Source organism: Metabacillus sp. 22489, from assembly GCF_052044855.1.
Lineage (GTDB): Bacteria > Bacillota > Bacilli > Bacillales > Bacillaceae > Metabacillus > Metabacillus niabensis.
This window is the reverse complement of record NZ_JBQENT010000020.1, coordinates 1-57,671: the sequence shown is the minus strand read 5'-3', so window position 1 is coordinate 57,671 and position 57,671 is coordinate 1. Positions and strand designations below refer to the sequence as shown.

At 34.2% G+C, this 57,671-nt stretch carries 51 protein-coding genes and 2 riboswitches (1 of these 53 running past the window's edge); of the genes, 46 read left to right on the top strand and 5 right to left on the bottom strand.

Annotated features, from left to right (window positions below):
• Nucleotides 1-68 carry the 3' portion of an NUDIX domain-containing protein gene (locus ACTJJ9_RS13330; protein WP_145581576.1) on the top strand. The gene continues 556 nt to the left of window position 1, outside the view, so 68 of the gene's 624 nt are visible here — the last part of the coding sequence; the start codon falls outside the window, past its left edge; its stop codon occupies nt 66-68.
• Between the two features lie 27 nt (nt 69-95).
• Here the strand turns inward: ACTJJ9_RS13330 and ACTJJ9_RS13325 are convergent, their stop codons facing one another.
• Nucleotides 96-575, bottom strand: coding sequence for a hypothetical protein (locus ACTJJ9_RS13325; protein ID WP_145581575.1), 480 nt, complete (start codon nt 573-575; stop codon nt 96-98).
• Nucleotides 576-726: 151 nt separating this feature from the next.
• Between ACTJJ9_RS13325 and ACTJJ9_RS13320 the strand changes: the two genes are divergently transcribed.
• From ACTJJ9_RS13320 to ACTJJ9_RS13285, 8 genes are all read left to right on the top strand, one after another.
• On the top strand, nt 727-1,215 hold the full coding sequence (locus ACTJJ9_RS13320; RefSeq protein ID WP_145581574.1) for a CBO0543 family protein: 489 nt from the start codon (nt 727-729) through the stop codon (nt 1,213-1,215).
• A gap of 158 nt (nt 1,216-1,373) precedes the next feature.
• Nucleotides 1,374-1,823 carry a hypothetical protein gene (locus ACTJJ9_RS13315; RefSeq protein ID WP_095300258.1) on the top strand — a complete coding sequence of 150 codons (450 nt, stop codon included), beginning with the start codon at nt 1,374-1,376 and terminating at the stop codon, nt 1,821-1,823.
• A 355-nt stretch (nt 1,824-2,178) separates the two neighbouring features.
• A complete protein-coding gene (locus tag ACTJJ9_RS13310) occupies nt 2,179-2,601 on the top strand; it encodes a DUF1801 domain-containing protein (RefSeq protein ID WP_095300257.1) in 423 nt (140 codons plus the stop codon).
• A gap of 255 nt (nt 2,602-2,856) precedes the next feature.
• Nucleotides 2,857-3,600: a class I SAM-dependent methyltransferase gene (locus tag ACTJJ9_RS13305; RefSeq protein WP_095300256.1), complete on the top strand. Its 744-nt coding sequence runs from the start codon at nt 2,857-2,859 to the stop codon at nt 3,598-3,600.
• A 208-nt stretch (nt 3,601-3,808) separates the two neighbouring features.
• Nucleotides 3,809-5,029 carry an NO-inducible flavohemoprotein gene (gene hmpA / locus ACTJJ9_RS13300; RefSeq protein WP_095300255.1) on the top strand — a complete coding sequence of 407 codons (1,221 nt, stop codon included), beginning with the start codon at nt 3,809-3,811 and terminating at the stop codon, nt 5,027-5,029.
• Nucleotides 5,030-5,316: 287 nt separating this feature from the next.
• A complete protein-coding gene (locus ACTJJ9_RS13295) occupies nt 5,317-5,883 on the top strand; it encodes a maltose acetyltransferase domain-containing protein (RefSeq protein WP_095300254.1) in 567 nt (188 codons plus the stop codon).
• A gap of 104 nt (nt 5,884-5,987) precedes the next feature.
• Nucleotides 5,988-6,362, top strand: a complete 375-nt coding sequence (locus tag ACTJJ9_RS13290; RefSeq protein ID WP_095300253.1) for a hypothetical protein — start codon at nt 5,988-5,990, stop codon at nt 6,360-6,362.
• Between the two features lie 340 nt (nt 6,363-6,702).
• Entirely contained in the window at nt 6,703-7,317 is a 615-nt protein-coding gene (locus ACTJJ9_RS13285) for an L-2-amino-thiazoline-4-carboxylic acid hydrolase (protein WP_095300252.1), read from the top strand.
• A gap of 99 nt (nt 7,318-7,416) precedes the next feature.
• Here the strand turns inward: ACTJJ9_RS13285 and ACTJJ9_RS13280 are convergent, their stop codons facing one another.
• From ACTJJ9_RS13280 to ACTJJ9_RS13270, 3 genes are all read right to left on the bottom strand, one after another.
• The gene (locus ACTJJ9_RS13280) at nt 7,417-8,616 is read right to left on the bottom strand and encodes an MFS transporter (protein WP_095300251.1); all 1,200 of its coding nucleotides are present in this window, start codon (nt 8,614-8,616) and stop codon (nt 7,417-7,419) included.
• A 5-nt stretch (nt 8,617-8,621) separates the two neighbouring features.
• On the bottom strand, nt 8,622-9,029 hold the full coding sequence (locus ACTJJ9_RS13275; protein ID WP_186324177.1) for a MarR family transcriptional regulator: 408 nt from the start codon (nt 9,027-9,029) through the stop codon (nt 8,622-8,624).
• 200 nt (nt 9,030-9,229) lie between these two features.
• Complete coding sequence (locus ACTJJ9_RS13270; protein WP_145581572.1) at nt 9,230-11,335, bottom strand: cellulase family glycosylhydrolase; 2,106 nt, start codon at nt 11,333-11,335, stop codon at nt 9,230-9,232.
• Nucleotides 11,336-11,904: 569 nt separating this feature from the next.
• On the opposite strand from ACTJJ9_RS13270, the gene ACTJJ9_RS13265 reads away from it, so the two are divergent.
• The 25 genes from ACTJJ9_RS13265 to ACTJJ9_RS13145 all read left to right on the top strand — a co-directional run bounded on the left by ACTJJ9_RS13265 (nt 11,905) and on the right by ACTJJ9_RS13145 (nt 41,135).
• Nucleotides 11,905-12,666, top strand: a complete 762-nt coding sequence (locus tag ACTJJ9_RS13265) for a methyltransferase domain-containing protein (RefSeq protein ID WP_145581571.1) — start codon at nt 11,905-11,907, stop codon at nt 12,664-12,666.
• A gap of 181 nt (nt 12,667-12,847) precedes the next feature.
• Complete coding sequence (locus tag ACTJJ9_RS13260; protein WP_095300248.1) at nt 12,848-13,036, top strand: hypothetical protein; 189 nt, start codon at nt 12,848-12,850, stop codon at nt 13,034-13,036.
• 139 nt (nt 13,037-13,175) lie between these two features.
• The gene (locus ACTJJ9_RS13255) at nt 13,176-14,339 is read left to right on the top strand and encodes a GntR family transcriptional regulator (RefSeq protein ID WP_145581570.1); all 1,164 of its coding nucleotides are present in this window, start codon (nt 13,176-13,178) and stop codon (nt 14,337-14,339) included.
• Nucleotides 14,340-14,622: 283 nt separating this feature from the next.
• Complete coding sequence (locus ACTJJ9_RS13250; RefSeq protein ID WP_145581569.1) at nt 14,623-15,915, top strand: ABC transporter substrate-binding protein; 1,293 nt, start codon at nt 14,623-14,625, stop codon at nt 15,913-15,915.
• 52 nt (nt 15,916-15,967) lie between these two features.
• On the top strand, nt 15,968-16,912 hold the full coding sequence (locus ACTJJ9_RS13245; protein ID WP_440768686.1) for a carbohydrate ABC transporter permease: 945 nt from the start codon (nt 15,968-15,970) through the stop codon (nt 16,910-16,912).
• 12 nt (nt 16,913-16,924) lie between these two features.
• Nucleotides 16,925-17,758 (top strand): carbohydrate ABC transporter permease, encoded by an 834-nt coding sequence (locus ACTJJ9_RS13240; RefSeq protein ID WP_145581568.1) that lies wholly within the window; start codon nt 16,925-16,927, stop codon nt 17,756-17,758.
• Between the two features lie 36 nt (nt 17,759-17,794).
• Nucleotides 17,795-18,670 carry a sugar phosphate isomerase/epimerase family protein gene (locus ACTJJ9_RS13235; RefSeq protein ID WP_095300244.1) on the top strand — a complete coding sequence of 292 codons (876 nt, stop codon included), beginning with the start codon at nt 17,795-17,797 and terminating at the stop codon, nt 18,668-18,670.
• Between the two features lie 15 nt (nt 18,671-18,685).
• On the top strand, nt 18,686-19,777 hold the full coding sequence (locus ACTJJ9_RS13230) for a Gfo/Idh/MocA family protein (protein ID WP_145581567.1): 1,092 nt from the start codon (nt 18,686-18,688) through the stop codon (nt 19,775-19,777).
• A gap of 35 nt (nt 19,778-19,812) precedes the next feature.
• Nucleotides 19,813-20,904, top strand: a complete 1,092-nt coding sequence (locus ACTJJ9_RS13225) for a Gfo/Idh/MocA family protein (RefSeq protein ID WP_095300242.1) — start codon at nt 19,813-19,815, stop codon at nt 20,902-20,904.
• Between the two features lie 237 nt (nt 20,905-21,141).
• Nucleotides 21,142-22,113, top strand: a complete 972-nt coding sequence (locus ACTJJ9_RS13220) for a ketopantoate reductase family protein (protein WP_095300241.1) — start codon at nt 21,142-21,144, stop codon at nt 22,111-22,113.
• Between the two features lie 165 nt (nt 22,114-22,278).
• Entirely contained in the window at nt 22,279-22,422 is a 144-nt protein-coding gene (locus ACTJJ9_RS13215; protein ID WP_170944339.1) for a hypothetical protein, read from the top strand.
• A 449-nt stretch (nt 22,423-22,871) separates the two neighbouring features.
• Nucleotides 22,872-24,656 carry a sensor histidine kinase gene (locus ACTJJ9_RS13210; protein WP_095300240.1) on the top strand — a complete coding sequence of 595 codons (1,785 nt, stop codon included), beginning with the start codon at nt 22,872-22,874 and terminating at the stop codon, nt 24,654-24,656.
• The gene (locus tag ACTJJ9_RS13205) at nt 24,631-25,707 is read left to right on the top strand and encodes a response regulator transcription factor (protein ID WP_440768685.1); all 1,077 of its coding nucleotides are present in this window, start codon (nt 24,631-24,633) and stop codon (nt 25,705-25,707) included. Before ACTJJ9_RS13210 ends, ACTJJ9_RS13205 begins: the two co-directional genes overlap by 26 nt.
• Nucleotides 25,708-25,791: 84 nt before the next feature.
• On the top strand, nt 25,792-27,066 hold the full coding sequence (locus ACTJJ9_RS13200) for an ABC transporter substrate-binding protein (RefSeq protein ID WP_095300238.1): 1,275 nt from the start codon (nt 25,792-25,794) through the stop codon (nt 27,064-27,066).
• 82 nt (nt 27,067-27,148) lie between these two features.
• A complete protein-coding gene (locus ACTJJ9_RS13195) occupies nt 27,149-28,081 on the top strand; it encodes a carbohydrate ABC transporter permease (protein ID WP_095300237.1) in 933 nt (310 codons plus the stop codon).
• The gene (locus ACTJJ9_RS13190; protein WP_095300236.1) at nt 28,078-28,902 is read left to right on the top strand and encodes a carbohydrate ABC transporter permease; all 825 of its coding nucleotides are present in this window, start codon (nt 28,078-28,080) and stop codon (nt 28,900-28,902) included. The genes ACTJJ9_RS13195 and ACTJJ9_RS13190 overlap by 4 nt, the downstream gene beginning before the upstream one ends.
• Nucleotides 28,903-28,915: 13 nt before the next feature.
• Entirely contained in the window at nt 28,916-30,943 is a 2,028-nt protein-coding gene (locus tag ACTJJ9_RS13185; protein WP_145581565.1) for a beta-galactosidase, read from the top strand.
• Nucleotides 30,944-31,098: 155 nt separating this feature from the next.
• Entirely contained in the window at nt 31,099-31,863 is a 765-nt protein-coding gene (locus tag ACTJJ9_RS13180) for a sugar phosphate isomerase/epimerase family protein (protein WP_145581564.1), read from the top strand.
• Between the two features lie 143 nt (nt 31,864-32,006).
• Nucleotides 32,007-32,085, top strand: a riboswitch (ZMP/ZTP riboswitch).
• 140 nt (nt 32,086-32,225) lie between these two features.
• On the top strand, nt 32,226-33,425 hold the full coding sequence (locus tag ACTJJ9_RS13175) for a phosphoglycerate dehydrogenase (protein WP_095300233.1): 1,200 nt from the start codon (nt 32,226-32,228) through the stop codon (nt 33,423-33,425).
• Between the two features lie 358 nt (nt 33,426-33,783).
• Nucleotides 33,784-35,301 carry a response regulator transcription factor gene (locus tag ACTJJ9_RS13170; protein WP_145581563.1) on the top strand — a complete coding sequence of 506 codons (1,518 nt, stop codon included), beginning with the start codon at nt 33,784-33,786 and terminating at the stop codon, nt 35,299-35,301.
• Between the two features lie 14 nt (nt 35,302-35,315).
• Nucleotides 35,316-37,094, top strand: a complete 1,779-nt coding sequence (locus ACTJJ9_RS13165) for a histidine kinase (protein ID WP_145581562.1) — start codon at nt 35,316-35,318, stop codon at nt 37,092-37,094.
• Between the two features lie 236 nt (nt 37,095-37,330).
• Nucleotides 37,331-38,626, top strand: a complete 1,296-nt coding sequence (locus ACTJJ9_RS13160; protein ID WP_145581561.1) for an ABC transporter substrate-binding protein — start codon at nt 37,331-37,333, stop codon at nt 38,624-38,626.
• A gap of 249 nt (nt 38,627-38,875) precedes the next feature.
• Nucleotides 38,876-39,724, top strand: coding sequence for a carbohydrate ABC transporter permease (locus ACTJJ9_RS13155; protein ID WP_370877259.1), 849 nt, complete (start codon nt 38,876-38,878; stop codon nt 39,722-39,724).
• Nucleotides 39,721-40,545 carry a carbohydrate ABC transporter permease gene (locus ACTJJ9_RS13150; RefSeq protein ID WP_145581560.1) on the top strand — a complete coding sequence of 275 codons (825 nt, stop codon included), beginning with the start codon at nt 39,721-39,723 and terminating at the stop codon, nt 40,543-40,545. The genes ACTJJ9_RS13155 and ACTJJ9_RS13150 overlap by 4 nt, the downstream gene beginning before the upstream one ends.
• 248 nt (nt 40,546-40,793) lie before the next feature.
• The gene (locus ACTJJ9_RS13145; protein ID WP_145581559.1) at nt 40,794-41,135 is read left to right on the top strand and encodes a DoxX family protein; all 342 of its coding nucleotides are present in this window, start codon (nt 40,794-40,796) and stop codon (nt 41,133-41,135) included.
• A 175-nt stretch (nt 41,136-41,310) separates the two neighbouring features.
• Here ACTJJ9_RS13145 and ACTJJ9_RS13140 read toward each other — a convergent pair whose 3' ends face one another.
• The gene (locus tag ACTJJ9_RS13140; RefSeq protein WP_145581558.1) at nt 41,311-42,192 is read right to left on the bottom strand and encodes a TetR/AcrR family transcriptional regulator; all 882 of its coding nucleotides are present in this window, start codon (nt 42,190-42,192) and stop codon (nt 41,311-41,313) included.
• 222 nt (nt 42,193-42,414) lie between these two features.
• Here ACTJJ9_RS13140 and ACTJJ9_RS13135 point away from each other — a divergent pair, with 222 nt between their 5' ends.
• The 12 genes from ACTJJ9_RS13135 to ACTJJ9_RS13080 all read left to right on the top strand — a co-directional run bounded on the left by ACTJJ9_RS13135 (nt 42,415) and on the right by ACTJJ9_RS13080 (nt 57,519).
• A complete protein-coding gene (locus ACTJJ9_RS13135; RefSeq protein ID WP_145581557.1) occupies nt 42,415-43,944 on the top strand; it encodes a DHA2 family efflux MFS transporter permease subunit in 1,530 nt (509 codons plus the stop codon).
• A gap of 166 nt (nt 43,945-44,110) precedes the next feature.
• The gene (locus ACTJJ9_RS13130; protein WP_095300225.1) at nt 44,111-45,163 is read left to right on the top strand and encodes an LLM class flavin-dependent oxidoreductase; all 1,053 of its coding nucleotides are present in this window, start codon (nt 44,111-44,113) and stop codon (nt 45,161-45,163) included.
• A gap of 238 nt (nt 45,164-45,401) precedes the next feature.
• On the top strand, nt 45,402-46,769 hold the full coding sequence (locus ACTJJ9_RS13125; RefSeq protein ID WP_145581556.1) for a diguanylate cyclase: 1,368 nt from the start codon (nt 45,402-45,404) through the stop codon (nt 46,767-46,769).
• Nucleotides 46,770-46,934: 165 nt separating this feature from the next.
• Entirely contained in the window at nt 46,935-47,099 is a 165-nt protein-coding gene (locus tag ACTJJ9_RS13120) for a hypothetical protein (protein WP_174881445.1), read from the top strand.
• Nucleotides 47,100-47,417: 318 nt separating this feature from the next.
• Entirely contained in the window at nt 47,418-48,269 is an 852-nt protein-coding gene (locus tag ACTJJ9_RS13115) for an HAD family hydrolase (protein ID WP_145581555.1), read from the top strand.
• Nucleotides 48,270-48,534: 265 nt separating this feature from the next.
• Nucleotides 48,535-49,380 (top strand): hypothetical protein, encoded by an 846-nt coding sequence (locus ACTJJ9_RS13110; RefSeq protein WP_145581554.1) that lies wholly within the window; start codon nt 48,535-48,537, stop codon nt 49,378-49,380.
• Between the two features lie 219 nt (nt 49,381-49,599).
• Nucleotides 49,600-49,783: riboswitch (Lysine riboswitch) on the top strand.
• A gap of 104 nt (nt 49,784-49,887) precedes the next feature.
• On the top strand, nt 49,888-50,724 hold the full coding sequence (locus ACTJJ9_RS13105) for a transporter substrate-binding domain-containing protein (RefSeq protein ID WP_145581553.1): 837 nt from the start codon (nt 49,888-49,890) through the stop codon (nt 50,722-50,724).
• Between the two features lie 284 nt (nt 50,725-51,008).
• Nucleotides 51,009-51,761 carry an amino acid ABC transporter permease gene (locus ACTJJ9_RS13100; RefSeq protein WP_145581552.1) on the top strand — a complete coding sequence of 251 codons (753 nt, stop codon included), beginning with the start codon at nt 51,009-51,011 and terminating at the stop codon, nt 51,759-51,761.
• A gap of 21 nt (nt 51,762-51,782) precedes the next feature.
• Entirely contained in the window at nt 51,783-52,517 is a 735-nt protein-coding gene (locus tag ACTJJ9_RS13095) for an amino acid ABC transporter ATP-binding protein (protein WP_145581551.1), read from the top strand.
• Nucleotides 52,518-53,005: 488 nt separating this feature from the next.
• The gene (locus tag ACTJJ9_RS13090; protein WP_255451849.1) at nt 53,006-54,046 is read left to right on the top strand and encodes an autoinducer 2 ABC transporter substrate-binding protein; all 1,041 of its coding nucleotides are present in this window, start codon (nt 53,006-53,008) and stop codon (nt 54,044-54,046) included.
• Entirely contained in the window at nt 54,036-55,889 is a 1,854-nt protein-coding gene (locus ACTJJ9_RS13085; protein WP_145581549.1) for a cache domain-containing sensor histidine kinase, read from the top strand. The genes ACTJJ9_RS13090 and ACTJJ9_RS13085 overlap by 11 nt, the downstream gene beginning before the upstream one ends.
• Complete coding sequence (locus ACTJJ9_RS13080) at nt 55,876-57,519, top strand: helix-turn-helix domain-containing protein (RefSeq protein WP_174879957.1); 1,644 nt, start codon at nt 55,876-55,878, stop codon at nt 57,517-57,519. The genes ACTJJ9_RS13085 and ACTJJ9_RS13080 overlap by 14 nt, the downstream gene beginning before the upstream one ends.
• Nucleotides 57,520-57,671: the final 152 nt, after the last annotated feature.

The following is a 57,671-nucleotide window of genomic DNA, read 5'->3' as shown; positions in this document are numbered from 1 at the left end:
TGTTTGTTCCTCATGATGTGTTATTTTATCAAACAGTTATTAATAGAATAAAAGAAGCGAAAACTTAATGTGTAAGGGATAAGGACTGTCATTCGTCATTTATCCCTTATAATCCTAATATGTAGTGGGATGAGAAAGGCATAGGCTATAAATATAAACAAAATAGAAAAAAATAAATTCCAACCATTGTATTGCATATATCCAAAATACTGCATCCCTAAATCAATCAATATTGAAATAAATGTAAAAATGATCGACAAAATCCATCTATTCTTTTTTGTATAATAGTTGATGTAAATAACGGCTAATGAAGTAGGAATAAAGGTATAGCTAAGGATTTCTCCTAAACCGGCCATTTTTTCATCACCTAAATCAATTAAATCAAATACTCTTGCAATAAGGGCATCACAAATCCAAGTTGCAAGTCCTACAATTCCAAATGTAAAATAAATTTCTCTCCATGAAATATACTTTTTTGGAATAAATGCAGCGATTAATAATAACAGAAAACTAATAAGAATGGCAAACCATAGACCTGATGCATTTAAATCTAAATTCTCCAAAGCCTTACTCATAATTAATCTCCTTAGATTTGTTACTAAAAGTATTAACGCTAATAATAAATGTTATTCTGAGAATAGTGAGGATGTTTAGTCATGTAAAGATAAGTCAAATCATACATATAAAGCCAGACTTATACAAACACTGTTAGAGGAGGTGTTTGTCATGGCTAAAAAACGAGAGGTTAAATTTTTACTTTTCTCCGTGCTGGTTTCTTTGATTTTACTACCTTTTGCAATTATTAAACGACCTTTGAAGGATTGGATTATTGTTTATCTTGTAAGTATTATTGGGAATTCTCTTGCAGATCGTTACCTCGTTACTAGAGGATTTTTAAAATATAAAATTAGACCTTTGCCAAAGAAGTTCTCAATTCATCTCCCGTTTGATTTATTCCACTATCCATTAATGCAGCTTTATTACAATCAATGGACACTTAACAGCAATCTGTTTGGAATTTTAGTGAAAGCTTTTCCTTTTATTATCCCACAAATCGTAATAGAAACAATTGCAGCTAAAAAGACCAATTTAATTTCCTGGAATAACGGGTGGAATTGGTATCATTCATTTTTAAGCTTAACTGTAAAGTTCTATTTATGTCGGCTTATTATTGGGTTAATTAGAATAAAAAACAATCGACAATTATCAATGTAATAGAAGGAACATACTATGTGTTCTTTTCTATTTCTTCCTTTTAACTATTTGGAATTGATTGTATCAAATGGATCGTCCTGTATAATAACAGTAAATACATCTGGAGACTATTAATAACAATAGAATGACCTATACCTCTTTGTTTAAGGGTGAGAGACTTGGCTAAAAACAAAAAAAGAAAGAAAAGTAGAAGACTTGGATTAACAGAAGAACAGAAAAGAAGATATCAGCAACATAAACGAAAATTAAAAAGAAAGGAATTTGTTTATTCCTCAATCGTTATTTTCTTTATGGTTTTAATAACTATTTTCGATTCGTTTGCGTATGACATTTTTGAATATTATGGATGGAGTATCTCAATCGTCGATAGTACATATATTATTATTGATATACTTCTAACCTTATTATACTTCGGGATTGGTTGTTTAATGGTTTGGGTGTTATTTACCATAATAAAAGCCATTAATCACAGCAAGCAATATAAAAATACATCGTTGAAAAACTACATAACATACGCATTTTTGTTCTTACTTATCATAGGATTAGGAACATTATTTTTCTACTTAAGTATTATTCATGTAATATCTTATTTATTATATTATTTATAATAGTGAATGATAGATTAAAGGTTTAGCGCTTGTAGCAAAGTTAAAATGTAGTAGTGAAATAACACAAAGATTAAAGATTTTCATAGATATTACAAGGAGAGGGCATCTACAAAGTGAACCTTATTTAACGAGAAGAGGAACAGTAACTGGGTACTTATTCCTGAACTTGAACATTAAGAGCATCAATACATACTAGACTCACCTCACCTGTACAAATATTCATTTGCAATAGAAAGCTATAAAGATAATGCTTTTAACATGGATCAAAGTGGATAAGCTATTTATTGAATCTAATCTAATGAAGTTTTAAACAATTTATTTCCTGAATTTTATCGAAAGAAAGGAGCGTATAACTATGTACGAGTTGAAAACGAAAGAAAATGATGCGAGTGTAATTGAATTTATTGAAAATGTTGAAAATCCTAAAAAACGAGAGGATGCTTATCAACTATTAGATCTATTTACTGAAACAACGGGCTACCAAGCAAAAATGTGGGGACCAAGTATAATTGGATTTGGTGCATATCATTATAAATACGATTCAGGGCATGAAGGTGATGCACCTTTAGTAGGGTTTTCACCACGAAAAGCAAAAATTAGCTTATATTTTGCTACTGGGGATACAAAACGAGAGGAATTATTAAAAAAATTTGGAAAGCATACATCTGGAAAAGCTTGTGTTTATATTAATAAAGTTGCTGATATTGATGTTAAGATATTGAAGGAGTTAATAAACCAATCGATAACATTTTTAAAAGAAAAATATCCTGCTAAGTAAAATAAATGTACAAGATAAAGATAGGCTTAATGTTGAAAGCCTATCCCCTCATTGATTTACTAATATATCCTATTAATGTAAAATATAGATATCTTTTTCAAATGGGGTGAAAGGATTGTTTATTCTATCTGTTCGAAGTAATAAGATTTCGGGCTAGAAAAAACGCGTACTAGCCAACAAGGGTGGAGTCTGCCTTTTTTTAAGAACAGAAAAGAACAATTCGAAAAGGTCTTAATTTGAAAAGGAGATATTAAAATGAATGATCTTGATTATGAAAAATTTTATGATAGAGTTGGTAAAATAAATGGCTGGGATTTTAGTAAAATAAAGGTTTTAACAGAAGGGGTAAAATGGGATTATCAACAAGAAATTCTTAAAAGAGCACACCAATCTAATCTTCTACTTGATATCGGTTCAGGTGGTGGAGAAAATTTAGTAGCGCTCGCAGAAACTTTTGCGTTTATTGTTGGGATCGATCTATCAAGTGAGATGATCAAAACAGCACAAAAAAATAGTATGCAGGAAAATTTAAAAAATATCCGGTTTTGTCAAATGTCTTCTTCATTTTTACAGTTTCCCCACGAGTTTTTTGATATAGTTACGTGTCGGCACGCCCCATTTCACCCAGAAGAGGTAGCAAAAGTACTAAAAAAAGGCGGATACTTTATTACACAACAAGTGAGTGAAGCTGATAAGTTAAATATTAAGCAAGCATTTCATCATCAACATAAAGATGAAAATGGTAGATTACAAGCAAGATATATAAATGAATTAAAGCACGCTGGTTTTACCATCATCCGATCGGATGAATACAATGCAACTGAATATTATCAATCACCTGAGGATCTACTATTTTTACTAAAGCATACGCCGATTATTCCTCATTTTGCGGAAGAAAAGCACCATTTTAAAATATTCGAAGAGTTTGTGACAAACAATACAACAAGTAGAGGGATATGTACAAATTCTAATCGATTCTTAATTATTGCGAAAAAGTAAAACAAAAAATTCGAACGAAAAGCGTTTCAACTTAGAAACGCTTTTTTCATTTTTCAGAAACTTACAGGATATGTATTGCTATTGGCTCCACCCGTGAAAAGCGAACGCCTCAAGAGGAAATAAACAACCAAAATGAATAGCGCCTTTCGCTTAAAAATAATGCAAAGGGATAAGATGAATATGTAAACTATCTATGGGAGTGATAAAAATGCTAAACGAAAAAACAATTCAACTAGTTCAATCGACGGCTCCTGTTTTAAAAGAACATAGTACAGCAATAGGGAAAAGATTTTATGAATTATTATTTTTAAAAGCTCCTGAACTGCATAATGTATTTAATCAAACGAACCAAAAAAGAGGCCTTCAACAGGAAGCGCTTGGTTATGCTGTTTATGCTGCAGGTGAACACATAACAAACCTCGAGGCAATAAAGCCAGTCGTTGAAAGAATTGCTCAAAAACATCGTGCAATTGGAATTAAGCCTGAACAATATCCTATTGTTGGTGAAACTCTTCTTCAAGCTGTAAAGGATGTGTTAGGTCAAGCAGCGACAGATGAAATTATTGATGCATGGGGAGAAGCGTACGGTTATATTGCTGATGCCTTTATTAACTTAGAAAAAAAGCTATACGAAGAAACGAAAACACAACCGGGTGGATGGGAAGGATTTAAAAAGTTTATCGTTGATAAAAAAATAGCGGAAAGTGATGACGTTACTTCATTTTATTTAAGACCAAACGATGGGGAAGCAATTGCGACGTATAAAGCAGGTCAATATCTAACGTTAAAAGCAGAAATACCTGGTCAAGAATATACGCATATACGCCATTATAGCCTTTCTGAAGCTCCTGGTAAGGATTATTACCGGATAAGTGTGAAACGTGAGGATGAGATTAAAGAGTCTCCAGAAGGTATTGTTTCAAATTATTTACATAAGCAAGTACAAATAGGAGATACACTGTTATTTTCTGCACCAGCAGGGGATTTTGTTTTAGAGGAAGATGACAAACCAGTTGTCTTCATCAGTGGAGGAATTGGAATTACACCACTATTAAGTATGTTAAATACAATTGTTGAGACGCAATCTAAGCGTGAAGTAATCTTTGTCCATTCAACACGAAATCATCAGTCTCACACATTCAAAGACCATGTAAAACAAATTGCCGACAAACATCAAAACGTTCATTCATATGTTTGTTACACAACACCTACTGAAGATGATAAAAATAAGAACCATTATGATAAAGAGGGATATGTAGACTTTGATTTTCTAAAAAGAATTATCCCTTCCAAAGAAGCTCAATATTATTTCTGTGGCTCACTTCAATTTATGGAAACGATAAGTAAAGCGTTAAAACGATTAGGAATAGCTGATGAAAATATTCATTTTGAAGCATTTAGTCCTGTGTCTATTTTAAGAGAAGATTAGTGATTACAATCGTCCAATTGATTCTCCAAAAGCTTTAACATTTTATGGTGTTAGAGCTTTTGTTTTCGCTTTGAAATTGAAAAAAGCTGTTAACTATCAGAGGTTTTAATAGACTAGATTCAAAATAATACTTTAATGAAGTCTTACTATGCGGAATCTATTACTAAATCTATTTATACTAATGTGAATTTTCCATTTTGTAAAGTCTTATAGAGGATTTGTATTTTGTGGTATATGTTATGATTAAAATAATAATTAATTCTGGGGTTAAAGGAGAGTCGAAAAAGATGAGATCAGAAAAGGAAAAAATGGTGAATGGGGAACTTTATAATGCAGCTGATCAAGAGTTAAGAAATGACCGCTTTGAGGCGCGCAGACTAACAAGATTATATAATGAGACATTCGAAACAGAGAATGAGAATAGAACGGAAATATTAAAGGAGCTTTTTGGTACAACAGGTGAAAACCTTTATATTGAGCCAACGTTTCGGTGTGACTATGGCTATAATATCCATGTAGGTGAGAATTTCTATGCTAATTTTGACTGTGTCTTTTTAGATGTTTGTGAAATAAAAATTGGGGATAATTGTTTCATAGCACCTGGCGTACATATTTATACCGCAACACATCCACTTAATGCAAAAGAAAGAATATCTGGCGCTGAATTTGGAAAACCAGTAATGATCGGAGACAATGTTTGGATTGGTGGTAGAGCAATTATTAATCCAGGAGTGACAATTGGAAATAATTCAGTCATTGCCTCTGGCTCTGTAGTAACAAAGGATGTTCCTGATAATGTTGTCGTTGGTGGAAATCCTGCTAAAGTGATTAAAAAAATAGAGCAACATAGTTAATAAATTCAATACAAAATGTTATTAATAATCGCTAGCTAGAATTGCAATAATTTCGAAAAATTAGTTATAATGAAGGTCAGTAAGATAGTTTCGGAGGTGAGATAATGGGGAAAGAACTTCATTTTGGCAAAGATATCCTTACTCTAAAGGTAACGGGTTTAACCTCATTTTTTGCCTTTAAACGAAAAATCTTGATTCCCTATAAGATGATTGAAGAAGTATTTGTCGGTTCGTTTCAAGCTCCGCAATGGATGATTAGGGCGCCTGGTACTTCGTTTGCACCACTAAATATATACGAAGGTAGCTTTAAATATCGAGATGAATGGTATTTTCTTTCCTATGCAAGAACTGATTCATTGTTAAAAATAGAACTCAACGGACATGAAAAATATAATTATATTATAATCCAAATCGACAATCCTACTGAAATTGCTGCAAGTATTCGAAGACATATTCATTTGAATCAAGAATATGTTTAATAGTCCTCTAACTTGTCGCCCTTTTATAAAGAATTGAACGTTAGAAAGCTGCTTTTGCAGCTTTTTATTTATCATTTTCCTTCCTAAAATGGCAAGAATTCCAGGAATTCTTATAGTTTATCTCTCGTTTTAGAACTATGTGAAATACAAAAAGACACAATAGAGAAAACCCTGCATTATATTGAAATGTTTTTCCTTAAAAAATGCCTAGTTTTTCTTTTCCATGGTTCAAAAAAACAAAATAAAATTTAAGTAAATGACATCTTTACAAATAATTCCTTTCATGATATTTTATACTCAACGTTGAATATATAACTTTGAATTTTAAGGAGGAGATAGGATGATTAAAAGTATGATAGAAAAAGGGTTTTTCAAAGGTGTTAAACAAAAGCTTGGTTATGAAAAAGCAAATGAAATAAGAGAGCTATATATTATGGTCTTGAAGGAAAATATGGGATTGGCTACAGATAAACCAACTGAATTCAACTTGATGTATACTTCTCTTATACTTGCCACATATAGGGTATTAAAAAAATATCAATTTGAAAATTGGGAAGAAATTCTCCGTTATATCCTTATTGAAAGAACGAAAAAGAAGCAGCAATTTTTTATGAAGCTATATTTATTGATAGATCCAAATCCTTTTAAACGTATCGTGAAAATTTCAAAGGAAAAACAAAAGAAGCATTATGGAAATGTAAATTTTACACACGATATTGTAAGAGATGATGAGCAAGCCTATCATTTACATGTGAAAAAGTGCTTTTATTTTGATTTTTTCCGAGCAAATGATGCACTGGAAGTAATGCCAATGTTTTGTACACTTGATGATATATGGGGTGATGTATTACTGCCACATAAGCACGGTGTTCGCTTTTCACGGCCGAAATTATTGTCAAAGGGTGATAGTTATTGTTTTTTCAAATTTGATCGAACGAAAAAGGAATCTTTATAGAAAATTTTATCGCCTCATACTCAATATTGAATAATACACATTGAGTTAATAAAAAAGCTGTATTTCATTTTAATATGAAATACAACTTCTTTAATGTGCTTACTCTGTCTCAGCCAATGAAAGCTGGGCTTTTTCTTTTCTTCCATATAGGAAGTAATATAACGGTATACAAATTAAAATAATCGGAACCATTAATAGGAATACGGTTCTATAGCCTGTAATTGGAGCAATAAATCCAAGTATGAATGGTCCAACTCCGAGACCTAAATCATATAAAATGTAATATGTTGAGGTCGCGAGCCCGAAACGATGTGGCTCTGTTACTTTCACCGCAACTGTTTGGGCAATAGAGTTAAAATTCCCATAGCCAAATCCAATAAGAACAGCTGAAACAAGCAGCATCCAACCAGAAGCTGCTTCACTAAATAACAGCATCCCAACTGTAAATACGGCTAAACAAGGATATACAATAATATTCGCCCCTTTAGCATCCATAATTTTGCCAGTATAAGGCCTGCTTATAATAATAATGATTGCATAGGCAAGGAAGAAATAGCTAGCTGCATCGACTAAATCAATTTCCTCAGCATAAAATGAGAGGAACGACATAATACCTGAATATGTGAAGCCAACAATTAGGGCGATGATCGAGATCGGAACTGCCTTTGGCTCAATAAATTTTGAGAGGATAGATGTTCCTTCTACCTTTGAAGTTTGTTTTGCAACAACCGGTAATTTTAATTTGACAAAGAAGAAGCCGATAAGAATGATTGCAGATAGGATAATATTCATTGAAAACATGAGATTAAAACCATTCTTTAGCTTCATCAGGTAAATACCGATAAACGGACCAATAGCTGTAGCTAAAATAACACTTAAACTAAAATATCCAATTCCTTCACCTTTTTTTGATGCAGGAAGAATTTGGGCAATAATCGTACCTGCTGCTGTTCCAATGATCCCAACACCAATTCCTTGTAATAAACGATTAATTAATAAAAAGCCAACACCGATTTGAATAAAATAAAAACAAGAGGTAATTAAAAAAGTAGATAAGCCTATCCATAGTATTTTCGTTGCACCAAGCTGTGCAATAAAACGCCCTGCACCAAGTCTTCCAATAAGTGAACCAACGATGAAAATGCTAGAAACTAGCCCAGCAGTACTTGTTGAAACATGATACTCATCCATCGCATAGGATGCAATTGTAACCATTAATAAATAAAACATCAGAATTGATAGGAAGTTGATAATACCGATAATGATAAAATCCTTCGTCCAAATTTTTTCGTTTGTCATACATCTTACTCCTTCATTGCTTCGTATAAAGTGGACAAGCCACGTTGTAGAAATTCCTTTTCTTCCTTTTGAAAATTTGAAAGGAAGTCATCTTGAAATTTCGAAATAATTGGTGATACCTCATTCATGAGGAGGTGACCTTTTTCCGTTAGAATGAGCTGTTTTTCACGCTTATCCTTACCAGGAATTGTCTCAATAAGCCCAAGCTTAATTAGCTGTTTAACATTAGCAGAAACAGTTGGCTTCTCAATATCCCAATAGGTTGCGATTTGAATGCTAGTTACTTGTCCATTCTGAACTAAATAATCTAACAAAGACCAGTTTGCAGGTGTAAGGCCAAATGGTGATAATTTAACTGTTAAACCTGATAAATAGCGACGATTTAATCGGTTGATTAAAGAAAAAATATTCAAGATTACCCTCCTATATAGTTAGTTACACTAACTAATTAAAACAAAAAACATTGGATATGTAAAGAATCAAACATCGGGAAAGTACATTTTAATAAGGCGATTTAATTCAGAGGGGGAAGGTATTATAACAACCTTTACCTTTTATAAATAAAAAGGAAGGATAGGTAAATAACCTTTCCTTCCTTAAATCAAATTAAAATTTATTTATTAAGCTTTAACTGTCGTTTTGTGAGGAGAAAAACGGATCCCCCTATAAGAAGAAGGAAACCAATCGCTAGTAAATTGTAATGCCCTGTTGCTGTTGATGGAAGAAAATTTCCTTCATTTGTCCTTTTTACGTCGGTATCTTTAACATGGCTAATAGGCTGTACATTGTTATTTTCCTCGATTTGAGTCATTGGTTTTTCATTCGAAGTAGGTGTCTCCTCAATAAGGTTCGTTGTTTCGTCTCTAATAAGATCATCAGTAGTTTTAGTTTCCTCATCATTAATTGGTGCACCATCTTCATTACTAGGTGGATTATTTTCTATTGCCGGTTCTTCTTCAACTTCCTCATTATCATCAGGAGTGTCAGGTTTATCATCATAGCTCCCTGTAACTTGATTACCATTCTTCAGTAAAGTGTAGGTAAGAGTTTCACCGCTCCAAAAATGTAAGGTAAGAAGAACTTCACCATCCTGAACTTCATTAAAAAATCGTTCAGTAAGAATAATTTCATTTGTTTTATAGTCAGGTGAAAAGGCATAGCCAAATTCCTTAAATGAAGTCCAGTTTTGTGGGCCTGCAAAACTACCATCTGAGTAAACAGCTTCCATTGTTGCAAGGCTATCACCATTAAAAACAGTAGGAATACGAAAGTCAGTTGTTGTTCCTGTTGAATTAGTGATGATAGGCTTTTCATAGGTAATGACGTTAAACTGCCAATCTGCTCCACGATTATTTTTTGCCGTTAATACAGCGTTCGTTCCTAGTTCTCCAGACTGTGCTATGCTTGAAAGTAAACTAGCTTTAAATGTTAATCTTGCCCCATCCCATTCATAATCTTTTCCTTTAACAAGTTTTTTATCGTTTAATAATAGGGAAATAAATTGGTTACCATGTAAGTCAATGCTTATTGTTTTATCAGTTATTTCCTCATTTTTCTTCAAGTATATAAAGTCTGATTCTGCTGTTGCTGACCTTGTTTCCCAGCTAGTTTTCATCATTGTGTAAAGCTGTGGATCTGACCATACGAAGGACTCCCGACCGAAATGCTGTCCATTATCCCAAAGCATATGGGTGATTTTTTTCTCTTGTGCGTAATGTGTCATAAATTCAAAGTATTTAAGTTTTTCTCCATGTTGAATGACACCAGTATGAGTATCAAAGCCGAGTAACCCATATTCACCTAGAATAACAGGAATTCCGTTGGCAACAAACGTATTATGAACACGGTCAAATGTATGAATAATATCAGTTTCCGTTTCTAAGTCATATCGAGTATATCCAGCAATATTTACACTAAATGGCCAAAAACCATAATAATGAACAGTGGATATTAAATAAGGATCATTCAGTTCTTTGATTGTTTGATAAAGTTCATTTAGCTTATGTTGTTCAGAGCCAGTGTCTAATGTCGGAAGGACAAGCGGGCGGATATCATTATTTCCACCTGAATTCCTTACTATATTAAAAAAGCTTGTATTAAGCTCTTTTAAATAAGCAAATTCCTCAGCTTCTTCGCCTGTAAAGCGAGGTTCATTAATGCTTTCAAACATTAATTTAGTAGAGTGATTCTTAAAATGGTCAGCTAACTGTGTCCAAATTGAAACGAAACGTGCAAGTGATTCATCATGATTATTCTTCATACCTGATTCTAACCATATCCATGAATCATGGTGAATATTAATCATTACATACAAATCCTCATCAAGTGCCCAATTCACAACAGTATCGACACGGTTAAGGAAACCCTCGTCAATTTTATAGGAAGGACCATTTGCCATACGTTGATCAAACGTAATCGGGATTCGGATACTTTTATAGCCTTGCGCAGCAATCTGTTCAATAAGTTCCTTTGTGACAGGTGGATTTCCCCATGCCGTTTCATCCTCACCAACAGAATCAAACGTATTCCCTAAATTCCAGCCTGGCTGCATGTCGCTAACATACGATTGAATGTCAATCTTTGCTGATGGCTTCGTTTCCTCCGCATAACCTATACTAGGCGTCAAAACTATTAGAAAAAGAAACGAAATGAAAATACTGCAAGAAACGATAAAAGAATTGTTTCTACACGACTTAGAAATAGATTCAACAAGTTTCAAAAAATCACCCCTACTTAAATTTTGAAAGCGCTCTCAGTGGTAATGTAGCATATTAAAAAAGACTAAAATACATTGACAATTAGTGGATATTTCATGTCTTATTCTCTATGATTCAAAAGAAATAGGTGAATCTATTTAGTTGAAAATTATTTATCGTGATAGTTTTAAACTCAGAAAATTATTAATCTATCATATATTAAATGATGAGATTAAAGAGATTGAAAGGGTACGTGAAGCGATATTATTGTAATAAACATAGAATATATAAAAGGAAGGATTGACATATTTTCCAATATTTAGATATAATAAATAAAAATATAATTCGTTGGAGAAGAGAGTAATCATAATGAAATAGGTAGCAAGTCAGGGATGGAAAAACCCTGGTGAAGAAGTTATGATGAAGCACACTTTTATATATATGTACTTGAACTAATTAAGTTGGGGTATTTTCTCGTTATCAATAATAGTGGACCAATGTTCGTCAATTAGGGTGGTACCACGGGAGTTCAAATCTCGTCTCTTTAATAGAGGCGGGATTTTTAATTTTTTATAGAAAGGATGATTATAACATGGCCCAGGAACAATTTCTCAATCCACCAATGCCTGACATAATTGAACAATGGAAATTTCAATTGGTGCAACTGCAAGTTCAACCAAATGATTTAGTTTTAGATATCGGCTGTAATTCAGGAGATACAGAGCATCTTTTAGTTAATTTATTTCCGTATATTAAAAAAGTCATAGGTTTAGATCATGATAAAAAAAGAATTGCCCATGCGAAACAAAACTGGGAAAATCTAGGTAAGAATGAAAAAATAGAGTTTGTGCAAGGGGACGGTTCGTCGTTACAATTTGAGGACAATTCCTTTGATAAAGTAATTTGTGCTGAAACTTTAGAATGGATAAAAGACCCGCTTAAAGCAATAAATGAAATCAAACGGGTTCTCAAACCTAACGGAATTGCACTTATCCAACATACAGATTGGGATCAAACGGTGTTTATGACAAAAGATATTCAAAAGCTCCGTTCAATTATTCAACAATTTAGTGATTCTGGACCAGATGGGAATATTGGGAGAAAGCTCTATGGGATGTGTCATCATGTTGGATTTAGTGAAGTAACTCCACTCGTTTACACTTTAATAAATGATAAGTTTGAAGAACCGTATTATTCTTATAAGGTTGCACATATGATGAAAGATTGGCTAATTGAAAAACAATTAATGGGAGAAGAGGAATTAGAGAATTGGATATGTGAATTAAAGGAAATGTCTTTACAACATGAATTTTTCTTTTCAATTAATCGATACCTATCTATTTGTGTGAAATAACTGAACTTTATTAGGGAATCACTCCAATAAATAATTTGATTTCATAATTGCCAAAAGTGGGAGTTGTGCTGAGCTTGAGTCACTAGCTATGTATGCACATTCGGGTATTCTTTTAATCAGCCAATAACTTTAAGTTTATTCACCCGAAAACTAATTGATAAATATGTAAGGGAGAACAAAAATGGCCAAGTTCATTTCGATAATCATGCTTACGTTTTTCGGTAGTGTTATCTTTATGGTAATCGTCGGCAATTTGCTGCAAGATGAAACAATGACAGGGACATTTGGCATAACGATATTATTTATGCTGTCTATTATTATAACCTTATTAATTAGCATATTTGAAGCTGTCAGAAAAGTTGGGAAATAGATATCGCTACTATTAATATCGACAATTACCTTAAGTTTCAAGTTGCGACAAAATCTAACAAAATTTAAAGGAAAATCTTGTTTTCTTGGTATGAAGATGATATATTTAATATATCAACTTATAGAGGGTGGAGAAGTAGATGAATACTCCATTGTACGAGAAAATATATAAATATATCATTTCCGAAATTAAGCAGGGGAAATTAACACAAGGTGACAGAGTTCCTTCTGAAAAGGATTTAGCAGAACAATTTAATGTTAGCAGAATAACTTCAAAGAAAGCGTTAGATTTGCTTGCCCAAAATAAAATAATTGAAAGAATTAGAGGAAAAGGTTCATTTGTAGCAGCACAACAACAAATGAACGATGAAGTTGATGACAGTTTACCATTATCTAGAGCGGAAGATAGTAAATTAATTGCCTTAATTATTCCAGACTTTGATAATGCGTTTGGCCTAAATCTTGTCAAAGCTATTGAAAGAACATGCCAGCAAAGTAATATCAATTTGATTATAAGAAGAACAGGTGGACGAAGTGAGGAAGAGGAAAAAGCAATCCGTGATCTTGTAAAGTTTGGCGTCGATGGGTTAATTATATTTCCTGTACATGGTGAGCACTACAATACCGAATTATTAAAACTTGTTCTTTCTGAATTTCCTTTAGTGTTAGTTGACAGGTATTTGAAAGGAATTCCTGCAAGCTCCGTTTGTACGAATAATCAAGAAGCAAGTGAAGCATTAACAAATTATTTATTTTCCTTAGGGCATAAAGATATTGCTTTTCTTTCACCATCACCAATCGGTACATCGACAATAGAGGAAAGATTACAAGGCTTTCATTTTGCTTACTCAAAGCAAGGCTTAAAATTAAACCCTAATTTTTTGTTGCTTGATTTAATCAGCTCTCTACCACAAAATATTGAAGATGCGCTTGCTTCAACTAAGCTTCAAGCAGATTATGAAGCAATTAAACAATTTATTGTCCAAAATCCATCTGTTACTGCATTTATCGTTTGTGAATACTATTTAGCTCTAGCATTAAAAAATGTATTATCTCAATTAGGAAAAAGTATTCCTCGAGATTACTCAATTGTATGTTTTGATTGTCCAGAAAATCTTTATGAGAAGGATACATTTACACATATCCGTCAACATGAGGAAGAAATGGGTAAGATGGCTGTCCATTTATTAAAGAAACAACTTAGGGGTGAAAAAATTCCTAAGCATACAACGATAAATTTTAGTTTAATAAAAGGGAAAACAACCTCATCGATTTTATCAACTAGTGATAATACAATCCTGTAAATTGGGGTTGTTTTTTTTGTTCTCTTTGAAATAGTGAGTGATTTAGGAGAATAGAGAAAATATAAAATTAAATATAATAAATATCATATTGACATATAGTGGAATCGTTGATAATCTAATGACATACCATTAATAATAACAAGTATAAGTTGTTATAATATTGGAACTATCAAACTCTATTTTTTTACATACTAATGTAAGCGCTTTTATTAATGGTTCATCAGAGAATAACAGAATAGTAGCGAAAAAGTCGTTTCATTATTTTTAAAGTAGGGGGATGGACATGATGAAAAGATTTCGGTTATTAGGTATTGTCTTAATCTTGATTTTGTCATTGGTAATCACTGCTTGCTCTTCCAAATCGGAGACAACGAGTGAAAAGAGTGGGGGGAAAACAACTGTAACATTTTGGCATCCAATGACAGATATTACTGGTGAAGCAGTTGATGCCGTTATAAAAGCGTTTGAAGAAAAAAATCCTGATATTAAAATTAATGCAGTCTATACAGCCAACCAAGGTGAAGGACAAAATGAGAAATTGCTTACAGCCGTTTCAGGTGGTAACCCACCAGATGTTGCCTATTTCGATCGATTTGAAATTGGCTCATGGGCTGCTCAAGGATCATTAGAGGATTTAACAGAGTTAGCGGAGTCAAGTGGAGTTTCAAAGGAATTATATTATCCGTTTGCATGGGAAGAAGCAAGTTATGAAGGAAAGCTATATGGAATTCCAACGACAACTGATTCGCGACTCGTATATTTTAATAAAGATCATTTTGAAGAAGTAGGATTAGACCCTAATAATCCGCCGAAAACAATTGCTCAATTAGAGGAGGCTGCAGAGAAATTGACGATTAAGGAGGGAAATCGCTTTGAAAGAATTGGGTTTATCCCTTGGTATGGCCAAGGATGGTTATACAGCTGGGGATGGGCTTTTGGCGGTGATTTCTATGAACCTGAAACTAAAAAAGTAACTGCAAATGATCCGAAGGTTGTTGAGGCACTTCAATGGATAACAGATTTTGCTGAAAAATATGATGTTGAGGATATTGCAGGTTTTACAGATTCCCAAGGAACAGGGGCAATGGATCCGTTCTTAACAGGTCAACTAAGTATGAAAGTTAGCGGACCATGGGAAGTATCTGCAATTAAAAAATTTAAACCTGATTTAAATTACGGAGTGTTCCCAATCCCAACACCAACAGGTGAAAATCACACAACATGGTCAGGTGGATGGTCTGTTGTTATTCCAAAAGGAGCGAAAAATAAAGAGGCTGCTTGGGAATTTATGAAGTTTTTTGGCAGTGTAGAAGGACAAAAAATCTTTAGTGAAATTGCAAGGGATTTCTCTGTTATTGATTCAGTGAATGAAGAATTAGGTTATAAAGATGACCCAATTTTAAAGGAATTCGTTGAAATTTTACCTGTCTCCCATCATCGTCCAGTTATGACACAAGGTTCATTATATTGGAATGAATTAGCAAGTGCAGTTGAAAATGCAACTCGCGGGAACGGTACACCAGAAGAGTTGTTAAACAAAGTGACTGAAAAGGTGACGAAGGAAATAGCTAAATAAATAAAGGGAGGGATTTCCCTCCCAAACCGATTGATGGAAGGAGAGGATATAAGTGAAACCTTTACCTAATCAAACGAATACTAGTAAACTAGCCATTCCCTCAAATAAGAAAGGGCTAGCTGTGATCGGGAAATATAAGTACGGATTATTATTTGCTTCACCATGGATAATTGGTCTACTCGTTTTTTATGCTATACCGTTGTTTTCTTCGATTTACTTTAGTTTTACGAGCTACAGCATTCTCCAGCCAGGAGAGTTTGTCGGATTTCAAAACTATCAAGAACTAATGCAGGATTCTTTATTTTGGAAATCTGTCTATAATACGATTTATTTCGCAGTACTTTATGTTCCGTTAAGTATTATTTTTGGTGTAGCGTTAGCGATGATGTTAAACATGAAGGTTAAAGGGATGGCAATCTATCGAACGATTTTTTTCCTTCCAACACTTGTGCCACATGTTGCGCTTGCCGTTTTATGGATGTGGTTATTAAATCCAGGCTTTGGCCTTGTAAATGGGCTTTTAAACATGATCGGGATTGAAGGTCCTTCTTGGCTGGGCAGTGAAGTATGGTCAAAGCCATCTTTAATCATGATGTCCTTATGGGGGATTGGTCAGGCGATTGTGATTTATTTGGCAGGGCTAGGTGATATACCAGAAGATTATTATGATGCGGCAGAAGTTGATGGTGCGAATTGGTTTCAAAGAACTTTTCATATAACACTTCCATTATTAACACCAGTCATCTTTTTTAATTTAGTGATGGGGATAATTGGCGCCTTTCAACAGTTTACATTACCATATGCATTAACACAGGGGAAAGGGACTCCAGCGAATTCCTTAACCTTCTATGTCATGTATTTATATGATAATGGTTTTAAGTTTTTTAAGATGGGTTATGCATCTGCTATGGCTTGGATATTATTTGTCATAATTATGGCGTTAACAGCTCTTGTATTTATTACATCAAAGCGTTGGGTGCACTATCAAGGGAAATAAGGAGGCGAACATATGGATGGGATCGTGAAAAAGAGAATAACACGTCTTTTAGCACATTTTACTTTGATTATCGCATCATGTTTTTTTATCATTCCATTTATTTGGATGGTATCGACATCATTGAAGCCATTGACACAAGTGTTTACTTTTCCCCCAGAATGGATTCCTAAGCCTTTCATGTGGAGCAATTATATAGATGCAATGAACTATATTCCTTTTTTTACCTATTTGAAAAACACGATAATGATCACGGTCTTTAGTACGGTAGGTGCTGTCATATCGTGTCCGCTAGTTGCTTATAGTTTTGCGAAGCTAAAGTGGCCAGGTAGAAATGCTCTTTTCATCATTACGATTGGGGTGATGATGATACCAGGACAAGTAACAATGATACCGTTGTTCCTATTATTTGAAAAATTGGGGATGGTCGGTACACCATATCCGTTAATTATTCCTGCTTTCTTCGGGGTACCGTTTTATATCTTTTTATTAAGACAATTTTTTATGGGATTACCTGATAGTTTAAGAGAGGCGGCAAAAATCGATGGTGCAAGTGAATTTAGAATTTACTTACAGATCATGCTTCCATTGGCAAAGCCTGCAATATTAGCTGTAGGTCTGTTTCAGTTCATGGCTAGTTGGACGGATTTTATTGGACCATTATTGTATTTAACAGATTCAGTTCAATACACATTATCGCTAGGCTTACAGCAGTTCCAAAGTCAAAAAGGCTCAGAATGGGGTCTGATGATGGCTGTTTCCACCATGATGACAGTACCTATTATTATTCTATTCTTCTTTCTACAAAAGACGTTTATTAAAGGGATTACCTTTAGTGGTATTAAATAGAATGCTAAAAAATAAATAATTAGGAGGCTTTATTTTATGAATAAAATTGGCATGAGAATTCCGCCGCAAATTGGTGCAAATGGGATTGAAGGAGTTGCAAAATTCGCTTCTGAGATTGGATTAAATGTAGTTGATTTGCCCTATTTGAATCAAGAGATTAAGTCAACATTAGAAAAGGAAGGACTTGAGATCGGAACAGTGGATGGAATCGGGGCAGTTGGACAAACAAAGCTATTAAGTCCTCATCAGGAAAGTCGTAATGAAGCGATAAATGCCTTGAAGAAGCAAATATCAGAGGTTTCAGTGCTTGGTGGAAAAGTCATATTTATTTGCCTTGTTCCCGAAAACTCAATGACAAGGAGGGAAGCTTTTGAAATTTGGAAGATTGCATTTCCTAGTATTGTCGAGCATGCTGAACAAAATAATGTTTTTTTAGCATTAGAAGGATGGCCGGGACCTGCTCCATATTATCCGACATTAGGATGTACACCTGAAATGCTAAGGGCGATGTTCAATGTGATCCCGTCAAAGCATTTTGGGTTAAACTATGATCCTTCGCATTTAGTAAGATTGGGGATTGATTATTTAAGAGTGCTTAATGAGTTTGGACATAGAGTTACATATTGTCACGGAAAGGATACTGAAATCTTGCATGATGATTTATATGAATTCGGTAACATTCCTGCTACATTTGGGGCAAATTATGATTTTTCAGAAGGCTCTTGGCGTTATACAATCCCAGGCCAAGGTGAGGTTGATTGGGGAAAAGTAGCATTGCGTTTAGAGAAAATCAATTACAACGGTCCGATTAGTATCGAACTGGAGGATCATCGTTATTGGGGAACACTTGAGAAAGAGAAGCTTGGAATAGTGAAGGCGAAGGAGCATCTCGAGCTTTATTTTAAACAATGATTGGAGGAATAAAAAATGAGAACGATGAAGCTTGCAATTATTGGTTGTGGAGGCATCGCTAATGGAAAACATATGCCAAGTCTCGCTAAGCTTTCCAATGTAGAAATGATCGGTTTTTGTGACATCGAAATAGCTCGTGCTGAAAAGGCAGCTAAAGAATACGGTGTTGAAGATGCAAAAATATATGAGGATTATCGCGACTTATTACAAAATGAAGAGATTGAGGTTGTCCATGTTTTAACACCAAATGATTCACATGCGGAAATATCAATTGCGGCACTTAATGCAGGAAAACATGTAATGTGTGAAAAGCCAATGGCGAAGACCGCGAATGAAGCGCGGTTAATGGTTGAGGCGGCAAAACGATCTGGTAAAAAGTTAACGATTGGCTATAACAACCGGTTTAGACCTGATAGTCAGCATTTACATAATCTATGTGAACGCGGCGATTTAGGGGAAATTTATTATGCAAAGGCACATGCAATTCGGCGTCGAGCAGTCCCTACATGGGGTGTATTTCTTGATGAGGAAAAACAAGGCGGTGGTCCGTTAATAGATATTGGGACACATGCGCTTGATCTCACTTTATGGATGATGAACAACTATAAGCCGAAATCTGTAATGGGAACGACTTACCATAAGCTTAGTAAAAAGGAAAACGCGGCAAATGCATGGGGACCATGGGATCCTGAGAAGTTTACAGTAGAGGATTCAGCATTTGGTTTCATTACAATGCAAAATGGTGCAACAATCGTATTAGAAGCGAGTTGGGCATTAAATTCCTTAGATGTCGATGAAGCGAAATGTTCTCTCAGCGGTACTGATGGAGGGGCAGATATGAAGGATGGACTTCGAATTCACGGCGAAAGCTTCGGAAAGCTGTATACAACAAATGTAGAGCTCAATTCAGGAGGAGTAGCCTTTTATGATGGCAATTCGGAATCTGATGCAGACCTAGAGGCACGCCTTTGGATTGAGTCGATTATTCATAACACAGAGCCAATTGTACAGCCTGAGCAAGCGTATGTTGTGACACAAATATTAGAAGCAATATACGAATCAGCTAAAACCGGAAAAGCTGTTTATTTTGAAGATATGACATTATGATTCTTTGAAACTAATAAATGGGTGGAGGTTTTACCTTGTCTAATACGATAAATGTAGGGATTATTGGCAGTGGAGGTATAGCTGCTGCACATGCAGAAGCATATAAGCAAATGGACGATGTGCGGATAGTAGCTGTAGCAGATATTATACCAGGCAAAGCATCTCAATTTATTGAACAGCTCAACCTAAAGAATGCGAGAGGCTTTCGAGATCATCTTGATTTATTAACTCTTGATCTTGATGCTGTTAGTGTATGTACACCTAATGTTGCCCATCATCAAACGAGCATTGATTCCCTAAATTCAGGAAAGCATGTGTTAGTTGAGAAGCCAATGGCCGTTACGTTAACCCAGGCAATTGAAATGGTTGATGCTGCTAAAAAAGCCGACAAAATTCTTACAGTTGGGTTTCAGCCAAGATATGACCCGAATATGCAAGCTGTTAAAGACATTGTTCAAACTGGCCAATTAGGTAATGTTTATTATGTTCAAACAGGAGGCGGAAGACGTCGTGGAATGCCAGGCGGTACTTTTATTAAGAAGAGTCTAGCAGGTGCAGGAGCAATGGCAGACATAGGATGTTATTCATTAGATTTAGCTTTAAATTCGCTAGGTTATCCTAAGCCATTAACGGTTTCTGCATATACCTCTAATTATTTTGGGACGAATCCAATCTACCACAAGGAAGCGGATAATTTTGAAGTAGAAGACTTCGGGGTTGCGATGATTCGATTAGAGGGAGATATTTTGTTAAACTTCAAGATTTCATGGGCGATGCATATGGATTCACTTGGACCAACATTATTTCTTGGAACTGATGCAGGTTTAAAATTAACACCTGCTGGCAATGGACCATGGAGTGGAGTTTGGGATGGGGGGATCGGTTCAATTTCAATGTATCATGATATAAAAGGACATCATGTTGAGACGACAATCCCTGTTCAAAATCATCGGCTTAATATTTTTTATGAAAAGGTTCGCGACTTTGTAATTGCTATAAAAGAAGGAAAAGCTGCGCCAATTCCTGGAGAACAAATCGTGATAAACCAGGCGATAATTGATGGTATTCTCCGTTCATCAGAACTTGGCTCTGAAGTAAAAATTAAATTGCCAAATACTTTTAAATAATTTTATTAATTTTCCCTTTATTATCTGAAATGAGATGATAAGGGGATTTTTTTTTGGAATAATTTTTAAAAGAACTTATTTTATTAGTCATCATCATTAAAAGATTTTACAGAGTGCTTGTTTTAAAATATTTCAATTCCAATTAATGGATGCAATATTGATAATATGTTAAAATCTGTTGATAGGGTACAGGTAAATTAGAAAACTCTATTAAATTATGAAAAGGTGCGGATTTCTTTGAGAGTATTAATGTTTGGTTCAGGTGTTATCGGGACGATTTATGGACACGCATTTTCTCAATCAGGAATAGATGTTGTACATTATGTAAGACCGAATAAACTTGAGCAATTAAACGATGGGATCCAGCTTCATTTATTAGACGGAAGAAGAAAGACAGGGATTCATATTCAAAACTACAAGCCTAATCTTGTAGATGAACTACCATCGTTTGATGAGTTTGATCTTGTCATTGTAAGTTTACGTCATTACCAATTAAAATCTGTATTGCCACTCTTAGCGAAAAATCTTGGACGTGCAGATATCCTGTTTTTTAATCACCTATGGACAGATACAAGTGTTATTGATGAGTTTCTTCCACAGGATAAATATATATGGGGGTTTCCTAGTGCTGGAGGCGGTTTTTATCAAATGCCTAATCTAATTTTAAAAGGAGCCTTAATGGACTTCATCTATCTTGGAGAAATGAATGGGAAAAACTCTGAACGTATCATGTCAATTTCAAAGCTTTTTGAACAAGTAGGCATAAAGGTAAAAGTTCAAAAAAATATGCAGCACTGGTTATGGAAACAATTTTCTCTTAACGCTGGGATTAGCACAGTTGCAATGAAAGCGGGAGGGACAGAAAAGCTAATGTCTAGCATACCTTATATTCGGCGTGCAGTATTATGTATTAGAGAAGCATTAATTGTTTCTAAAGCTCGTGGAGTCAATGTGAAGCAATTTTTTGATGCTAGAGTTTTTTTTCTTCCTTCCTGGATTGCGGCATTAGCATTCTGGGCTACGTTGAAGACAAATCGCTATCAAAGAGAAATATTTAAATATTATAATCATGCTGAGGAAATACAACGAATTTACGATGATGTTATGGATATGGGGAATGAACTTAAGGTAAAAATGCCAATTTTAGATAGTATGGCAAATGATATTAAACAATCATCAAATGTTCTTGTGAAAAACAAAATATCTTAACTTATAATGCGGTGCTTTAAAGAAGGCACTGCTTTTTTATATTATTTAAATGCTCCTATCATATTGTACGAAACTTGAAAACAAATGGCAAAGTTATGTATAACAGTTATAATCTCTGCCATATTAGGAAATTACTAATAGGAGTATACAAAGGAGGTAGTCCTTATGAAAGATAATAAGCAACAATCAAGTGATGATTTGAATCAAATTTTTGAAATAATTAATGCAAAAGGGGATTCTGGAGAAATAAAACAAATAATCGAAAAATCGAATATGAATCGTGATGATTTAGATGATGAAATGAAATAATTGATTTGTTGAAGGGGTCAGAATACCTCTTCAACAAAATATTGATTATAGCTAGCTGTTTTAATGACTACTCGCTGATTTATTACATAAAAGTTAAGAGAATAATAACGAGAGTTACTAGTGTTCGATAACTATATCTCATCATACAGTTAATAATTTAATAAATTTATATACCAATTTGAGTACTACCTATTATAGTTAGTTCCTAGGCTAACTCCTCTGCCATATTCCCCCTTCTTTATAATAATATAATTTTTACATCTCCTTGTGAAATTTAATAAAAAAGGCAGTAAAAGTTTCTGAAATTTTAGAATAATATCTATCAAATCTACATGGAATTGACTACAATGAATCTAACCAAAATAAGATAGTAATCTACGAAAAACTGTTAAAAATTTATTATATTAATTTTGATAAAAATCCTTATTAGTATAAAGGGGGAATTAAGGGTGAAGTTTCACAGGGGAGTCAAACAAATTCTATCGAAATATATTTTAGAGAGTATTCAGCGGAAAATGATGGGCACCTTGTTACTAGTTATGATGGTACCAATGCTTATATTTATGTTAATTTCTACTTATATTTCAAGAGGTACAGTCGAATCCTCAGAGATTAGCTCGAATTTATCGCGGATGGAGCTTTCTAAAAGCTATTTAGAGGAGCAATTTCATTCTTATAATGACTTACTATTTGCGGAACTTGTTGATGAAAGACTTGTTCCTAGTATAACAACCGAAAACAACATATCATCTACAGGGGCTTTTAATACCCAAACCTATATTAAAGATAAGCTGTTTGGTTTGTACAATGGGGATGATGATATTATCTCTGTCACACTTATTTCCTATGAGGATGATCGGCTCTATCAGGTTGAAAATAATGATTTTTTTATAAACCATTATTTTCAAACACAAATAAAGAATACGGAAAAAACAGCGATTTTTGATGTGAATACATCAAATCATAGTTTTACATTTGCCCGTAATATCTTTCGATTCGAGGATCAAAAATTAGTTGGGAAAATTGAAATCCAAGTATCGTTTTCGCTAATTGATCATATTGCAACAAATTTGCAAAGTAATGGTGAGGAGGAGATCCTTCTTCTAGATAAGGAAGGAAATACCGTTTACACATTAAATTCAATGAAGCTGCGGAAGAATATTAGTGAAGAAATCTTGAGTTCATCTATGAAAGCAAATGATACAAATTATATAACAAAAGATAACGATTATTATTTCTATCAAAATTTAATGGGAGGACAAATTCAATTAGTGAAGCTAGTACCAGAAGAAGTAATGCGGGTTGGGGCAATATACATAGGGAGGACAGGGATTATTATCCTCCTAATCTCGATTTTACTTACGATTCTTCTCTCAATTCTCGTTTCAAATCAGGTTGCAAAACCGATTGTCTCCTTATCGAGAAAAATGGATCAGGTAGGAGAAAATAATTTTAATGTTCAAATCGAAACGAGACGAACAGATGAAATTGGTCATCTTCAACGAAAATATAAAGAAATGATTACTAGAATTAAAGATTTAATAGAGAAGGATTATAAGCGTGAAATGGAAAACCGGGATGCACAATTTCTTGCATTACAATCGCAAATTAATCCACATTTTTTATTTAATACACTTCAAGTTATCTCTGGAATGGCATTAAAGAATAAAGCGAAGGACATCTATGAGATGACACAAAAGCTTGCGTTCATGTTTCGCTATATAACCGATAAGCGAGGAGATCTCGTGCGAATGAAGGAAGAGGTCAACCATTTAAATAATTATTTATATATACAAAAGGTGAGATTTGGAGAAAACCTCTCTATCCAGCTTTTTGTCGATGGGGCTGTAAAAGAGGGACTCATTCCCTTATTAACACTTCAGCCGATTATTGAAAACTCATTTAAACATGGATTTGAATCTAAGCTTGAAAAGGCAGAATTAAAAATCGATATTCAAATGGTTTTTGATGAAATTGAAATCGCTATCATAGATAATGGAGTCGGTATGTCAGAACAAATATTAGCAGAAGTAAGAGAAAAACTTATTTTTGATACGGATACACAGCATCGAAGTATTGGGCTGCGAAATGTAAATAATCGAATCAAATTATATTTTGGTAAAGAATACGGAATAGAGATAGATAGTGAGCAATCAGAATTTACTAAGGTAATAGTGAGAATTCCTTATCGAAATGGGAGTGAACTAAGTGAGCACTTTATTAATCGTAGATGATGAAAGCTGGGCAAGAGAATCAGTGAAAGCGTTAATAAATCATGATGAAATTGGGATTACACAAATAATTGAGGCGACTAATGGAATGGAGGCAATAGAGTTTATTAATTCATTAAAGCCTGATTTTATTATAACAGATATGAAAATGCCTGGTATGGATGGAATTCGTTTACTAGATATATTAGTGAAGGAATACCCTGACATTTTGGCGATTGTCCTGAGCGGCTATCAGGATTTCATGTATACAAGGCAAGCGATTAAGTCTGGGGTTATTGAATATTTACCAAAGCCTGTAGATGAAACGGAACTAAATGATGCATTAAGAAAAGCAATTTTTACGAAACGGAAAAAACAAGAGCAACAAATAGGATATCCATTTTTAATTGGTGAGTTCATTGAACTTGAGGAACTAATTAGCCCGTTTCGTCGCACACTTTCCTTCTCTTTTAAAGAACTTAATGCAACGCAACTCTCGAATAGTGTAAACCACTTTATTCCTAAAGTTGATGCTCGATTAAGGCATGATTCTTCTTTCATCGCCTATTTACACCAGTTGTTTTTAATAGTACTTGAAGAGATGCTAAAGGAGCATAAAGTGAAACTTGAAGATGTCGGCTTAAATTGGAATCAATTATGTTATCAAGGGAAGAGAACATTTGAGGATGAAATAACGTTTCTTCAGCAAATTGGTGAACAAGTAATTATTGCAATTGATACTATTCGTAAGCAAAAATCAAAAATTAATTTGGATGAAATTAAACAATACATTGATGACAACTTTACATTAATGAATATGTCACTTGATGTTATTGCGAAGAAATATTTTGTAAGTAAGGAATATTTAACAACAGCGTTTAAGAAAAAGTACGGCTGTAATGTGACAGAATATATTATTTCAAGCCGTATGGAAATGGCAAAGCAACTCATTTTAACAACGACATTACAATATAAGTCAATCGCAGAAATGGTGGGATATGAAGATGTTTCATACTTTTATCGAGTATTCAAAAAGTATTATGGGACTTCACCAGGGAAAATCAGAAAAAATTAAAATAATACAAATGTAAGCGTTAAAATAGTCAATTCCGTTAAATGAAATATCCAATTATGATAAAAACAGAAAGGGGAGTTGAAAATGAAAAAAGCGCTTACATTGATAGTGGCATCGATTTTCTTTGTTGGTTTGTTAGCTGGTTGTAACTCTAGTAGCTCTACAAACAGTGGTGAAGGTGGAGAGGGAGAAAAAGTAGAATTAAAGGTATTTATTGGACAGCCTCGTTTTAAGGAGCAATATGAAACATATATCGACCAGTTTGTTAAAAAACAAAAAGAAGAAAAAGGTCGTGAAGTAACAGTCAAACTTGAATTACCGAGTGTAAATGAAGCAGACCAGCTGCTGAAAACACGTCTTGCTTCAGGGGATAGTCCAGATGTTTTTGCGATTCATGCAATAAACGATATTCCAGTATATGATAAAGCAGGTTACTTAGAAGATTTAACAGGGGAACCATTCGTTGATAAGCTTTATGACACAGTGAAACCAATGGTAACAAGAAATGATAAAGTTCTTGCAGTACCACTTGAAACACTTCAATGGGGCTTTCTCTATAACAAGGATATTTTTGAAGAGAATGGGATTGAAGTTCCAAAAACATTAACAGAAATGAAAGCGGTTATAAAATCGCTAGAAGATAAAGGGATTACACCATTTATTAGAGCTTATAAGGATTCGTATATACCACAGCTATTCCTACCATTAACTGTAGGAGCATTAGAAAGCACGACAAATAAAGGCTTTATTGACAAAATGAATAAAGACGAGGCTTCATTTGCTGAATTAGAAGGAATGTTTGACATCATTGATCTTGTTCATGCTCATGGAACAGACCGCCCATTTGAAGTAGGTCAGGACCAAGGTGCAGCTGCATTTGCCAGCGGTCAAGCAGCGATGTGGGTTCAAGGACCGTGGATGGCTGAATCAATGTTAGCAACGAATGAAAATTTTAATTTCGGTGTTGCTCCACTTCCGATAAATGATGATGAAAATGCAACACTTATTAACTTAGGTGCATCAACATCTTTAGCTGTTTCAAAGGTTAGTAAAGTAAAAGATGTTGCGAAGGATTTCGTAAATTATATTTTAGATGATAAAGATTCGAGTGCATTTTATGAAAGCTTAGGCTTTAACCCGATTTCTGATATTCATACGTTTGAAACATATCCATGGTTAGAGGAATCATCAAAGTATGTAGCTGAAGGTAAAGTATATGAAGATCCAACTATGCCATCTGCAGTTAAGTCACAGTCTGAAAAATTACTACAAAGCTATTATGCTGATGATATTTCGCAGGAAGAGGTAATTGAAGGGTTAGACAGAGCATGGCAAGAAGCAAATAAGGTGAACAACTAACTACTAATTAAGTGAAAGACAGTTTAAATAGCTGTCTTTCATTCTATAGTGCAATAAATGCTTGATTGAAAGGGTGAGAGTTATGCCGGTTACAGAGCTAAAAACGCCTGTTAAAGAAGCCGTTTCGACGAAAAAAACACTATTCAAGAGGAAACATTTAAGCTTAATTCTATTTGTCCTACCTGCATTCGTTTTTTACCTTATCTTTCTGTTCATTCCAACAGTTGGGGCGGGAATATACAGCTTTACAGATTGGAACGGTTTAAATCAATCGTATAACTTTGTTGGAATAAGTAATTATATTGAAGCATTTCAAGATGATAAAGCGTTTAGGCATTCGTTTATATTTACGTTAAAATATACAATCTTCGTATTTATCATACAAAATGTCGTTGCATTATTTTTAGCATTATTAATTGAATCTAGAAGAAAGTCAAAAGGCTTTTTCAGAACAATTTTCTTCATGCCTAATATGATTAGCTTGATTATTTCCTCATTTATGTTCTCGTTTATTTTTACAAATGTTTTTCCAGAGCTATCAAAGCAAGCGGTGTTCTCAATTTTAGACCAGTCTTGGATTGGTGATCCTAAGGTTTCCTTTTACTCGATATTGATTGTCTCGCTATGGCAAGGGATTGGCTATATGATGGTCATTTATATGGCAGCTCTACAAGGTGTTCCAAAACAATTAAAAGAGGCAGCGATGATTGATGGAGCAAATATATTCCAAAGAGTCACTCATGTCATTCTTCCAATGATTATGCATGCGATTACGATTTGTTCATTTTTAACATTAAATGGAGCGTTTAAAGTATTTGATGTTGTCTATGCATTAACGCAAGGGGGACCTGGAACTTCTACTCAAGTAATGGCGTTGAATATTTACGAGGAAGCATTCTCGAATAATTTCAGATTTGGCTATGCAAATGCGAAAGCAATGATTCTATTTCTCGTCGTCTTAGTGATTACGTTAATCCAAGTAAGTGTGCTAAAACGCAAGGAGGTAGAAGCATGAGAAAAAATGTTCCGTTATCGATTACGATTAATCTTATTTTAACTGTTTGTGCAGTTATCTCGTTTTTCCCGATTTATATGGCCATTATTAACTCGTTTAAAACACAAGGAGAAATTTTTACTTCTGTATTAGCTTTTCCGACATCATTTTCCTTTGAAAATTATATTGGTGTTTTCGAAGAGTTAAATTTACTTGGTAGTGCGTTTAATACATTGATTGTAACTGTCATTGGGTTAGCGGGAATAGTCTTTTGCGGCTCACTTGCTGGTTATAAATTAGCAAGAACATCTGGGAAGCTTAGTGGATTGTTCTTTATGCTATTTATTGCTTCAATGCTCGTTCCATTCCATTCAATTATGATTACGTTAAGTCAAATGGCAAAAGGTCTTGGCTTACAAGGCTCATTATATGGACTTGGATTAATTTATATTGGTCTCGGTGTAAATATGGCTGTTTTTCTTTACCATGGATTTGTGAAATCGATTCCGAAAGAGCTAGAGGAAGCAGCGAAAATTGATGGCTGTAATGATTTTCAAATTTTCATTCGGATTATTTTCCCATTACTGAAACCAATTACAGCAACGATATTAGTTCTTAACGTTTTATGGCTTTGGAATGATTTTCTTTTGCCGCTAATCATGCTAACAGATGTAAATAATTATACGTTAATGTTATCGATTAACTCGTTATTCGGACAATATGTCGCAGATTGGCCAAAAATTTTAGCAGCACTCGTGTTAACAGCACTTCCAGTTATTGTGTTCTATGGCTTTTTCCAAAAATATATTCTCGATGGAATTGCAGATGGGGCGATTAAATAAGGAGAGATAAGTAATGAAGAAATTATTATATGGTGTTGCTTATTATGATGAATATATGCCGTATGAACGGCTTGAGACAGACATTCAAATGATGAAGGAAGCAGGCATCAATGTTGTTAGAATTGCTGAATCAACGTGGAGCACACATGAACCGCAAAATGGGATATTTGACTTTCGCTCAGTAAGTCGAGTGCTTGATGCGATGTATAAAGCAGATATTCAAGTTATCGTTGGCACCCCAACTTATGCGGTACCAACTTGGATGGTAAAGGAGCATCCTGAAGTATTAGCTATTACAAAGAACGGACCTAAGGAATATGGGGCAAGACAAATTATGGATATTACAAATCCTACTTACCTGTTTTATGCAGAAAGAATCATTAGAAAATTGATGGACCATGTAAAGGATCATCCAGCAATAATCGGTTATCAAATTGATAATGAAACAAAGCACTATGATACAAGTGGACCGAATGTCCAGCAGAGATTTATCAAATATTTAAAAGAGAAATTTAAAACAACAGACGCATTAAATGATGAGTTTGGTCTTGCCTATTGGAGTAATAATGTCAATGCTTGGGAAGATATGCCTTCAGTTATTGCAACAATAAATGGTAGCCTCGGTGCCGAGTTTTCAAAATTTCAACGAAAGCTTGTCGACGACTTTTTGGCATGGCAGGTTGAAATTGTTAAGGAATATCGAAAGGAAGGACAGTTTATCACACAAAACTTTGACTTTGAATGGAGAGGCTATTCCTATGGTATCCAGCCAAATGTTAATCATTTTTCTGCCTCAAAGCCATTCGATATCACAGGTGTAGATATTTATCACCCATCACAGGAAGATTTAACAGGGATTGAAATTTCCTTCGGAGGTGATGTTGCTCGTTCAACAAAACAGCAAAATTATCTTGTCGTTGAAACCGAGGCACAAGCCTTTTCAAATTGGACACCCTTTCCAGGACAACTTCGGTTGCAAGCGTTTAGTCATCTTGCATCTGGGGCAAATATGGTTTCTTATTGGCATTGGCATTCTATTCATAACTCCTTTGAAACTTATTGGAAGGGATTATTAAGTCATGATTTACAGCCTAATCCTGTTTATCATGAGGCGAAAACAATCGGGGCCGATTTTAAGCGCTTATCAGCAAAGTTAATTAATTTAAAAAAGAAAAACAAAACAGCAATTCTTGTTAGTAACGAGTCTTTAACAGGGCTAAGTTGGTTTAAGTTTAATCACCATTCTGAGTTAAATTATAACGATATTGTCCGACTTATTTATGATGAACTTTATAAAATAAATGTTGAGGTCGATATCATACATTCTGAAACAGACAATCTAGCAGACTATTCCTTGATTATCGTACCTTGTTTGTATGTTGCTTCAGATGAATTATTAGAAAGACTTAATCAATATGTATATAACGGCGGCCATGCGGTATTCACGTTCAAGTCTGGGTTTACAAATGAAAATCTAAAGGTAAGAACTAGCTCACAACCTGGAATTATTGAAAAAGCATGTGGTGTTCAATACCAAATGTTTGTAGAACCTAAAAATGTGAAGCTAACAAATCATTCATATGATATAGCTGAAGATAAAAATGAAGTTCATACGTGGATGGAGCTGCTCACTCCGACAACAGCAAAAGTACTTGCTACATATGACCATCCAGCATGGGGAGAGTATGCAGCGATCACTTGTAATGAATACGGCAAAGGGTTTGCCACATATGTGGGCTGTATTGTTTCAAGCGAAACAATGTCTGAGATATTAATAGATGCGGTTAAGAGGGCAAATATATGGAGACAGGAACAACAATTTCGGTTTCCCGTTATTATTAAAAGTGGTTTAAATGATGCTGGTCATGAAATGAAGTATTTCTTTAATTACTCATTTGAAGAACAAAGCTTTGCTTATCCATTTCCTGAAAGCGTTGAATTACTAGAAGATGTAACCTATCAAAATGAGGAAATGATTAAGATAAGTCCTTGGTCATTTAAAATTTTTGAAGTGAAGGAAACGGTGAGAACCAATAAGTAATAAATGGATTTCAACGAGAAAAACACAACATTTGGTGTGAGTGATATTGCCTTGGAGTGGTATAGCCTAAATGAAGAGCGAAATATACATGTTCATTAGAAGCAGAATCATTTCATACAATTGTATTTGAATAAATATGTGAAAGAGGAGATTAGATGAAGGGAATTCCAGTTGCTATTCAAATGTTTACGTTACGTGATGAAAGTGAAAAGGATTTTGTTGCTACGTTGAAAAAGGTTGCAGAACTAGGATTCGATGGTGTTGAATTTGCTGGGTTCGGAAACCTAACTGCAAGTGAAGTAAAATCTTTATTAGATGAGTATCAGCTACAAGCGGCATCAAGCCATGTTCCACTTGAACAATTAAAAGCAAATCTACCAAACGTGATTGAAGAGCAAAAAATAATTGGTAGTAACTATATCGTTTGTCCATATCTATTGCCAGAGCAACGAGCGGAAAAGGATTACAAAGAGCTAATCCCATTATTAAATCAGATTGGTGAAGCATGCTATCGTGAAGGTATAACGTTTTGTTATCATAATCATGACTTTGAGCTTGAAAAACTTTCAGATGGCAGAACAGCTTTACAAGCGATTTTAAACGATACAAATCCTGATTTTGTTAAAGCGGAATTTGATATTTATTGGCTGACAAAGGTTGGTCAACAACCGGTAGAATGGATGAATGAGTATCAAAATCGAACACCTCTTGTTCATTTAAAGGATATGACATTAGACGAAGAGAAATTTTTTGCTGAACTTGGAACCGGTGGTGTTGATTTAGATGCAGTGTTACAACTTGGAGAGAAAAATGAGGTCAAATGGTGGGTCGTTGAACAGGACATGACGAAAAGAACACCATTTGAAAGTATTGAAATAAGTATTCAATATTTGAAATCTAAATTACCGTATTTAGTTTAAAAGAATAAGTCGTTACAGTTTAAGGATATCATGACTCTAAATAATGAATAATCATTTCGGATTAAGTAATGTAAATCTTTAAAAATATTCAAAAAATCTACTTGAAGCGTTCATAAGAGTTTGATAAAATGAAATCAATCAAAAAGGCTATGTGTAACTGGCGAAACACGGATCACCGTGAGGGAGCACATAGTGTCGTAGCCGTTCGCCTGGGCAGAGGTAGGGAAGTTTTTTCCTTACCTCTTTCTGTTTGTTAGGGGATGATATTTTAAGTTGAAATTACGGAAAAATTGCCTTATTGTAGTATAATACAAATATTCTTAAAATTTAAAATTAACACAAAGGAAAGAGGAGAAATCTAAATGAGTACTACAACGTTAGAAACAGTAAAAACAATTAAAACCTTAAACAATATTGCCCAAGTAGGACTTAATGTTTTCAATAAAGAAGCATACACAATCGATAATGAAAGTGAAAATCCTGACGCAATCGTTCTTCGTAGTTTTAACATGCACAATATGGAATTCGGTGAAAACTTAAAAGCAATTGCTCGTGCAGGAGCTGGTGTAAATAATATCCCTGTCGACAAATGTACAGAACAAGGAATTGTTGTTTTTAATACACCTGGAGCTAACGCAAATGCTGTAAAAGAAATGGTTCTTACTACATTAATGGCTTCTTCTCGTAACCTTTTTGCTGGTGTTGCTTGGACTAAAACGCTTGAAAATGAAGGAGAGCAAATTCCTAAATTAGTTGAAGCAGGTAAAAAACAATTTGTTGGTAAAGAAATTAAAGGAAAAACATTAGGGGTAATCGGTTTAGGTGCAATTGGTGCTTTAGTAGCAAATGATGCTCTTGGATTGGATATGGATGTTATCGGATTCGATCCATTTATTTCTGTTGATACTGCATGGAACTTATCTCGCAAAGTACAACGAGCAATGTCACTTGAACAATTGTTTGCAAACTCTGATTATATTACTGTACATGTTCCACTTACAGATGATACTAGAGGAATGTTTAATAAAGAAACGTTCAGCATTATGAAAGATGATGTTCATATTTTCAACTTCTCTCGCGGAGAGCTTGTTAACGAAGAGGATATGAAGGCAGCATTAGAAAGCGGAAAAGTAGGCAAATATATTACAGACTTCCCAAATGAAAATGTTTTAAAGATGAAAAATGCTGTTCCAATTCCACATCTTGGAGCGTCAACTCAAGAATCTGAGGAAAACTGTGCGGTTATGGCTGCTCGCCAAGTTAAAGAATATTTAGAAACAGGAAACATTAAAAACTCAGTGAACTTCCCAAATGCATCTTTACCATATACAGGGAAGTGCCGTGTTGCTGCATTCCATAAAAACGTACCAAATATGGTTGGCCAATTAACTCAGGCAATTTCAAGCTTCAATTTGAACATTGCTGACATGGTAAACCGAAGCCGTGGTGAATATGCGTATACAATGATTGATATTGATAATAAAATTAATGGTGATGTTATTCCTGGCTTAGCAGAAAAAATTAACCAAATCGAAGGAATTGTTACAACTCGTATTATTTAAGCAATGAACATTCCTTTTGAAAAATGCCTCAACTCTAAATGGGTTGGGGTTTTTTGATGGGGAAATTTAAGTGAATTAATTATTCGGTTAATATGGTAGTAGCCAATTACTATCGAATAATCAACATTTTAACATGCATTGGCACGGAGCTTATTGTCATAATACTAGTATTTATTAGTTACTTCTCTTTTTTTTCGCGCCAATTCGTCATAATAGATTTGGCAATTACATTATAAACATATTTATCATCGAGAAAATAATTCTATATGTCATACAAGAACATTGAGATATATCGACGGAAAATGTAATATAATGAATTATCAATAAAAAGAGAGCGCTACCAATTGGGGGGATACAGTTGGAAAAGACGAAAGCCAAATACAGAACACTAATTGTTGATGATGAATTATTAATCAGACAAGGGATCAAACATTATTTGAAATGGGATGAATTTCAGATTGTTGGTGAGGCTGCAAATGGGAGAGAAGCGCTTGAATTGATAGAGTCATTGAAGCCACATATTGTTCTTACAGATATTGTAATGCCGATTATGGATGGGGAGGAATTAACAAGAGTAATAAAGGAGAAATATCCTCATATTGAAGTCATTATTCTTAGTAGTTTCGGAGAATTTCATTATGTTCGTTCAGCTTTTCAATGTGGTGTTGTCGATTATATTTTAAAGCCGAATTTGAATTCTGAAGAGCTGCTTTCTGTTTTAAAAAAGGCGGCAAAACGAATTCCAGAATTATATCTGAATGCACCTAACAACATTATAGGCAGTTCAATTGAACATTTTCTCGAAAAAGTACTCGCTGGTCATGAGGTGAGGAATGAACTAATAGCTACAGAATATTTTCCGTATCAAACCTTCTTTTTGCTAGGAATCGACATGAAGCAAATTGAATCCTCTTCTATTTCAACTGTAAACGAAAAAGTAAGCTCATTATTACAAGCGCATGAGATAGCTTTTTATCCAATTAAAACGGAAGTCCAAAAAGTCATAATCTTTTTGATTCATTCAAGTAATGATTTATCGATTCAACCGATAATTTTTGAACTAACTGAATGGCAGGAAAAAATCGGAATTGTCAAAAGTGATCCATTTGAACAAATAAACGAAATGAGATCATTTTTCGATAGCCTGTTAAGCTTAATACAATATCGGTTTTATTTTCCGGATCATAAGTTACTTGTTCAACAAGATTTACCCGCAACTAACCAAGCTTGTCAGTCCTTTAACTTAGAATGGTTTACAGAAGAATTAACACATGAAAGATTTGACTCTGCATTTACTTATTTAAAGCAATACTCTGAGTATCTATCAAGTCAGTATATGCTGGACATTTCCGAATATAAAGCTTTTTTTAGTAACATCATTTTTAATATTATTATTCTCTTAGGAAATATGAAATGTGAAATAAAGGAAGTCGAAAAAGAGAAATACTCCTATTTTAGAAAAATTGAAGATGCTTACAGTGCTAAAGATGTAATCAGCGTCTTATTTGAGTTCATTACAAAGGTTAATGAATGCTTACAACATCATTTGGAGGCAGGCCCTTCAAATATAAAAATTTTACTAGAATATATTGATAGACATTATATGGAGCCTCTGACATTAACGGGGGTGGCGAAACATTTTCATTTTAATCCCTCCTACTTATCAAATTATTTTTCGACTCATAACAAAGAAGGCTTTATTGAATATGTCAATAAAATACGGATTGAACAGGCATCAAAGAAGCTTCTTACGACAAATTTACCTATCTCTGAAATAAGTACAAGCGTTGGTTATTCAGACCACAGTTATTTTTGTAAAGTTTTTAAGAAACAAAAGGGGATTTCCCCAAGTGGATATCGACGAAAAATGAAATAGAAGTTGGGTTGATTATGAAAATACGAGATCTCTTAAAGCATAATAGTTTGTTTGTCATAATGTTTAACTTTACAATTATTAGTATTTTTTTCGTATCCTTTATCATTATTTGGACAACGATACGAATGTCAGAGGATTTCTTTATTGATAAATTCAGTATTACAAATACAAAAGTTATTAATCGAGTAAAGGGAGATTTTGAATCGTTTCATTCTTCAATTGTAACTGCTACAAATGAACTACTTAAAAGTGGTAATTTAAAAACGATCCTTACGTCAGAGCAAACAAATAAAGAACGAATGACTGCCTATTATAATTTAAATCTATTAATGGAGCGAGTTAAATCCACGGTTGATGGATATGATGTCAGTATTAATGTAATAGGGAAAAATGGAATTAGTTATTCGACTGATCGAACATATTGGCCAATTTCAGATGCTGAATTAAAGAATAGTAGGATTTCTAGTAACACATTAGATGAACCTAAAAAGCTTATGTATCAATATGATAAACGTACTCGCTTAAATACGAATCGAATCGGAGGTGCTTATATCGTTGCCTCGAAGGCATTTATGGAGAGATTATCAGGAAAAATATATGGCACGATGTATATTGCAATTCAAGAAAATGAATTTGCTAAGTTTTATTCAAATTTTACAAGCAAGGGAAATGACATCGTTTTAATAGATGGAAACGGTTTTATTGTATCAAGCAATCGAAAGGAGCTTATTGGTAAGAAGGATAAGGAATTATTGTCGCATGCAGAAACGTTAAAAAATAATACGAATCATTATGTAACAGAAGATTTTCTAGGGAAAGAGCACATCTTCTTTTCTGAATATTTGCTATCGTATGAAATGTACATCTTAAACATGATTGATAAGCATACTGCAATTCAAGGACTTGTAGATAAACGTGAGCTTGCTCAAACATTGCTTATTATATTTTTTGTCGTATTAATCGTAGTTTTTTTCGGGTCTAAAAAATTAACGAATAGTCTTTCAAGGTTAGTGAAGGAAATTGCTAATGTGTCGAAAACAAATTTTCATCAATCTATTTCCGTGCAAGGCACCTATGAAACAAGGAAAATCAGCATTGCATTTAATTCGATGCTTGAGGAGCTGCAGGATTATGTTGAAAAGCTCATTTCTATTCAAAAGCAAAAACGAAATGCTGAGCTAGCTGCACTCCAGCAGCAGATTAATCCACATTTCTTATATAACACATTAACATCGATTAAGTTTATGGTACAGCAGGGAAGCAAGGAGGAAGCAGAGGAAACGACAACGGCATTAATTTCGTTGCTGCAAAATACCGTTGGTCAAGTAAATGAAACAATAACTGTTAAGCAGGAAGTGGAAAACTTAAAAAATTATGTCTTTATTAATCAAAAACGTTATGGAACACGAATTCATGTTAATTATTTTATTGCGTCAGATTGTCAAGACTGCCTGATTCCAAAGTTAATTTTACAGCCATTTATTGAAAATGCTTTTTTTCATGGATTTAATCGGAAGCAAAATGGTTATATTCATGTTCTCATTTGGAGGGACCATGCAACATTGATTTGTGAGGTTGTTGATAACGGAGATGGGATGAGCTTGAGTAAGGGAGAGAGTGATTTACCGAATACAAATCGAAGGCAAGAACGCTTTACAGGTATCGGTATCCGTAATGTTCATGAGCGGATCCAACTAATATATGGTGAAGAATATGGTGTGTCAATTGAAAGTGAGCTTGATGAAGGTACAAAGATAAAAATTTCTCTCCCATTTGAAAATGATTCGAACTAGTACTACTTATTATATGTATGTTGTACTAGCTTTTTTTTGTCTTGTTTTTAAAATGAATAAAAAAATTCCTATTTTCTAAAAAACGTACAATAGATAAAAATGTTCAATTAGATGATTTCTAAAAATAACACAAAAACATAAAAATATTATCCTAATAGAATATAAACAAATTGTGCTACGATAAAATACGAGAGATTGATAACGCTTTCAATTTAAATTAAACGGGGGGAATTCGGGTGAAGAAAAAGATTATCACATTTCTATTAGCTAGTTTACTTTTATTGGCAGGTTGTTCTTCAGGTGCTAAGGAAAGTAGCTCCAATTCAGAGGAGCCAAAGGATTCAAATGAAATAACAATTTGGGCATGGGATCCGAAATTTAATATTAAAGCATTAGAAATCGCCGAAAAACATTATAAGACAGATAATCCCGATATTAAAATAAAGGTTATTGAAAATGCTCAGGATGATATTGTTCAAAAATTAAATACAAGCTTAAGTTCCGGGACAACAAAAGGGTTACCAAACATTGTTTTAATAGAAGATTATCGAGCGCAAAGCTTCTTGCAAGCATATCCCGATGCATTTCATAAATTAACAGGTACGTTTAATGTAGATGATTTTGCACCATATAAAATTGCCCCAACAAGTATAAATGGAGAGAACTATGGTTTGCCCTTTGATTCAGGTGTCGCTGGTCTTTACGTACGGACAGATTATCTAGAGGAAGCAGGATACACTGTTAGTGATTTACAAAATATTGATTGGAATAAATATATTGAAATTGGGAAGAAGGTAAAGGAAAAAACCGGGAAGTATATGCTTTCACTAGATCCAAATGATTTAGGAATCATTCGGTTAATGGCTCAATCAAGCGGGTCATGGTATTTAAAAGAGGATGGAACAACTCCAAATTTAGCAGGGAATGAAACATTGAAAGAGGCATTTAACATCTATAAACAATTATTAGATGCTGATATTGTTAAGCCGATCTCTGACTGGAATCAGCTCCTTGCTGCCTTTAATGGAGGGGAAGTTGCAACAGTGCCAACAGGAAATTGGATTACACCATCGATAAAAGCAGAGGCATCTCAATCTGGAAAGTGGGCAGTTGTACCGTTTCCTAAAATTGCAGAAATTCCAAGCTCTGTTAATGCATCGAATCTCGGAGGAAGCTCTTGGTATGTCCTTGATATCCCTGGAAAGGAAAAAGCAGTCGATTTTCTTACGAAAACTTTCGGATCAAATGTTGAATTTTATCAGGAGCTAGTGTCCGAAATCGGTGCGATCGGAACATATTTACCAGCAGCCGAAGGAGAAGCATATAAAGCTGCTGATGAATACTTTGGCGGTCAAGCGATCATAGCTGATTTCTCAAAGTGGACGGGGCAAATTCCGAAAATAAACTACGGCTCACATACGTACGCTATAGATGATATTTTAGTTGTTGAAATGCAAAACTATCTGAATGGAAAAGAGATTGACCAAGTGCTAGAGGATGCACAAAGCCAAGCTGAGGCACAAATTAAATAGAAAGGAACTTGCGTAAGAGGAGACGCCTCGGAAACTCGCATTTCTCGAAGACCAATTGGTGTTGAGATTGCTAATTTAGCAGGCGAGCCTTCCGAGGTGTTTTTAATAAAAAGAATGTATTGATACGGTTTAGCCTATTGTCTCACGAACTTTACCAATAGCAAGGAGTTGAAACCATTGCCAAACCTAAAAACAACAGCCTCAATTTCAACGAAACAATTAAGAACAAAAGCCTTTAAAGCAAATACGATAATTGGTTGGTCATTTATATTACTGGCAACATTGCTAATTTGTTTATTTTATTTTTACCCTATGGTTCAAGCATTTATTATGTCTTTACAATCTGGATCTGGTACAAACTTAACCTTTATCGGCTTTGATAATTATATTCGCTTATTTAAGGATCCAACGTTTCTAACAGCTGTAAAAAACACAGTTTTTTATCTTATTATTCAAGTCCCAGTAATGATTCTGTTAGCCTTGGTCATTTCTGTCCTACTCAATGAAAAAACGCTTAAATTTAAAGGGTTTTTCCGAACTGCCATTTTTTTACCTTGTGTCACATCATTAGTCGCTTATTCAGTTATTTTTAAATACTTGTTCGGACTTGATGGAATTTTAAATATGATGCTGCTGAAAAGCTCAATCATTTCTGAACCGATCCAATGGTTAACAGACCCGTTTTGGGCGAAAATTGCCATAGTAATGGCGATTACATGGCGTTGGACAGGATATAATATGATCTTTTACTTATCATCATTGCAAAACATTGATCATTCAATCTATGAAGCAGCTAAAATAGATGGAGCCTCCGCATTTCAACAATTTTTCAAAATTACGATCCCACTATTAAAGCCAATTATTTTATTTACATCGATTACATCAACAATTGGAACATTACAGCTATTTGATGAAGTAATGAATATCACAAATGGTGGTCCAGGTAATGCAACGATGACAATATCTCAATACATTTATAATTTATCGTTTAAATATACACCTGACTTTGGCTATGCAGCTACAGTGTCATACGCGATAGTGATTATGATCGTATTTTTCTCCATTATTCAATTTAAAGTGGCAGGTGATAGAAAATGAAAAACATAAAGAGGCTTATTAGCTATCTTATATTAATTACAGCAACAATTATTTCAGTATTTCCGTTCTTTTGGATGATTGTTAGTGCAACAAATAAGTCAGTGGATGTTACAAAGGGTAAGCTACTTCCAGGTACTCATTTAGTTGAAAACTTCAAAAACCTTCTTGAAACAATCGATTTAGTGCCTGCGTTAATGAATTCTGCAAAAATTTCAATCACAACAACGATCCTCGCATTAATTATTTCATCTCTTGCAGGCTATGGCTTTGAAATTTATCGCAGTAAAGCTAAGGATTTCGTATTCAATATATTATTAACCTCGATGATGATTCCCTTTGCTGCTTTAATGGTTCCATTATTTCAAATGTTTGGGATGATCTCTGAATCTATGCCATTTTTCGGAATCGATACATTGTCTGCCGCCGTATTACCATCGCTGACAACTGCATTTCTCATTTTTTTCTTCCGACAAAGTACAAAAATGTTTCCAAAAGATATTCTTGAAGCAGGTAGAATCGATGGCTTAAGTGAATTAGGTGTTTTTTTTCGCATATATATTCCAACAATGAAAACAACCTATGCAGCAGCTGCCATTATTACCTTTATGGCAAGCTGGAATAACTATTTATGGCCTTTAGTCGTTTTACAATCACCAGAAAACCAAACGATACCTTTATTAATTTCAACTCTTGGATCTGCTTATTCACCTGATTACGGAGTGATTATGACAGCAATTGTTATCGCGACATTGCCAGCAGCACTGATATTCTTCATTATGCAAAAACACTTTGTTGCTGGGATGATGGGATCTGTAAAATAATCTGGTAAGCGGAGAGATTAAAGCTCTCTGCTTTTTTAATAATTAACGTAATAATTTTATTATGCGATTTATGAATATGGTGTTATGCAAGAAGACGATATTTCCAAACGAAATGATGATTGACATTGAACCCTTTTCCTATTATGGTATTTTTATACACAAAACTTACTTCCGAGTAACATTACTATAAAGTAATAATTTCTGTTGTGGAGTAAAAACGTTTTGTTTTTAGGAAAGAGGTGACGAAAATGGTTATTAAGATTTTACAAATCATATTAGCACTTTTCATTGGAATTGGAGGGATCATAAAAGTTTTAAGAATTGATTTTCAAGTTAAGCATTGGCAGGAATATCAATATCCAATGTGGTTTCTTACCGTGACCGGGGTAATGGAAATTGTTGCGGCAATCGCCATTTTTACTGGGCTTTGGAATCATCTTTTTGCAATACTTGGTAGTGTAATTGTTATCGTATTTATGCTTGGGGCAATTTATACGCATATTATTAAAGTGCAACAGCCGCTTAGTACGGTTATTCCATCAGCAATTTGTTTAATCGTCTCAATTTATTTAATAATTTTCTATTATTAATTAACTTTTTATAAGGTATTTAAAATTGTGTTTAAAGGTAGCTTATTAAAGAATTGAATATTGTTTTGAAATTGGTATGGGGAAATCATGAAACTTAATAGATTATCACATTTTTTATTTAGATAAAAAACCCCTTAAGTATTTGAATCGTTTACTTAAGGGGGATTAGATATAGCTATGAATAATAAAGTGATATTAATTGTTCAAGCTCTATCACATTTTTTTGTTCAAAAGCATCCTTGTCTTCTTTTAAAGGGGATAGTGCTAATTCAATTAAATATTTTCTCGGTTCATTTTGATGAATTAGTTCGTTTTCAATAAAATCTAATAGCTCGATATATTTCTCGCTTTTTTGATGCTGAAATATATCCTTTTTCAAAATTAAAATGGTATGAGACAGTCTTTCCGTAAAATTTGTTTCAGTAATATTGTTAGTTTGCAATAACTTCTCTAGTAGCTCCGGATTAGTTAATTGCTCGTTTGTTTCTGCGAGCTCCTCGACGATATTTTCAATTCTCCTCACACTATAACGAACAACTTTATAAACGCTTGAAGGTGTATTATGGTTAACTAAGTAATATTTCATCATATGCGAAAGTATCCCGAGAAACATTAACGCACAATCTAGTAAGTAAGGTTTTTTATCAGTACCAAAGATTTCGGTGAACCGTTGAACAATCCAATGATACATCCTTAATTGTCCCTCATTAATAAATTGTTTTAATTCAATGTCCTTTGAAACAAGAACTTCCTCAAATAGATTAAATAATTTATTTTTTTTATTAGTATTTAATTGTAATTCAATTTGTTTAATAAATAACTCAATATCAGAAGGATCTTGTCCAATTAGGATTTTGTTTCGTTCTTTTTCTAGCTCATTGTATATTTCTTTAAAAATAGCGATTAATAATTCGTTTTTAGAAGAAAAATAATTATAAAACGTCCCTTTTGATATTCCGCTGTAATCCAATATGTCTTGAATCGAAGTTGCCTGAAATCCTTTATCAACAAACAATTGATGAGCCATTTTTATTACATGTTGTTTCCGATCGTTCATTTTATCACCTTTTATAATCATAATCCTTGACACTGAATATTGATACATTTATACCACAAGTACAATCTATATCATATCTTATTTATTAGGTTTTAACAAACTTTTTACATAATAGTAGGATTTAATTGTTGAAATAATTGTACCAGTAGTATATGATATAGCTTGCGTTTAAAAAACGGAAGTATAAATAAATGAACTCTACGTATAGAGGGGGAAATAAATATGGAACAACGAGAGAAACAAACAATCCGACCTAATTATGGAATCCTTTCGATTCTTATGATCGGTGCTTTCATTTCATTTTTGAATAATACATTATTGAACATTGCGCTACCATCAATAATGAAAGATTTGGATATTAATACATCAACGGTACAATGGCTAACGACTGGATTTATGTTAGTAAATGGAATTATGATTCCAACAACTGCATTTTTAATCCAAAAATATTCAGTTCGCCGTCTATTCTTATCTGCTATGACGTTATTTTTAATCGGTACAATCATAGCTGGTTATACTAGTTTCTTTCCAATTTTATTAGGAGGAAGAATGCTTCAGGCTTCTGGTTCAGCAATTATGATGCCGTTACTAATGAATGTCATGCTCGTAAGCTTCCCTATTGAAAAAAGGGGAGCAGCGATGGGAGTTTTTGGTTTAATTTTAATGGCAGCTCCTGCAATTGGTCCTACTTTATCAGGGTGGATCATTGAGCATTATGATTGGAGAATGCTCTTCCACTTCGTAACTCCAATTGCTCTTGTTATTTTATTAGTTGGATTCTTCTTACTTAAAGATAAGAAGGAAAAAGTGGATATTAAGCTTGATTTCATTTCACTAATTTTATCAAGCATTGGTTTTGGTGGAATTCTTTATGGATTTAGTTCAGCTGGTGATAAAGGCTGGGATGACCCACAAGTATATTTGACAATTATTATTGGTGTTATTTCATTAATTACATTTATTTTACGCCAAAGAAAGCTTGAGCTACCTATGCTTAACTTTGGAGTATTTAAATATCCGATGTTTGCATTGTCATCATCGATTTCTATGGTCTTAAATATGGCGATGTTTTCAGGAATGCTCCTTCTACCGATTTATGTGCAAACAATTAGAGGAATTACTCCATTTGATGCAGGATTAATGATGCTTCCAGGTGCATTAGTTATGGCGCTAATGTCTCCGATAACAGGAAGATTATTTGATAAATTCGGTGGGAAAGTACTTGCTCTTACAGGGTTAACAATTACAACAATTACAACATATCTGTTTAGTACGTTAACATTTGATACAACCTATACATTCCTTATGGCGCTTCATGCGGTTCGTATGTTTGGAATTTCGATGGTTATGATGCCTGTATCAACAAATGGTTTAAACCAATTACCAGCACGCTTCTATCCACATGGAACGGCAATGAATAATACGTTGAACCAAGTATCTGGTGCAATTGGAACAGCATTATTAGTAACGATTATGTCTAATCGTACTGAATCTTCCTTAGCAACTTTAACTGCTGAGGCAAAGGAAAAGATGACTGGTCAACCAACACAAGAAGCACTTGCACAGATGCAACAGCAAATTGGTTTCCAAGCGATGATAGATGGTATAAATTTTGCATTCTTCATTTCAGCGTTTATCGCTGCTGTCGCGCTAATTCTGGCGTTCTTTATCAAGCGTTCAAAACAAGCTGAAGATCCAATGGGAAAACAACCGTCTGAAAAAAAGGCCGTTACAAAATTAGCTGAGAATTAAGTTATGAAACGCGTTATTCACGTTAAATAGTGATAGCGCGTTTTTTATCATTTATTATGAAGCGTGATATTTTACATAATGTCTATATTATGTTACATCTGAAATAGTAGGACAAAATAAATAGATTGTTGCACCTAGGATTAGGTCAATAGTAGGGGGCTACTTAATGGAACTAGGAATAAGCACGTTTGTTGAAACGACACCTAATGTTGTTACGGGTGAAGTTATCAGCCATGCCCAACGAATTCGTGAGGTTGTAGAGGAAATTGTTCTTGCCGATCAAGTTGGTTTAGATATTTTTGGGGTTGGGGAGCATCACAGAAAAGATTATGCAGCATCCTCACCAGCGGTTGTACTTGCTGCAGCAGCATCTCAAACAAAACGTATTAGATTAACGAGCGCAGTGACAGTGTTATCTTCTGCTGATCCAGTAAGAGTATTCCAAGACTTTTCAACATTAGATGCGATTTCAAATGGGCGAGCTGAAATTATGGCTGGAAGAGGATCGTTTATCGAATCCTTCCCACTTTTCGGCTATGATTTACAAGACTATGATGAATTGTTCGAAGAAAAGCTTGAATTATTGTTAAAAATTAGGGACTCTGAGAAGGTAAGCTGGAATGGTAAGCATCGACCAGCAATTAATAATTTAGGTGTATACCCACGACCTGTGCAGGATCCCTTACCAGTTTGGATAGGTAGTGGTGGTAATTCAGAATCAGTTGTTAGAGCAGGTCTATTGGGGTTACCACTTGTACTTGCGATTATTGGAGGTAGCCCGGTACAGTTTGCCCCGTTAGTCGAGCTTTATAAAAAGGCAGTTGCTCATGCTGGACATGATCTTTCAAAACTTGCAGTTGCCTCTCATTCTCATGGCTTTATTGCAGAAGATACTGAATTAGCTGCAGATAAGTTTTTTCCATCAACACAACAGGCAATGAATGTCCTTGGAAAAGAACGCGGGTGGGGACAGTATACAAGAGCAAGCTTTGATGCAGCACGTAGCTTCGAAGGTGCACTTTATGTTGGTGACCCGAAAACTGTTGCTGATAAAATCATTCATTTACGTAAAAATGTTGGGATAACACGTTTTATGCTCCATGTTCCAGTTGGGACAATGCCACATGACGATGTAATGCGAGCAATCGAGCTTTTAGGAAAAGAAGTTGCACCAATCGTTAGAAAGGAAATTGCTAGATGGGAAGCAGAAAAACAGTGAAATAATTTCTCGCTTTTCTACAAACAGTTTCTAAATGATTATATTTAATCTTTATATGCTTTTAGATACATCACTAATTAGAAAGTGGTGTATTTTTTATGGCTTTTTATTTATTGATGCTTTAATTATCGACCTTTCATTAGCCGAAACATTTGCTTATCTAGTGAAATTTGGTTGATGATTATCATATTGTCTATTGATTTAAGAGGTAGATATTTAGTACTATGGAGTTTTAAAGGTGAATGAAATTAGAGCAACTTTGTTTAAGACTATAGATTTAGGTGAAGATATGATAAAAAAATTCGAATCCAGGAAAAATAGTATAGGTCGTAAGTATCTTTTAAGAACAGGATTTTCGGCAATCATATTTATTGTTTATATGCTCATTAATTTTATATATATAGTTGGAGTTATTAACGAGCATAAAAAAATCCAAAAAGAATTAGATAAACTAGACGAACATTTATCAGATTTATATATATCTGTTATCAACCAGGAAACAGGACAAAGAGGGTTTATTCTAACAAATAATCATGACTTTTTACAGCCGTATCATGAAGGAAAGGTTGTTTTCAGAGGACAAGAAAAGCAATTAAACCATTATCTTGATGTATATCCGCAATTTTCCGAGCATATACAAGATACGATTAAAAAGGGTGAATATTGGACTAACAATTACGGAGAACCACAAATTCAAATGAGTAAATTGGGAGAAAAGCCAAGTGAAGATTCTCTTAAAAAAGGTAAAATAGCATTTGATACTTTTCGGGAATCGTATCAAATTACACATCAATTTGTGGAAAAAAAGAAAATTAATCTAGAAAATGCTTTTTATAATAAATTAATCCTTATGTTCTCGTTAACCTCCTTATTTTCTGTTCTTGTTCTTCTCTTTATTTGGTACCGTATGTTTATAGAATTTAGGTCAATCATCACTCCAATTATTTTATTAAGTCATTGTGTGAAAGATTATACACAAAATATTTTTTCGACAAAGCCTCCTTTGTATAAAGCGAAGGATGAGCTTGGAGATTTAATTTCGAACATTGAAACGATGAGACTTGAGCTTGAAATGAATATGGATTATATGGAAAAAAAGGCCTATACAGATGGGTTAACTGGTGTTTTTAATCGAAGATATTTTGATAAAATACTTCATAATGAGTGGGAGCGTCAAAGACGATTAGCAAATAAAATATCAATTATTCTTTTTGATATTGATTATTTTAAAAAATTCAATGATAAATATGGGCATGTTGCTGGAGACGATTGTTTGAAAAAAGTAGCGGAAAAGATGCAGGAGCTATTTCACCATTCATCTGATGTTCCAGTTCGGTATGGTGGAGAAGAATTTGCAATTTTATTGCTTGAGCAGGAAGAGGAAAAAGTTTTATATAAAGCTGAACAACTAAGGAAAGAAATCGAATATTTAAATATTCCTCATGAAGATTCTAATGTATCTAATTGGATTACAATTAGTGTCGGAATTGCAACAGTTATACCAAATGAGCATCTTGAGATTAAGTCATTTATCAATCGAGCTGACAAGGCGTTGTATAAATCTAAATTAAGTGGACGTAATCAAGTGAATTCTTCCACCTACTAGAATTCTTACTTATAGGAAAAAAGAGTAGAAATTTATCTGAAAACTTAGTGTTCAAGACGAATAAAATAATTGAAATTAAGTTAATAATGTTTTTTACCTTAGGTGAGAAAAATTTTCGCGTGAGCATTATCATTAGGTTTATTCTTTAGCGAAGGAGGGGCTGTCTTGAGATGTGGAGCAAAATGTTTTTTGGTAGAAATAGAAGTAAAGGGAGATAAGGATATTAAATCAGTCAACGCAAGAACACCTGTAGAAGCAAGAAAAACGATTCGCAATGATTATGGAAGAGAGGCTGAAATTATATCAGTTACCGAAGCAAATAAGAATTGAATGTACATCAAAGACGAAGGAATTTATTGCAACTAGTATATTAACATTATTATTGCTATCGTTTTTCATTGTTAATTTTTATGAAAAATACCTCTTTTCTTATATGTGGGTGCTATTTACCGCTGATATCTAAAATTTTGCTTTTTTAAAATATTTATGTTTGAAAGCATACTTAGCATTATAAATCTTTTAATAAATTCAAACGGTTAAGAATTAAGTAAGGATTTAATACGAGTTTCGTAGCAGGTATCATTGAGGGGCATACATGCAAAGTGTATACTTAACTAGTAAACTCATTAATTAACAGGAGGAATCATCGTGGTATTTAAACCTAAAGCTATCTTCTTAGATATGGATGGGACTATTTTAAATCATTATAATAAGGTAAGTTTACATACAAAAGAAATCATTGATGCTATACGTAATAATGGGACATATGTTTTTATAGCGACTGGTCGATCATATGATGAAATTGAAGCTGTAGTCCCTGAAGGATTCGAGGTTGATGGTTATATTACATCAAACGGAATGGCAGGATATATTGGGGAGGAGATTGTTTTCGAACATTCCCTTTCACGCGAATTAGTTGAAGCAGTAATTAACAAAGCTCGAGATTTTAAAATCTATTATGAGCTTTTCCCTTATGGAGCATCGCGAATTACATTAAAACAGGACAAGCAGTATGTTTTGGATGAAATACGTGATCCAAAACCAGAAAGTGTTGGAATTAATGAATGGCTTTCCCGTAAGCAAGCGATAAAAGAAGAAATTGATTGGGCAGAGGAATTAGTAGGGAATAAATTCTCTAAATTTTATTTTTTTGCTAGAACAAAGGAGCATATTAAGCAATGGATTAATGAGCTTGAGCAATTAAAGAAGGAAATTGACTTTTCAATGTCACCCTCCTCACTGCATAATGTTGAATTAATGGTTGCCGATGTAAATAAAGCAACAGGTATTCAGCAGATGCTTACAAGATTTAATCTATCAGAGAAAGATATTATGGCAATTGGAGATAGCAACAATGATATTCCAATGCTCCAATATGTGGGCTTTGCTGTTGCAATGAAAAATGCACCAGAACATATTAAAGAACTTGCCAATGAAGTAACTGATTTCACTTGTGATGAAGATGGTGTTTATCATTATCTTAAATCACGATTATTTTAGTAGTATAGATGTGAATTAATTTTTAGTAGCTGTCTTTGAATGAGAGACAGCTTTATTGTTTCAAAATGATTTTTAGTCTAAAAAAAGTAATCATTGTCCAATGCGTTTTATCTGTTAAATATTGATTATTATAGTGAAGTAAGTTGTTGGTGGGAAAATCATTCTTTGTTTCACCCTCCTGGTAAAAAATGAACTTTTAACCTAAGCATTTTGCCTGCATATACTTTTAATAGCACGGAAAATGTGATTGGTGGGATGATGATACATGAAAGAGCAGAGATGGTTAACATGTTATCCAAATAATTGGTATATTGCAGGTAGAAATAGTTTTTATGATGCAGGTAAGAGTATGGAAAATGTCGCTAGAGATCCTTTTACCTATCAGGATTCGAGGTGGCAAGGAACCTATCGAAGACAAATGAACACCATTTTAGCACAAAAAATTGGTGATGTTGATGGAGATGGGGTAGGTGATCACGTCATTCTTTCCGGTAGAAAAACACCAGATAGTCCATATTTACAAGATCTTACCTTGGTTGTACAAAATGGACGTACTCAAAAGCAAACACAAATCCCATTACAACATAATCAAGGTTATAATCCAACCTTATTTCTTGGTGACTTTACAGGTGATAGAGCGGAGGATATTTTAGTCATTTCTGACACGGGTGGAAGTGGTGGAACAATTTATGCAGAATTGTTTATGTACCATCGTGGACAATATAAAGAGATTTTTCATGATGAAGAATTCAATAAAAGGTTTAAGTATAATGTAGCTTATCAAGATCACTATAAAGTGAATGTAACTAGCCTTGAATTAAAGGAAAAGTATATTCTTGATTTACAGTATAAGGGAACTGAATATTTAAACGAAATATATACTAATCAAGGAAAGTTAAAGAAGCCGATCAATGGATGGGTCAATCCATTATCAGGACTTTATCCAATTGATTTTAATCGAGATGGGATTTATGAGCTTTTGGCCTATCAAAGAATTGCAGGTCAATACAATGCAGATTCATTAGGCTTTATTCAAACGACCTTAGCGTGGAAAGGGCAAAGGTTTGATCCGACAAGACAGGATATTGCCATTGTTGGTGGAGAATTGTAGAAATGTATGTAGATAAATACCTATTACCTAAAAAGGGAAGAAAAACGAATAAACTTTTCGAGAAATAATATTATATAAAAATGCATGACATATGTTAATTAAGTTGTAAGAAAATATTCCCAGCTTTAAAACTATTGTATCATAGTTTTAAAGCTTGACAGAATGCTATAGTTATTGTAGCCTAGTAAATAGAAAATTGAATGAAAAATCCTCACTACTATGTGAGGTAGAGGCGCGATATTTAACAGTCTTAAGTGGAGTTTGAGAAGCAATGAAGCTTTTGAGAAGGAAATGTCGCCGAAGTGAGTAGGATTATCTCGGGACTACTTGCTGGGCCTGCAGTGAATAACTGTAGGACTGTCTCAATAAACTCCCCAGTTTATTGAGTTGTGCTATCTCATTTGGGAATAAGAGGGATTTAGGGCAACGACAATAAAGTGCGATCTGAGTTTATCTCGGGTCGCTTTTTGTATTTATATGCCTAATTAACAAGGAGGAGAAGGAAACATGAGAAAAAAAGTATCACTATTTTTCGTATTGCTATTATCAGCAATGATTGTATTAGCCGGTTGTGGATCAAATGATGATTCAAATGCAGGGAGCTCTGATAAAGATACATTTAAAGTAGGTCTTGAAGCAGGCTATGCACCGTTTAACTGGACACAAAACGATGATTCAAACGGCGCTGTGAAAATTGCAGGAACATCAGAATATGCTGGTGGGTATGATGTTGAAATTGCGAAAAAAATTGCCGATGGACTTGGGAAAAAACTAGAAATTGTTAAAACAGAATGGGATGGGCTTGTTCCTGCATTAACATCAGGGAAAATCGATGCGATTATCGCTGGGATGTCCCCAACGGCAGAACGTAAAAAGACAATCGATTTTTCTGATAACTATTACAAATCAAATCTTGTAATGGTCGTTAAAAAAGGGAGCAAATATGAAGGAGCTACTTCAATCCAAGATTTCAAAGGTGCGAAAGTAACTGCCCAATTAAATACATTCCACTACTCAGTTATTGATCAAATTGAAGGTGTTTCAAAGGAAACAGCTATGGACAACTTCCCGGCAATGCGGGTAGCGCTTGAATCAGGTATTATCGATGGGTATGTTTCAGAGCGTCCTGAAGCAGTAAGTGCATCTGATGCAAATGAAAACTTTGCAATGGTTGAATTCGAAGATGGCTTTGAAACTTCAGAAGATGATACAGCAATCGCCGTTGGTCTTGAAAAAGATAGTGAATTAACTGACAAGATTAACGAAATTTTAAAAGGTATTTCTGAAGACGAGCGTACAGAAATAATGGATGCTGCGATTAAAACCCAACCTGCAGCACAATAAAGTTGGGAAAAGTGCTCTCTCAAAAATAAAGGGTCAGATCACTGGAACAAAATATATAGGACCTAAGTTTTACCATTCTATATATTGCTGTTTGTTACAGGGGTCAGACCCTTTTGAGACAGCCAATTATTACTTTTTTAGTGTATCGTGACAAGCGCGAGGCTAGAAGGGATAAGCAACATAAGAATGGAAGGTTTATCATACCTTCTATTCTTATGTGTCTTATTTTCTTAAAGCTATAAATAAGACGCTTGCACATTTTGGATGATAAAAGGGGGAGAAAGATGAGCTTCGAGTGGATTATAAAAATTATCTCCGAAAACTGGATGATGTTCCTTAAAGGAGCAGGGATGACTCTTTTCATTGCTCTCATCGGAACAATTATTGGTGCAGCGATCGGATTATTTGCAGGGGTTATTAGAACAATACCAGTCCCTGAACGTGGATTAAAAAAAGTACTTCTGAAAATAATTAATATCATTTTATCAATATATATTGAGTTTTTCCGCGGAACACCAATGATCGTTCAAGCTATGGTTATTTATTACGGTTCTGCTATGGCATTTAATATCGATATGAATCCATTGCTTGCAGCTGTTATCGTCGTTTCGATTAATACAGGTGCATATATGGCAGAAATTGTCCGCGGTGGTGTCGTATCAATCGAAAAAGGACAATTTGAAGCAGCACAGGCAATTGGGATGAATCATTTCCAAACAATGTGGAATGTCGTGTTACCTCAGGTTATCCGCAACATTTTACCGGCAACTGGTAACCAATTTGTCATTAATATTAAAGATACATCTGTGTTGAACGTTATTTCGGTTTCAGAGTTGTATTTCTTAACAAAATCTGTCGCTGGTAACAATTTTAGATATTTCGAATCATTCTTTGTCGCATGTTTAATCTATTTTGTCATGACATTTATTGTGACAAGAATTCTTTTATATTTAGAAAGAAGACTAGAGGGTTCAGAAAATTACACAATAATAGGCTCGGAAAACCAATTAAAAACTACACATACTAAAGGGATGTAATTTTTCAAAGGAGGCGAGGACATGGAAAAGGTAATTGAAATCCAGCATTTGAGCAAATCCTTTGGAACTCATGAGGTATTAAAGGATATTGACTTTTCAGTAAGTAAAGGAGAAGTCGTAAGTATTATCGGTTCATCAGGGTCTGGTAAATCAACGCTTCTTCGCTGTATTAATTTATTAGAGAAACCAAGTGGCGGCCAAATTATCTATAATGGAGAAAATATATTAGATGATAATCATGATATTTTTATGTACCGCAGAAAGCTAGGGATGGTTTTTCAACAGTTTAATTTGTTTAACAACCACAATGTTCTTAACAATTGTATCGTTGGACAAGTCAAAGTATTAAAACGTTCTAAAGAAGAAGCAGAGCAAGTAGCAATGAAATATTTGAAAATCGTTGGCATGGACAAATACGTCAATGCGAAGCCAAAGCAGTTATCAGGTGGACAAAAGCAGCGTGTAGCGATTGCGCGAGCTCTTTCAATGGACCCAGATGTGATGCTATTTGATGAACCAACATCAGCGCTAGATCCAGAAATGGTTGGTGAGGTTTTAAAGGTCATGAAGGAGCTAGCTCATACTGGTTTGACGATGCTTATTGTTACTCATGAAATGGAATTTGCCAGGGAGGTTTCTGACCGAATCGTCTTTATGGACAAAGGAGTCATTGCAGAGGAAGGAGCACCAGAGCAAATTTTCAATAATCCGACCCAGGAACGAACAAAGGAATTTTTAAAACGGACCTTAAAATAAACTGAACACCTCCAAGGGTACTTAGTGACTCGTGGAGGTGTTTTTCTATGAAGTGAAACTTTTGAATGATATCATTGGATAAAATAAATACTTAACTGCAATTATATTATGTAAACTTTTAGATTTTCTCCTTGTACAATGTGTAATGATAGGTTTAAAATAAGTTGTTTTGAAAATAAAAAGTGACTATTGAAGCAGGTTTAACAGGAAAATGACATACCCTAATGCCTCCATCCGATTATTTTCCTGTAAACTTTTTATTGTTGACAGATTTTGTTGAAAAAGAGAAACTTATTTTTGAAGTGAATAAGAATATCGTAGGTTTTAAGAAATCGATACCATATCCTGTAAGGTATTATTAATAGGAAGCTATTCCATTGGTTAGGAAAAATGAAAGCGCTATAAATTTATGTATTAAGAGAAATTTATAGGAATATATCTCATTTCACTTTTTATAATAAAGAATCATGATAACAGGGAGGATTATGATGACGTCTAGACTACTATTGCTCCTCATGTTTTTTCCTTTATTAACAGGATGTTTTGGGATGTTATCAGATCGAAACAAATATGAGGTCATCTATGATGGGGAAGATAAACACGAAGAAGCAAATAGCCAATCAACAAGTAAGTATACCGTTGCGATCATACCTAAGGTTGATGGAATTCCTTATTTCAATGCTGCAGAAGAAGGGGCAATAGAGGCAGGCTCTGATATGGGGATTAATGTCCTTTATCAGGGACCAATTATGATGGATTGGAAACAACAGGTAGAATTGATTGAAGGTTTTATTGAGATGGGTGTGGATGCTATTGCGGTGTCGGCAATTGATCCGGAAAAAATTGGTCCTGCTATGGAGAAAGCAAAAGAAAGGGGAATCAAGGTTTTTACGTGGGACTCCGATACGAATCCAAAGTACCGACAATTATATATTAGTATGGTTGACCCCGAGATTATTGGTAGACATGTAGTTGATATATTAGCAGCACAACTTGAAGAAAAGGGAAAATATGCAATCATAACTGACTCAAGTGAGGCGGCTAATTCGAATGGATGGATAAGGTGGATGAAAATTCACCAATTGGAGAATTATCCGGAAATGTCACTTGTTGAAATTATAGAAGCAGAAGATAACCCAAATAAGGCATATTCAGCAGCTAAACAGCTCTTGACTAAGTATCCGGACATAAAAGGGATAATTGGTAGCACTTCTGTTGGACCTCCTGCAGCAGCACAAGCTGTAAAAGACTTAAAGAAAGTAGGAAAGGTAAAAGTAGTAGGACTATCTACACCAAACCTGATGCGAACTTTTATAAAAGATGGTTCTGCTGAAATGATTACACTTTGGAGTCCAAAACGTCTAGGCTATTTAACAGTAAGTGTGATGAAGGAAAGCTTAGACGGAAAACCAATAACAGATAACCAACGATTGCCAAATGTAGGTGTTGTAAAAGTTGAGGATGATACGATCATTATGGGCAACCCAATAGATATAACAAAGGAGAATATCGACGAATATGATTTTTAAAAAATGGGAGACAAAAGGAATCATCAATCTACCATTAAAAACGAAGCTTTTGATCACATATGTTCTCCTAACCTTTATACCAATGGCTTTTTTAGGATTAGCAATCTACTATCAAAATATAAAATCTATTGAAGAAGAAGTTGGGGAATATATTCCTAGACTTCTAAAGCAAGCGAATCAAAATATTGAGAATGAGATAAGTGATTTAGAAAATCTGTCTAATTTAATTTATAATTCTAGTGATGTTCTTAAAGTATTACGCGGTAGTCCCTACCAAGAAAAATCTGCTTTGCTAGAAGATAAATTTACGGTAGAAAATTTTTTGTCAAATACGTATTTAGATGGAACAAATTCAGATATACTTGGTGCCTTTTTGCTATCGAATAACCGAACTTTTATTAGCACGAAACTGAATTATGAAGGTTTTAATTTTGAAAATGAATTTCTTCCATATGGTGAGCCACATGATTTTGATGCAAATGTTAAAATTCTGCTGCCTCATCAAGTTGACTTAACGTTTCAGGGAAATCCACCATATATACTTCTTGTTAAAAATATTAAAGATTTAGATAATCGAAATAATCTTGGTACATTGATTTTAGCCGTACAAGTTAACTTTATTAAAGAAGTTCTTAAAGATGTTGACGAAGAAGAGAATGCAACGATGTGGATGATGGATCAGCAGGGGCAAATTATTTTTCACACTGATCAAGCCAAGATCGGTAAAGTTTATACAGAGTTGAATCATTTTCCGCTGCTAAACGGAAGCTTTCGGACGACAACTGCTAATGACAGGACATTAATTAGTGTCAATCAATCTCATAAAAATAAATGGATTGTCGTCCATAGTATCCCACTAAAATATTTAACAGAAGGAACAGATGTAGTAAGAAATGTTAGTATTATTATCTTTCTTGTGCTTGTGGCGATAACAACCGTTATTTCAATTATTCTTGCATGGACCGTTACGAAGCCACTTCATGTATTAGCAGGGGTCATGAAAGATGTTGAGAAAGGGAATTTAGATGTGGAAATTCCAATAAAATCTAAGGATGAGGTAGGGATCCTTGCTAGTAGTTTTCGATCAATGATCCATAGAATTAGAGAATTAATAAAAAAGAATTACCAAATTAAATTAAATCAAAAGGAAGCAGAACTATATGCCCTCCAATCTCAAATAAACCCACATTTTATTTATAATACACTTGAGACAATAGGAGCATCAGTAGAAGAAGGAGAACAAGAAATTGTCGTTGAAATGGTTGCGATTCTAGGGAAAATGCTACGGTATTCACTTAGTAATAAGGAAAATCTCGTACCGATACGCAATGAGGTGGAGCATATCCAACATTACTTAACTTTGCAAAAATATCGTTTTGAGGAAAGAATCCAATTTGAGATTGACAATGAGCTTGAAAATAAAGATTACTATACACCAAAGTTTATTCTTCAGCCAATCGTCGAAAATGCTGTCAAATATGGAATGCAATCAAGAAGAATGCTTCAGTTATCGATTTTTATCAAAAAGGTTCTCGAACAAAGCGGGAAGGAATATATCGAATTCAACATTAGTGATAACGGACCGGGTATTGAAAAGAACGAGCTTGAGCATCTCGTTCAGCGTTTACAATCAGAATCATGGATAAAACGTGATTCAGGATTTGGTATTACGAATGTCCATTCACGAATTGTTATGATGTTCGGAAATGACTTTGGACTAACGATTGAAAGTAGGAAAGAGGAAGGGACAGCTATGATCATAACCATTCCAATTATTCGTAAAGAAGATGTTGAGAGGTTTATAACTAAATATGAAGGAGGGGACCCGTATGACGAGGATTAAAACAATTATTGTTGATGATGAATCAAGAATACGAAGAGCGATAGAAAGACAAGTCCTTGCCTGTGGTGAAGAATGGGAGGTGATCGGATCTTTTTCCGACGGATTGGAAGCATTTGAAGCAATTACAAGCAACAACATCGAATTTGATCTGTTAATCACCGATGTTCGAATGCCTGAAATGGATGGGTTAGCCTTAATAAAAAAACTAAATGAAAACAAAACCTTCTTTTCAATGATTGTTAGTGGTTATGATGATTTTTCTTATTTACAAGCCGCAATGAGGGAAGGAACTGTTGATTATATTTTAAAGCCAGTTGATCGCAATCAGTTTCGTGCACAGTTGGGAGAAGTAAAGGGAAAAATCATGAAGAAAAAAAAGGAAGAGCAAGAATGGCAAGATGTTTATGAAAGGGCTTCTTTATTGACAAAAACTCAGCAAATTCAACTTCTTAGTGAAGTAACATGGAGTGATGAAATCGGTCAACCTCAAATTGATTGGAATGGTCATTTTCCGATTGGGGCATATCGCCTAATATATTTAGGGATCGATCAATTTTTAACAGTCACGAAGAAAATGGATACTAATACTTGGGAAGACTGGCATCAGACAATTCAGCAAATATTTGAAAAGCTTCATGATAAGGAAATAAACCAATATTACGCAAAAAACTGGTGGTGGCGTGCAGGGAAGTTTAATTATTGGATACTATTGTACTGTGAAAAGGAAAGCCAACAGCATGCAAATATGCTATTACACGATTATATCAATCATATTAAGAAAGACATTCAGCGATTAACACCTATTACTGTTTCTGCAGCTATAGGTAACGAATTTCGCGATTTACGTGAGCTTCTCCATATTAAAGATGAGTTAGTAATGCTAATCCAACAGAGAATTATCCAAGGTGGAAATAAGATCTTTTACTTATCCGACCAAACGAATCGAAATCAGCAAACACCAGTAGGAATTCAATCAACGATATATAAATATGTTCAGCAAATTATCACGACAATGGAAAATGAAACTGATGATGATACGATTAACCTATTGCAATTATTTTTTCACGAGTTAGAAATGGCTGATTCTCCTGCATTTATCGAGGAATCTGTTCATTTATTATCTATTAGAATTATTGATCGATGGATGGATTTTGATGGATTTTCAGATGAATCACGACTCTTAACAGAAGCATTGCATATAACAAAATATGCTGGAAACTTTTCACAGCTAAAAGCGGGTGTAAAAGGATGGGTACTGAAGGTGAAGAAAGGAATTGCAAGATTAAAAGAAGCTGATTCAGGGCCAATTCAACGAGCGAAGGAATGGATTCATCTACATCTTGGTGACCAAATTACCGTGAAAAAGATTGCTGACAATGTTTATATGAGCCCAACCTACTTTAGCAATTTATTTAAAGCGCAAACGGGTGAAACAGTCCTAGATTATGTAACAAAATGTCGGTTAAAAAAAGCAAAGGAACTACTAGAGATGTCAGACTTAAAAGTGTCAGATATCTCAAAGATGCTTGGTTACCAGGATACGAAATATTTTAGCAAGCTATTTAAACAATGGCAGGGAAAATCTCCTTCACAATACCGGTCGGACCATACGATAAATCATGTAGATTGACTTTGACAGCGCTTAAAATTAAGCGCTGTCTTTTTTTGTGAAAAAGAAAACCCTAGGCTAGGCCTAGGGTTCCAAAAAGCTTTCAGCGTGGTATTAAAAAAACTCTTCCGTGGTGCTAAAATATTTTTGGTTCCCCAACCAAAATATGAGCA

What these genes read in the sequence shown, in the direction of transcription:
- ACTJJ9_RS13100 (WP_145581552.1), top strand. Translation starts at nt 51,009, where the DNA reads ATGAGCTTCGAGTGGATTATAAAAATTATCTCCGAAAACTGGATGATG.
- ACTJJ9_RS13305 (WP_095300256.1), top strand. Translation starts at nt 2,857, where the DNA reads ATGAATGATCTTGATTATGAAAAATTTTATGATAGAGTTGGTAAAATA.
- ACTJJ9_RS13235 (WP_095300244.1), top strand. Translation starts at nt 17,795, where the DNA reads ATGAATAAAATTGGCATGAGAATTCCGCCGCAAATTGGTGCAAATGGG.
- ACTJJ9_RS13200 (WP_095300238.1), top strand. Translation starts at nt 25,792, where the DNA reads ATGAAAAAAGCGCTTACATTGATAGTGGCATCGATTTTCTTTGTTGGT.
- hmpA (WP_095300255.1), top strand. Translation starts at nt 3,809, where the DNA reads ATGCTAAACGAAAAAACAATTCAACTAGTTCAATCGACGGCTCCTGTT.
- ACTJJ9_RS13145 (WP_145581559.1), top strand. Translation starts at nt 40,794, where the DNA reads ATGGTTATTAAGATTTTACAAATCATATTAGCACTTTTCATTGGAATT.
- ACTJJ9_RS13215 (WP_170944339.1), top strand. Translation starts at nt 22,279, where the DNA reads ATGAAAGATAATAAGCAACAATCAAGTGATGATTTGAATCAAATTTTT.
- ACTJJ9_RS13190 (WP_095300236.1), top strand. Translation starts at nt 28,078, where the DNA reads ATGAGAAAAAATGTTCCGTTATCGATTACGATTAATCTTATTTTAACT.
- ACTJJ9_RS13250 (WP_145581569.1), top strand. Translation starts at nt 14,623, where the DNA reads ATGATGAAAAGATTTCGGTTATTAGGTATTGTCTTAATCTTGATTTTG.
- ACTJJ9_RS13135 (WP_145581557.1), top strand. Translation starts at nt 42,415, where the DNA reads ATGGAACAACGAGAGAAACAAACAATCCGACCTAATTATGGAATCCTT.
- ACTJJ9_RS13130 (WP_095300225.1), top strand. Translation starts at nt 44,111, where the DNA reads ATGGAACTAGGAATAAGCACGTTTGTTGAAACGACACCTAATGTTGTT.
- ACTJJ9_RS13185 (WP_145581565.1), top strand. Translation starts at nt 28,916, where the DNA reads ATGAAGAAATTATTATATGGTGTTGCTTATTATGATGAATATATGCCG.
- ACTJJ9_RS13140 (WP_145581558.1), bottom strand. Translation starts at nt 42,192, where the DNA reads ATGAACGATCGGAAACAACATGTAATAAAAATGGCTCATCAATTGTTT.
- ACTJJ9_RS13295 (WP_095300254.1), top strand. Translation starts at nt 5,317, where the DNA reads ATGAGATCAGAAAAGGAAAAAATGGTGAATGGGGAACTTTATAATGCA.
- ACTJJ9_RS13165 (WP_145581562.1), top strand. Translation starts at nt 35,316, where the DNA reads ATGAAAATACGAGATCTCTTAAAGCATAATAGTTTGTTTGTCATAATG.
- ACTJJ9_RS13150 (WP_145581560.1), top strand. Translation starts at nt 39,721, where the DNA reads ATGAAAAACATAAAGAGGCTTATTAGCTATCTTATATTAATTACAGCA.
- ACTJJ9_RS13230 (WP_145581567.1), top strand. Translation starts at nt 18,686, where the DNA reads ATGAGAACGATGAAGCTTGCAATTATTGGTTGTGGAGGCATCGCTAAT.
- ACTJJ9_RS13280 (WP_095300251.1), bottom strand. Translation starts at nt 8,616, where the DNA reads ATGACAAACGAAAAAATTTGGACGAAGGATTTTATCATTATCGGTATT.
- ACTJJ9_RS13320 (WP_145581574.1), top strand. Translation starts at nt 727, where the DNA reads ATGGCTAAAAAACGAGAGGTTAAATTTTTACTTTTCTCCGTGCTGGTT.
- ACTJJ9_RS13180 (WP_145581564.1), top strand. Translation starts at nt 31,099, where the DNA reads ATGAAGGGAATTCCAGTTGCTATTCAAATGTTTACGTTACGTGATGAA.
- ACTJJ9_RS13175 (WP_095300233.1), top strand. Translation starts at nt 32,226, where the DNA reads ATGAGTACTACAACGTTAGAAACAGTAAAAACAATTAAAACCTTAAAC.
- ACTJJ9_RS13085 (WP_145581549.1), top strand. Translation starts at nt 54,036, where the DNA reads ATGATTTTTAAAAAATGGGAGACAAAAGGAATCATCAATCTACCATTA.
- ACTJJ9_RS13105 (WP_145581553.1), top strand. Translation starts at nt 49,888, where the DNA reads ATGAGAAAAAAAGTATCACTATTTTTCGTATTGCTATTATCAGCAATG.
- ACTJJ9_RS13260 (WP_095300248.1), top strand. Translation starts at nt 12,848, where the DNA reads ATGGCCAAGTTCATTTCGATAATCATGCTTACGTTTTTCGGTAGTGTT.
- ACTJJ9_RS13285 (WP_095300252.1), top strand. Translation starts at nt 6,703, where the DNA reads ATGATTAAAAGTATGATAGAAAAAGGGTTTTTCAAAGGTGTTAAACAA.
- ACTJJ9_RS13325 (WP_145581575.1), bottom strand. Translation starts at nt 575, where the DNA reads ATGAGTAAGGCTTTGGAGAATTTAGATTTAAATGCATCAGGTCTATGG.
- ACTJJ9_RS13095 (WP_145581551.1), top strand. Translation starts at nt 51,783, where the DNA reads ATGGAAAAGGTAATTGAAATCCAGCATTTGAGCAAATCCTTTGGAACT.
- ACTJJ9_RS13110 (WP_145581554.1), top strand. Translation starts at nt 48,535, where the DNA reads ATGAAAGAGCAGAGATGGTTAACATGTTATCCAAATAATTGGTATATT.
- ACTJJ9_RS13290 (WP_095300253.1), top strand. Translation starts at nt 5,988, where the DNA reads ATGGGGAAAGAACTTCATTTTGGCAAAGATATCCTTACTCTAAAGGTA.
- ACTJJ9_RS13240 (WP_145581568.1), top strand. Translation starts at nt 16,925, where the DNA reads ATGGATGGGATCGTGAAAAAGAGAATAACACGTCTTTTAGCACATTTT.
- ACTJJ9_RS13195 (WP_095300237.1), top strand. Translation starts at nt 27,149, where the DNA reads ATGCCGGTTACAGAGCTAAAAACGCCTGTTAAAGAAGCCGTTTCGACG.
- ACTJJ9_RS13265 (WP_145581571.1), top strand. Translation starts at nt 11,905, where the DNA reads ATGGCCCAGGAACAATTTCTCAATCCACCAATGCCTGACATAATTGAA.
- ACTJJ9_RS13080 (WP_174879957.1), top strand. Translation starts at nt 55,876, where the DNA reads ATGACGAGGATTAAAACAATTATTGTTGATGATGAATCAAGAATACGA.
- ACTJJ9_RS13310 (WP_095300257.1), top strand. Translation starts at nt 2,179, where the DNA reads ATGTACGAGTTGAAAACGAAAGAAAATGATGCGAGTGTAATTGAATTT.
- ACTJJ9_RS13255 (WP_145581570.1), top strand. Translation starts at nt 13,176, where the DNA reads ATGAATACTCCATTGTACGAGAAAATATATAAATATATCATTTCCGAA.
- ACTJJ9_RS13090 (WP_255451849.1), top strand. Translation starts at nt 53,006, where the DNA reads ATGACGTCTAGACTACTATTGCTCCTCATGTTTTTTCCTTTATTAACA.